At 33.7% G+C, this 57671-nt stretch carries 59 protein-coding genes and 1 riboswitch (1 of these 60 running past the window's edge); of the genes, 42 read left to right on the top strand and 17 right to left on the bottom strand.

The genetic code is table 11. From position 1 onward, the window contains the following. Window positions 1–305 carry the 5' end (the start) of a Crp/Fnr family transcriptional regulator gene (locus tag C6368_RS09680; protein WP_107039000.1) on the bottom strand. The gene continues 340 nt to the left of window position 1, outside the view, so only the first 305 of its 645 coding nucleotides appear in the window; its start codon is at window positions 303–305; its stop codon lies off the left edge, out of view. Window positions 306–419: 114 nt separating this feature from the next. Here C6368_RS09680 and fbp point away from each other — a divergent pair, with 114 nt between their 5' ends. The 7 genes from fbp (at window position 420) to C6368_RS09645 (ending at window position 6465) form a co-directional block, all read left to right on the top strand. Beyond that, window positions 420–1442 carry a class 1 fructose-bisphosphatase gene (fbp, locus tag C6368_RS09675; protein ID WP_107038999.1) on the top strand — a complete coding sequence of 341 codons (1023 nt, stop codon included), beginning with the start codon at window positions 420–422 and terminating at the stop codon, window positions 1440–1442. A 211-nt stretch (window positions 1443–1653) separates the two neighbouring features. Further along, entirely contained in the window at window positions 1654–2010 is a 357-nt protein-coding gene (locus C6368_RS09670) for an arsenate reductase family protein (RefSeq protein WP_107038998.1), read from the top strand. 275 nt (window positions 2011–2285) lie between these two features. Next, entirely contained in the window at window positions 2286–3245 is a 960-nt protein-coding gene (locus C6368_RS09665) for a DMT family transporter (protein ID WP_107038997.1), read from the top strand. A gap of 131 nt (window positions 3246–3376) precedes the next feature. After that, a complete protein-coding gene (locus tag C6368_RS09660) occupies window positions 3377–3745 on the top strand; it encodes a GNAT family N-acetyltransferase (protein WP_234369123.1) in 369 nt (122 codons plus the stop codon). A gap of 408 nt (window positions 3746–4153) precedes the next feature. Further along, entirely contained in the window at window positions 4154–4657 is a 504-nt protein-coding gene (locus C6368_RS09655) for a hypothetical protein (RefSeq protein WP_107038996.1), read from the top strand. Window positions 4658–4659: 2 nt separating this feature from the next. Beyond that, entirely contained in the window at window positions 4660–4875 is a 216-nt protein-coding gene (locus C6368_RS09650; RefSeq protein ID WP_107038995.1) for a helix-turn-helix domain-containing protein, read from the top strand. A gap of 3 nt (window positions 4876–4878) precedes the next feature. Next, on the top strand, window positions 4879–6465 hold the full coding sequence (locus tag C6368_RS09645; protein WP_107038994.1) for a MutS-related protein: 1587 nt from the start codon (window positions 4879–4881) through the stop codon (window positions 6463–6465). A 54-nt stretch (window positions 6466–6519) separates the two neighbouring features. On the opposite strand, the gene C6368_RS09640 is transcribed toward C6368_RS09645, so the two are convergent. Both C6368_RS09640 and C6368_RS09635 read right to left on the bottom strand, forming a co-directional pair. Then, the gene (locus C6368_RS09640; RefSeq protein ID WP_107038993.1) at window positions 6520–7218 is read right to left on the bottom strand and encodes a LytR/AlgR family response regulator transcription factor; all 699 of its coding nucleotides are present in this window, start codon (window positions 7216–7218) and stop codon (window positions 6520–6522) included. Next, the gene (locus C6368_RS09635; protein ID WP_107038992.1) at window positions 7215–8246 is read right to left on the bottom strand and encodes a sensor histidine kinase; all 1032 of its coding nucleotides are present in this window, start codon (window positions 8244–8246) and stop codon (window positions 7215–7217) included. Before C6368_RS09635 ends, C6368_RS09640 begins: the two co-directional genes overlap by 4 nt. 350 nt (window positions 8247–8596) lie before the next feature. Here C6368_RS09635 and C6368_RS09630 point away from each other — a divergent pair, with 350 nt between their 5' ends. The 17 genes from C6368_RS09630 (at window position 8597) to C6368_RS17465 (ending at window position 24893) form a co-directional block, all read left to right on the top strand. Further along, on the top strand, window positions 8597–9010 hold the full coding sequence (locus C6368_RS09630) for a DoxX family protein (RefSeq protein WP_107038991.1): 414 nt from the start codon (window positions 8597–8599) through the stop codon (window positions 9008–9010). After that, window positions 9007–11385, top strand: coding sequence for an outer membrane beta-barrel family protein (locus C6368_RS09625; protein WP_107038990.1), 2379 nt, complete (start codon window positions 9007–9009; stop codon window positions 11383–11385). Before C6368_RS09630 ends, C6368_RS09625 begins: the two co-directional genes overlap by 4 nt. Before the next feature lie 249 nt (window positions 11386–11634). Then, entirely contained in the window at window positions 11635–11928 is a 294-nt protein-coding gene (locus C6368_RS09620; protein WP_107038989.1) for a hypothetical protein, read from the top strand. A 92-nt stretch (window positions 11929–12020) separates the two neighbouring features. Next, window positions 12021–12596: a YdeI/OmpD-associated family protein gene (locus C6368_RS09615; RefSeq protein ID WP_107038988.1), complete on the top strand. Its 576-nt coding sequence runs from the start codon at window positions 12021–12023 to the stop codon at window positions 12594–12596. 122 nt (window positions 12597–12718) lie between these two features. Then, entirely contained in the window at window positions 12719–13243 is a 525-nt protein-coding gene (locus C6368_RS09610) for a YceI family protein (protein ID WP_107038987.1), read from the top strand. A gap of 197 nt (window positions 13244–13440) precedes the next feature. After that, window positions 13441–15105, top strand: a complete 1665-nt coding sequence (locus C6368_RS09605) for a T9SS type B sorting domain-containing protein (RefSeq protein WP_107038986.1) — start codon at window positions 13441–13443, stop codon at window positions 15103–15105. A gap of 95 nt (window positions 15106–15200) precedes the next feature. Next, window positions 15201–15533, top strand: a complete 333-nt coding sequence (locus C6368_RS09600; RefSeq protein WP_107038985.1) for an ArsR/SmtB family transcription factor — start codon at window positions 15201–15203, stop codon at window positions 15531–15533. Between the two features lie 121 nt (window positions 15534–15654). Further along, on the top strand, window positions 15655–16128 hold the full coding sequence (locus C6368_RS09595) for a DUF6428 family protein (RefSeq protein WP_107038984.1): 474 nt from the start codon (window positions 15655–15657) through the stop codon (window positions 16126–16128). 408 nt (window positions 16129–16536) lie between these two features. Next, on the top strand, window positions 16537–17160 hold the full coding sequence (locus C6368_RS09590) for an arsenate-mycothiol transferase ArsC (protein WP_107038983.1): 624 nt from the start codon (window positions 16537–16539) through the stop codon (window positions 17158–17160). A 1-nt stretch (window position 17161) separates the two neighbouring features. Beyond that, a complete protein-coding gene (arsB, locus tag C6368_RS09585; protein WP_107038982.1) occupies window positions 17162–18208 on the top strand; it encodes an ACR3 family arsenite efflux transporter in 1047 nt (348 codons plus the stop codon). Between the two features lie 465 nt (window positions 18209–18673). Continuing rightward, complete coding sequence (locus tag C6368_RS17545) at window positions 18674–18808, top strand: hypothetical protein (RefSeq protein WP_262494869.1); 135 nt, start codon at window positions 18674–18676, stop codon at window positions 18806–18808. 145 nt (window positions 18809–18953) lie between these two features. Next, window positions 18954–19313, top strand: a complete 360-nt coding sequence (locus C6368_RS09580; RefSeq protein ID WP_159038534.1) for a hypothetical protein — start codon at window positions 18954–18956, stop codon at window positions 19311–19313. A 3-nt stretch (window positions 19314–19316) separates the two neighbouring features. Next, a complete protein-coding gene (locus C6368_RS09575; protein WP_107038980.1) occupies window positions 19317–20141 on the top strand; it encodes a hypothetical protein in 825 nt (274 codons plus the stop codon). A 149-nt stretch (window positions 20142–20290) separates the two neighbouring features. After that, on the top strand, window positions 20291–20974 hold the full coding sequence (locus tag C6368_RS09570) for a hypothetical protein (RefSeq protein ID WP_107038979.1): 684 nt from the start codon (window positions 20291–20293) through the stop codon (window positions 20972–20974). After that, on the top strand, window positions 20971–21618 hold the full coding sequence (locus tag C6368_RS09565; protein WP_107038978.1) for a porin family protein: 648 nt from the start codon (window positions 20971–20973) through the stop codon (window positions 21616–21618). Before C6368_RS09570 ends, C6368_RS09565 begins: the two co-directional genes overlap by 4 nt. A gap of 305 nt (window positions 21619–21923) precedes the next feature. Continuing rightward, a complete protein-coding gene (locus tag C6368_RS09560) occupies window positions 21924–24122 on the top strand; it encodes an SGNH/GDSL hydrolase family protein (RefSeq protein WP_159038533.1) in 2199 nt (732 codons plus the stop codon). A 456-nt stretch (window positions 24123–24578) separates the two neighbouring features. Continuing rightward, window positions 24579–24893, top strand: coding sequence for a hypothetical protein (locus C6368_RS17465; protein ID WP_234369122.1), 315 nt, complete (start codon window positions 24579–24581; stop codon window positions 24891–24893). A 139-nt stretch (window positions 24894–25032) separates the two neighbouring features. On the opposite strand, the gene C6368_RS09550 is transcribed toward C6368_RS17465, so the two are convergent. The 3 genes from C6368_RS09550 to C6368_RS09540 all read right to left on the bottom strand — a co-directional run bounded on the left by C6368_RS09550 (window position 25033) and on the right by C6368_RS09540 (window position 26535). After that, on the bottom strand, window positions 25033–25413 hold the full coding sequence (locus C6368_RS09550) for a hypothetical protein (protein ID WP_107038976.1): 381 nt from the start codon (window positions 25411–25413) through the stop codon (window positions 25033–25035). 135 nt (window positions 25414–25548) lie between these two features. Next, the gene (locus tag C6368_RS09545) at window positions 25549–25947 is read right to left on the bottom strand and encodes an arginine deiminase-related protein (RefSeq protein ID WP_107038975.1); all 399 of its coding nucleotides are present in this window, start codon (window positions 25945–25947) and stop codon (window positions 25549–25551) included. 174 nt (window positions 25948–26121) lie between these two features. Next, on the bottom strand, window positions 26122–26535 hold the full coding sequence (locus C6368_RS09540; RefSeq protein ID WP_159038532.1) for a hypothetical protein: 414 nt from the start codon (window positions 26533–26535) through the stop codon (window positions 26122–26124). Window positions 26536–27052: 517 nt separating this feature from the next. Here C6368_RS09540 and map point away from each other — a divergent pair. Together map and C6368_RS09530 are read left to right on the top strand one after the other, a co-directional pair. Next, the gene (gene map, locus C6368_RS09535) at window positions 27053–27817 is read left to right on the top strand and encodes a type I methionyl aminopeptidase (RefSeq protein ID WP_107038973.1); all 765 of its coding nucleotides are present in this window, start codon (window positions 27053–27055) and stop codon (window positions 27815–27817) included. A gap of 341 nt (window positions 27818–28158) precedes the next feature. Further along, a complete protein-coding gene (locus C6368_RS09530) occupies window positions 28159–29568 on the top strand; it encodes an alkaline phosphatase (protein WP_107038972.1) in 1410 nt (469 codons plus the stop codon). Window positions 29569–29781: 213 nt separating this feature from the next. Here C6368_RS09530 and C6368_RS09525 read toward each other — a convergent pair whose 3' ends face one another. From C6368_RS09525 to C6368_RS09500, 6 genes are all read right to left on the bottom strand, one after another. Beyond that, window positions 29782–30516: a flavodoxin family protein gene (locus C6368_RS09525; RefSeq protein ID WP_107039107.1), complete on the bottom strand. Its 735-nt coding sequence runs from the start codon at window positions 30514–30516 to the stop codon at window positions 29782–29784. Window positions 30517–30611: 95 nt separating this feature from the next. After that, window positions 30612–31268, bottom strand: coding sequence for an aspartate/glutamate racemase family protein (locus C6368_RS09520; RefSeq protein ID WP_159038531.1), 657 nt, complete (start codon window positions 31266–31268; stop codon window positions 30612–30614). Between the two features lies 1 nt (window position 31269). After that, window positions 31270–32217: an L-histidine N(alpha)-methyltransferase gene (locus C6368_RS09515; protein WP_107038970.1), complete on the bottom strand. Its 948-nt coding sequence runs from the start codon at window positions 32215–32217 to the stop codon at window positions 31270–31272. Beyond that, a complete protein-coding gene (gene egtB / locus C6368_RS09510; RefSeq protein ID WP_107038969.1) occupies window positions 32214–33362 on the bottom strand; it encodes an ergothioneine biosynthesis protein EgtB in 1149 nt (382 codons plus the stop codon). The genes C6368_RS09515 and egtB overlap by 4 nt, the downstream gene beginning before the upstream one ends. Before the next feature lie 264 nt (window positions 33363–33626). Next, window positions 33627–34742 (bottom strand): chromate efflux transporter, encoded by a 1116-nt coding sequence (gene chrA / locus C6368_RS09505; RefSeq protein WP_107038968.1) that lies wholly within the window; start codon window positions 34740–34742, stop codon window positions 33627–33629. A gap of 79 nt (window positions 34743–34821) precedes the next feature. Beyond that, window positions 34822–35640, bottom strand: a complete 819-nt coding sequence (locus C6368_RS09500) for an AraC family transcriptional regulator (RefSeq protein ID WP_107038967.1) — start codon at window positions 35638–35640, stop codon at window positions 34822–34824. 536 nt (window positions 35641–36176) lie between these two features. Here C6368_RS09500 and C6368_RS09495 point away from each other — a divergent pair. Further along, entirely contained in the window at window positions 36177–36887 is a 711-nt protein-coding gene (locus tag C6368_RS09495) for a glycosyltransferase family 2 protein (RefSeq protein WP_107038966.1), read from the top strand. Here C6368_RS09495 and C6368_RS09490 read toward each other — a convergent pair. Both C6368_RS09490 and C6368_RS09485 read right to left on the bottom strand, forming a co-directional pair. Beyond that, window positions 36873–39152, bottom strand: coding sequence for a glycosyltransferase family protein (locus tag C6368_RS09490; RefSeq protein ID WP_107038965.1), 2280 nt, complete (start codon window positions 39150–39152; stop codon window positions 36873–36875). The genes C6368_RS09495 and C6368_RS09490 overlap by 15 nt on opposite strands. Window positions 39153–39269: 117 nt before the next feature. Next, entirely contained in the window at window positions 39270–39986 is a 717-nt protein-coding gene (locus C6368_RS09485) for a ComF family protein (protein WP_107038964.1), read from the bottom strand. A gap of 184 nt (window positions 39987–40170) precedes the next feature. Between C6368_RS09485 and C6368_RS09480 the strand changes: the two genes are divergently transcribed. Genes C6368_RS09480 through C6368_RS09465 form a run of 4 tightly spaced genes read left to right on the top strand, consistent with a single transcriptional unit; the run spans window position 40171 to window position 42470 of the window. Continuing rightward, complete coding sequence (locus C6368_RS09480; RefSeq protein WP_107038963.1) at window positions 40171–40950, top strand: enoyl-CoA hydratase/isomerase family protein; 780 nt, start codon at window positions 40171–40173, stop codon at window positions 40948–40950. 9 nt (window positions 40951–40959) lie between these two features. Further along, window positions 40960–41799, top strand: coding sequence for a mechanosensitive ion channel family protein (locus C6368_RS09475; RefSeq protein ID WP_107038962.1), 840 nt, complete (start codon window positions 40960–40962; stop codon window positions 41797–41799). 27 nt (window positions 41800–41826) lie between these two features. Next, window positions 41827–42123, top strand: coding sequence for a hypothetical protein (locus tag C6368_RS09470; RefSeq protein WP_107038961.1), 297 nt, complete (start codon window positions 41827–41829; stop codon window positions 42121–42123). Then, window positions 42123–42470 carry a hypothetical protein gene (locus tag C6368_RS09465; RefSeq protein ID WP_107038960.1) on the top strand — a complete coding sequence of 116 codons (348 nt, stop codon included), beginning with the start codon at window positions 42123–42125 and terminating at the stop codon, window positions 42468–42470. Before C6368_RS09470 ends, C6368_RS09465 begins: the two co-directional genes overlap by 1 nt. A gap of 92 nt (window positions 42471–42562) precedes the next feature. On the opposite strand, the gene C6368_RS09460 is transcribed toward C6368_RS09465, so the two are convergent. Then, entirely contained in the window at window positions 42563–43786 is a 1224-nt protein-coding gene (locus C6368_RS09460; protein ID WP_107038959.1) for a pyridoxal-dependent decarboxylase, read from the bottom strand. Between the two features lie 295 nt (window positions 43787–44081). Here C6368_RS09460 and cyoE point away from each other — a divergent pair, with 295 nt between their 5' ends. The 7 genes from cyoE to C6368_RS09425 are packed head-to-tail and all read left to right on the top strand — an operon-like array spanning window position 44082 to window position 49443. Next, window positions 44082–44951 (top strand): heme o synthase, encoded by an 870-nt coding sequence (gene cyoE / locus C6368_RS09455; protein WP_107038958.1) that lies wholly within the window; start codon window positions 44082–44084, stop codon window positions 44949–44951. Window positions 44952–44983: 32 nt separating this feature from the next. Continuing rightward, the gene (locus tag C6368_RS09450; RefSeq protein WP_107038957.1) at window positions 44984–46042 is read left to right on the top strand and encodes a cytochrome c oxidase subunit 3; all 1059 of its coding nucleotides are present in this window, start codon (window positions 44984–44986) and stop codon (window positions 46040–46042) included. A gap of 25 nt (window positions 46043–46067) precedes the next feature. After that, entirely contained in the window at window positions 46068–47138 is a 1071-nt protein-coding gene (locus tag C6368_RS09445) for a cytochrome c oxidase subunit 3 (RefSeq protein WP_107038956.1), read from the top strand. Window positions 47139–47182: 44 nt separating this feature from the next. Next, a complete protein-coding gene (locus C6368_RS09440; protein ID WP_107038955.1) occupies window positions 47183–47539 on the top strand; it encodes a cytochrome C oxidase subunit IV family protein in 357 nt (118 codons plus the stop codon). A gap of 21 nt (window positions 47540–47560) precedes the next feature. Further along, window positions 47561–48256: an SCO family protein gene (locus C6368_RS09435; RefSeq protein ID WP_159038530.1), complete on the top strand. Its 696-nt coding sequence runs from the start codon at window positions 47561–47563 to the stop codon at window positions 48254–48256. Beyond that, the gene (locus C6368_RS09430) at window positions 48222–48908 is read left to right on the top strand and encodes an SCO family protein (RefSeq protein WP_159038529.1); all 687 of its coding nucleotides are present in this window, start codon (window positions 48222–48224) and stop codon (window positions 48906–48908) included. The genes C6368_RS09435 and C6368_RS09430 overlap by 35 nt, the downstream gene beginning before the upstream one ends. Next, a complete protein-coding gene (locus C6368_RS09425) occupies window positions 48898–49443 on the top strand; it encodes a DUF420 domain-containing protein (RefSeq protein ID WP_107038952.1) in 546 nt (181 codons plus the stop codon). Before C6368_RS09430 ends, C6368_RS09425 begins: the two co-directional genes overlap by 11 nt. A 142-nt stretch (window positions 49444–49585) precedes the next feature. Here the strand turns inward: C6368_RS09425 and C6368_RS09420 are convergent, their stop codons facing one another. Further along, window positions 49586–50362 (bottom strand): SDR family NAD(P)-dependent oxidoreductase, encoded by a 777-nt coding sequence (locus C6368_RS09420; protein ID WP_107038951.1) that lies wholly within the window; start codon window positions 50360–50362, stop codon window positions 49586–49588. A 163-nt stretch (window positions 50363–50525) separates the two neighbouring features. After that, window positions 50526–50675, bottom strand: a complete 150-nt coding sequence (locus tag C6368_RS09415; RefSeq protein WP_107038950.1) for a YqaE/Pmp3 family membrane protein — start codon at window positions 50673–50675, stop codon at window positions 50526–50528. A gap of 397 nt (window positions 50676–51072) precedes the next feature. Here C6368_RS09415 and C6368_RS09410 point away from each other — a divergent pair, with 397 nt between their 5' ends. From C6368_RS09410 to C6368_RS09395, 4 genes are all read left to right on the top strand, one after another. Next, window positions 51073–51993, top strand: a complete 921-nt coding sequence (locus C6368_RS09410; RefSeq protein WP_107038949.1) for a mechanosensitive ion channel family protein — start codon at window positions 51073–51075, stop codon at window positions 51991–51993. 43 nt (window positions 51994–52036) lie between these two features. Beyond that, window positions 52037–52489 carry an SRPBCC family protein gene (locus C6368_RS09405; protein ID WP_107038948.1) on the top strand — a complete coding sequence of 151 codons (453 nt, stop codon included), beginning with the start codon at window positions 52037–52039 and terminating at the stop codon, window positions 52487–52489. Between the two features lie 192 nt (window positions 52490–52681). Then, a riboswitch (TPP riboswitch) is annotated at window positions 52682–52782 on the top strand. Window positions 52783–52850: 68 nt separating this feature from the next. After that, complete coding sequence (locus C6368_RS09400) at window positions 52851–55319, top strand: TonB-dependent receptor (protein ID WP_199851614.1); 2469 nt, start codon at window positions 52851–52853, stop codon at window positions 55317–55319. Window positions 55320–55582: 263 nt separating this feature from the next. Further along, window positions 55583–57671, top strand: a 2089-nt coding sequence (locus tag C6368_RS09395; RefSeq protein ID WP_199851613.1) for a fibronectin type III domain-containing protein, incomplete at its 3' end; no start/stop codon positions are given.

The raw sequence follows: 57671 nt of genomic DNA, 5'->3' as shown, positions 1-57671 counted from the left end.
GCAAGCATAACAACATCATCTTCTGCAACGGCTTTGATTTCACTTGGAAATTGTTCCATGCAACAAGTAAATGTCATCGCACAACTTTCTTTAGCATTCACATAGTAAAGCAAAATTTCTTTTCCTTGGTCATCTTTCCGCGAAATTTTCACTGTTCCAGATGCGATAATGGGCATAGTTCTTACGATTTGACCATAATTTAAAATGACCTCACCTGCTTTAATGGATACTACTTTGGCAACACTTTCCAATTCTTCTAAAAGTTTCGATTCGAAAGTATGTCTAAATTTATCAAGAATTTCCATGTCTCAAAAATAATCGAATTTTGGACATTTTTAGTATCATTTCGAGACCCTTTTTGCGATTCTTCGTGGAGATGTCATTCCTAATCACGATATTTGCAAAATAATTAAAATACTATGTCGATGATTACCACATTAAATGATTTTATCTTAGACCGTCAAAAAGACTTTGCTTATGCAACTGGAGAACTTACAAGTTTGTTAAATGACATATCTGTTGCTTCAAAAATTGTAAACCGTGACGTAAATAGAGCGGGGCTTGTGGATATTTTGGGCGCTAAAGGCGAGACAAATGTTCAAGGAGAAGAGCAGCAAAAGTTGGACGTAATTGCAGATGATGCTTTTATTAGAGCATTCAAAACTGGAGGTGAAGTTTGTGGTATTGCATCTGAAGAAAACGATGATTTCGTTGCCTTTGATGATGAAACAGCGATGAATGGTAAATATGTTGTTTTGTTTGACCCATTGGATGGTTCTTCTAACATCGATGTAAACGTTTCAATTGGAACTATTTTTTCAATCTATAGAAGGATTTCTGAGCCTGGAACACCAGCTGTATTAGAAGATTTTTTACAAAAAGGAGCAGACCAAGTTGCTGCAGGATATGTTTTATTTGGTTCTTCAACAATGTTGGTTTATTCAACAGGAAATGGTGTTAATGGATTTACATTAGATCCATCTATTGGAGAATTCTGTCTGTCTCACCCAGATATTAAGTCACCTGAAACAGGAAGGATTTATTCAATCAACGAAGGAAATCTTGACCGTTGTGATCCAGGATTAAAAGAATACGCGGAATACTGTCGTGAAGATGATGCTTCAACAGGAAGACCTTATTCAGGAAGATATATTGGTTCATTGGTCGCTGATTTCCACCGTAATTTATTGAAAGGAGGAATTTATGTTTACCCAACAACAAACAATTGTCCAGAAGGTCGATTGAGATTGCTTTATGAATGTAATCCGTTGGCGTTTATCGCTGAACAAGCAGGAGGAATTGCAACAGATGGTCACCAAAGAATCTTGGATATTGAGCCAAAAACATTGCACGAAAGATGTGGTTACTATGTTGGTTCAACGGTGATGGTTGAAAAAGCAATGAGTTACTTGAAGCATAAGGAGGCTTTTATTAATGTTTAATTAACGGCGCTTTTATTTGGTGAGATTGAATCCTCCCTCTTTATCCCCTCGAAAGGGGGAAGAGCTTCGATTTCAGACTTTAGTTGTTAATGAAAACTTTTAAAAATTAATTTATAAGCAGATAAGTTCAATTTTTAAAAGAGAATGTTTTTACATTCCTCTTTGAAGAGGGGCCGAGGGATAAGATTTTTATCTTTAAAATCATTTTATCATGAAAAAAATATATCATTTATCTTCTTGCAACACTAACCAACGCATTCTAAAAGAATTGGAATTGGGAGATGATGTTGAATTACAAGACATCAAGAAAGAAAACATCGACGAAAAAACATTGGATTTCATTAAGGAAAAGGAAGGTTCTTATGAGGCTTTATTTTCAAAAAGAGCAATGAAATACCGTTCGATGGGATTGAATGAAATGGAACTTTCTGAGGACGACTATAAAAAATACATTTTAGAAGAATATACTTTCTTGAAAAGACCTTTTATCATTTTTGAAGAGGAAGTTTTTGTTGGAAATGCTAAGAAAACAGTTGAAGCAGCCAAGAAAGCGTATCACGGGAGTTAGTTAAAATTGTTGCATTAAATGTTGGAAAGATTAAAGTTAGAAGGCTAATCTTAGTTTTTAGGACTGCGCATTATGTTTAGACGAAACTTAAATGAATTGGGAACTGCTAATAATGGAGGAAGTTCCGCAGCTTGTCGAAGGAAATCACCGACATTATCAGTTTACAAGAATTTAAGATAGGAGAAATATACAGCGCTAGACTTTTTTTGCGAACTTTTTTTTGGCAATGAAAAAAAAGTGGAATGATATTAAAAATACATCTGTTAGAATCATAAATGAATAAAATAATCCTCGCGCATCTCGCGCTATTCACTTTGAACGCAATTTACGGAGCAAATCACGTGTTAGCAAAAGGCGTAACACCAGATTATTTAGGCCCAAGTGGATTGATTTTGGTTCGTGGTGTCATCACAACTATACTTCTAGTCGCGCTGTTTTTACTTTTTATTCGTGAAAAGGTAGATAAAAAAGATTTACCGAGATTAGCTATCACTGGACTTTTTGGGGTGTGTTTGAATCAACTATTTTTCTTTAATGGCTTGTCCTTAACTTCCCCTATGAATGTTGGAATCATTATGACTTCAACGCCCATTTTAGTTGTGATTTTATCTTATTTTATTCTTAAAGAAAAGATTACAAAACTCAAAGCATTGGGTGTTTTCGTCGGAGCAATTGGAGCTATTGCATTAACAACCATTGGTCAGCAGCCTGAGTTTGATTCTTCTTTGGGAGATCTTTATATTTTTATCAATGCCCTTTCTTTTGGGGTTTATTTGGTGGTGGTGAAACCCTTAATGAGTAAATACAATCCGCTGACGGTTATTACTTACAATTTCGTTTTTGGATTGCTCTTTATTATGATGTATCCCAAAGTTTGGACTGATGTTGCTGCAGCAGATTTTGCTTTATTTCCGCCTGAAATTTGGACGAAAATCACCTTTATCGTTATTGGAGCAACGTTTTTCACTTATTTATTGAACACTTATGCCTTAAAACAAGTTTCTCCAAGTGTGAGTGGAAGTTACATTTATACGCAACCAATTTTGGTGATGTTTTTTACTTTCTTGTTTGCTTATATCGGTTGGACAGAAGACTTTATTGGGGCGATTAGTTTGGAGAAAATTCTCTTTATGTTAATGATTTTCGCTGGCGTTTTCATGATTTCGAGATCAAGCTATAATTTGAGGAGGGATCAAAAGGAGAGGGAGAGGTTGAAGGAGAGAAAAAAAGCTTAAGCCATGGAAATAGTCATTAGAGAAGCCGAAGAAAAGGATGTGGATAGAATCCTCGAAATCATTAATTATGAAATTCTCAACTCAACAGTGGTTTATGATTACAATGAGAGAACGTATGATTTTCAACTCAATTGGTTAAGGCAAAAAAGAAAGATGGATTGCCTGTGATTGTCGCAGAAAGTGAAAATATTGTGATTGGTTATGGAACTTTCGGGATATTTAGACCTTTTGACGGTTTTCAGTTCAGCGTTGAACACTCTATTTATATTGAGAAAGACTACAGAACTCATGGAATAGGTAAACAACTTTTGCAAGAACTTATCATATTAGCCAAGAAAAATGGTTTCCATACAATGATTGCAGGAGTAGATGCTTCAAACAATGGAAGTATTGAATTTCATAAAAAGTTCGGATTTAAAGAAGTCGGAACTTTTAAAGAAGCAGGTTTTAAGTTTGACAATTGGTTGGATTTGCTGTTTTTGCAGCTTTTGTTGAAATAAAGGTCAACCTTAATTGACGCAGAAAGTCAATCTTAATCGCTGATGAAATAGGAGTTTAGAGCTGTTTATATGGTTGTAGTCTACTTTTTAGGATATTTATTTAAGTTTTTATGATTGTAACCATAAAAACTTTTGGATTGAGTGACCCTTTGGGAATGGATTGGGATTAGTTATTTGGGGTTATCACCTTATTATGGATATAATTGGCGACTATATACGAAAGGTTGGCGTCCGTATCCAACAGAGCAATATGAGATTTGTCGTGCAAATAAGGCAGTCTATGACACAACACTTTAGAAGCGAATTTGCTATTAATAATTTCAATTCACAAACCGTTTCATAAAGACGTTAATTAACGTTTATCGTTAATTGATTAATGTTTTTAGTATATTTGTCAAAAACACATTGATGAACAAAGCACCATTACTTTTTACACTAGCCATTTTTGTAGTGTACAAGTTGATTCGCATTTATACAGGGGAGTCTTGGCTACCTTTACTTATTTTCACAATACCTATTGGATTGCTAGCTTTTAACCTAATGATTCGAAAAAGTTTGAGTTACAAGTCATGGTTTCTAAACTCGCTAAACTTCTTTCTTGAAAGAAAATTCTACAATCAAAAAAGTGAGATTTCAGAAGATTTACTTTATGATAAAATAATTGAGGTGATTGATAATTCGGAATTTCAGCTTCTTGATACTGATAAAGAGAGTCATAGTATTTTGTGCGGTACAGTGACTAATTTCTGGACATGGGGTGAGAACATCTATATTCAAATAGAACCTAATGAAGATGAGACTGTGTCTATTCAATTTGTATCCACTACATTATTTGGTGGATGGTCATGGAAAAGGAATCAGAATAATTACGAATCTTTCATTTCTTCATTTGAGGACTCATTAACAATTTGATTATGGCGATAGTTGTGAACCTAGATGTAATGCTTGCAAAACGAAAAATGCTAGTTAAGGAGTTGTCCACTATTGTTGGTATATCCGTAGTAAACTTGTCCATACTTAAACAAAGCAAAGCAAAAGCAATACGGTTTTCTACATTGGAGGCTATTTGTGCAGCACTAGATTGTCAACCAGGTGATATTCTCGAGTTTGTTGAAGATCCTAATTCCTAAACTATGTTTTTTAGACGAAAAAAAAGAATACGTAAACAATTACAGTCGTCATTCGGTCATTTAAAAACTGAGGGATTTAATTTTGATCTTATTCAATGCTATCATGATCGAAGTAGCACTGAAGATAGCTTTCAAACGCTCTCTGACCAAACGTGTAATGACCTTGATTTCGAACTGTTTTTTTGTTTCATAGACCGCACGACATCCAAGATAGGACAGCAGTATTTATATCACCAATTAAGAACAATTGATCCAACAATAAAATTTGACCATCAAGAAAGGGTCATCAAGTATCTTCAAGAAAACCCAGAAGACCGATTGAATATTCAATATGAACTCAACAAACTAAGTCACAAACAGGCTTATTATTTATCCGATCTTTTTCAAAAGAAGATACAAACGAAGCCTAAATGGTATTTTATTTTTCCACTTTTATCTTTTACTGCCCTTTTATCTATCATACTCTCTTTCATTAACCCAACAATGATTTTGTTTTTTTTAGGACTTTTACCTGTTCATGTATTCATTCATTACGGTTTAAAAAGAAAAACAATTATTTTCTTGAATTCTGTTCCTACGCTATTGGTTACCGGAGCTGTTGCCAAAAAACTTTTAACATACTCAATACTAAAGGAGGCTTCCTCAAATATTGAAAAGTCAATACAAGTTATCTCTTCTATTCGTCGGAAAATGTCTTTTTTTAAACTGGAGCAAAAAGTAGATAGTGACATGGAAGCTGCTTATTGGTTCTTGTTAGAATTGATTAAAATTACTTTCTTGCTTGAGCCACTTTTATTGTTCAGTTCTCTTGATAAACTCAGGAATAAATCTGACGATATTGAAGAAGTTTTTCGATTCATTGGTAAAGTTGACTCCTACATTTCAGTCACATCACTACGAAGTAATCTCGAAAATTATTGCACTCCAAATATAACGGATGAGGTCAATCATTTAGAATTTAAAGATGTAATGCATCCGTTAGTTGCAGATTGTGTTACTAATTCTATACATACGAAACACTCCGTTTTGCTTACAGGTTCAAATATGTCGGGTAAAACCACTTTTATTCGAGCCATTGGACTGAACTATATTTCGGGAATGACCATGAATACTTGTTTTGCCACAGAAGCAAGACTTCCAATTGCTAAACTCTATTCATTGATCCGGATTGAAGATGATTTAATGGAGTCGAAAAGTTATTTCTATAAAGAAGTAGATGAAATCAAAAAAATCATCAATGCTATTGGAGGTCAATTCAATTCAATTGTATTGTTAGACGAACTTTTCAAAGGAACGAACACGATTGAAAGAATCGCATCAGCGAAATCAGTGCTTTCCTATATTGTAAAAAAGAAGAGCCAAGTATTTGTATCAACACATGATATTGAGTTAACAACCATGCTGAATAATCAGTTTGAGTTATTCCACTTTACTGAATCTGTTATTAATTCTTCGATTCATTTTGATTATAAACTAAAATTGGGAACACTCAAACAGGGTAATGCCATTCGAATTTTAGAAATTAAAGAGTACCCTAAAGAAATTACAGAATCTGCAAATGCTATCGTTTCTGAAATGAAATTAGATTAACGGAAACTATTCAAATGAATTAAGGTCAAATTATATGCGATATCAAGAAAACAATCAACCAATAAACCGTTTCAAAAAATCATTCTTATACGCTCTCCCAATTGGAATAATCTTCTTTTTCTCCAAGTAAATCTGATTTCCTGAAACCTTCATTACTTTGTCGGTGTTCACGATATAAGATTTGTGAACTCTACTGAATTGTTGAGAGGGTAAAGATTGTTCCCAAAATCGTAAAGTTTCAGAGGAAAGATGTTTGTGGTTTTCCAGGTGAATTTCGGTGTAATCTGCATCGGACATAATGTAAACGATGTCGTCTATTTTAACACGGATATGATCAAATCCACTTTTGATAAAAATATCTTTTTTATCGTTTTCAGCATATTCATTAGTAGTAGCATCTCCGTTGTTATTTAAATTTATTTTTGAGACTGCTTGAAAAAAACGCTGGAATGAAAACGGTTTGAGTAGATAATCAACAACATTTAATTCATAGCCTTCTAAAGCAAATTCTGAAAATGCTGTTGTGAAAATAACATGTGGTGGATTATTTAATGATTTTAAAAAATCAATTCCTGATAATTTTGGGAGATGAATATCCAAAAACATTAAATCTATTTCATTCGTTTTTAGAAATTCATTTGCTTCAATTGCATTGGTGAAAACGGCTTCTAATTGCAAGTATTCAATATCTAAAATATATTTTTTTAGAATTCGTTGTGCAGGCAATTGATCTTCAATGATTATACATTTCATGTTGAGGTCGTTTTATTTAAGTCAATGGTTAGTTCTACTGTAAAGTTCTCATTTTTAATAGTTTTTATTTTTAATTCATGTGCGTTCGGATAGAGTAATTCTAATCTTTTCTCAACATTCGTTAGCCCTATACCACCTTTCACATTTGAAATATTACTTTGATTTCTATATGTATTTTTACAACTGAATTTTAATGTTCCGTTTTCCAGTTCTTCCAATACAATATCAATCTCAATATCCTCACTTTGACTAGAGGAACTGTGTTTAAATGCATTTTCGATAAAAACGATCAAGATTAATGGAGCGATGAATTTTGTATTCGAAATATTTTTTGTGGTAAAAGTCACTTTACCCCTGTCTTCAATTTGGAGTTCACTCAAGCTGATATAGCTTTTAATCTGTTTAATTTCATTTTCTAGAGAAACAAAATCTGCTTTACAATCATAAAGCATATACCTTAAAACAGCGGATAATTCTAGAATTATATCTGGAGTTTTTGGAGATTGTTCCACAGCATGTGCATACAAATTATTCAAATTGTTGAATAGAAAATGTGGGTTGATTTGAGATTTTAAAAACTGCAATTCACTCTCTTTTGCAGTGCTTTTTAATTCTTCAACTTTCCTGCGATTCGTAAGAGCATCCCAACCAAATTTAAATCCTACCAAAACGGTTAAGGTTGGCATTGTTCCCATCAAATTATGGAAAATTCCTAAAAACTTTCTTCCTCGTGTGTCTGGATAGTATATTTTTTCTAAAATGGCTTCTTCAATAAAGATGATGATCCCGACTAAAACCAAAGAATATAAAACAAAACCGATGTATTTTCTATTGTACAGAAATTTAGGTAGTAGAATATAATTGATGATTAAGGCAGGAATGGCATAGTTTAGATAGAAGTAGATTTTGAATAGCTCAATTTCTGGTTGACGTTTGTCGAAGGCAAAAAAGATAAAGACGATAACATTCAAAACAATTTGAAATAATATCTCTTTGAACGTTATCTTTTTTAATTCTGAATTAATCATAAATGTAAAAATAAGGAATAGAAAGTTGAGTTGTTTGGATTTTCTACTAAACGACGTTTTTGAGTGCTCAAACGACAGATCAAAATTTTCAGGTTTCTCATCATTAAATAGAGAGCATTCACCTAACAATTATCCAAACAAAATTTAATGGGACAGTTATTACCAGGTAATTATATGGTTTTTTCAGGGCTAAATTTTGAATTCTACGAATATTGGATATTACGTGTCTACAATGAAAACCCTTCAGTAATTTTCCTTTTACAGGGTTCAAAATGTTGTTCATCGGGTTTGATTTTTTATCTCGGGTTTAAATCCTTTGATTTGTGAAGATTTAAGAAATCAAAAAATAAATGGTGATTAAAGACAACGCACATCTAAAAGATTTAGGATTATTGGTTTTGAGGGTTTCTTTGGGGCTCGCAATGCTTTTAGGTCACGGATTATTAAAATGGTCAAAACTGATTGGTTCAGAAGAGATTAAGTTCGCTGATCCTTTTGGAATAGGAATGGAAATGTCACTTGTACTCGCTGTTTTTGCGGAAGTATTTTGTTCAGCACTTTTAATTATTGGGTTGTTGTCAAGAATATCATTAATTCCTTTAATCATTACAATGGCTGTAGCCGTTTTTTATATTCATTTCTCAGATGGCTTCGCAGGTTTTGAGAAAGCACTTCTTTATTTAATCGGGTATATCACTTTAATGGTTGCGGGTCCTGGAAAATTTGCAGTAGATACGCTAATCAATTTAAAATTCAAAAAATGAGTAATTTAATTAAATATTCAACGCTTTTAATTACCCTTTTCATCTTTACGGGATTTTCATTTTCTCAAAACGAGCGAATTGAAGTTTTTGGAACTTTAACTGAAAAAAGTACAAAACAGGCAATTCCTTATGCTACTGTAGTTATAAAAGACAGTGTTACCAACGAAGTTTTTTCAGGAGCTACAACAGATGAAAAAGGGGCTTTTGAGTTGGCGACAACAAAAGATGAATTTATTATCGAGGTTAGTTTTATGGGATATTCCAACCTTGTGATTTCTGAATTCACTGTTGAAGATGGAAAAATTGATTTAGGTAAAATTGAATTGGAATCTGAAAGTCAAACTTTAGATGAAGTTGAGGTAAGAGGTGAAGTTTCAAAAACAGTATTCAAACTTGATAAACGTGTTTTCAACGTTGGAAAGGATTTGAGCAGCACTGGAATGAGTGGGCTTGAAGTTTTGGACAATATTCCTTCTGTGAATGTTGGAATCGATGGTGATATTAGTTTAAGAGGTGGAGCAGGAGTTCAAATCTTAATCAACGGAAAACCTTCTGTTTTGGCTGACGAGTCAGGAAATGCTTTGGGAACAATCACTGCAGATATGATTGAAAGTGTAGAGGTAATTACAAATGCTTCTGCTAAATATGAAGCTTCTGGTACAGCCGGAATCTTGAATATTATATTGAAAAAAGAGGAGAAAAAAGGTTGGAATGGTTCGATAACAGCAAATACGGGTTATCCAGACAATCACAGTATTGGAGTAAGTTTAAACAGAAGAACGGAGAAATTTAATTTGTTTACTCAGTTAGGAGGAGGTTATCGTAAGCAACCTAGATTTTCTGAATCTAGAAACTTCAATAAGATTACAGAGGAAACCATTTTAAGTGAAGGAGAAAATTTCCGAAATGAAACGTTTTTTAATATCACTTTAGGAACGGATTATCATATCAATGACAATAATGTTTTAACGCTTTCAGGAAATTATGCGCTGGAACTGGAAGATCAACCTTCAGAAACAGAATTTTCATACCTAGACAGCAATGGTGATCTAATATCTAATTGGACGAGAACGGAAGTTACAGATGCAATTAATCCTAAATGGCAATATGATTTAAATTATAAGAAGCAATTTAGAAATAACAAGGAGCATTCTCTTCAACTTTCTGCACTTGGAAGTTTTTTCGGAAAAGATCAAAATTCACAGTTTACTTCTAGAACGAATGCAGGTCTTGAAGAAAATAGAGATCAAAGAACAGCGACTAACTTCAATAAAGTTGATTATACTTTTAAAGCAGATTATATGAATCCAATTACTAAGGCCTTAACCCTTGAATTGGGATCGCAATATGTAATTAATAATGTTGGAAACGATTATGTAGTTGAAGATTATGTAATTGATGAATATGTTATTGACCAAAACCAAACCAATGATTTCGAATATGAGCAAAATGTATTGGGTATTTATTCAACCCTTGCTTATGAAAAAGAAAAATGGGGTGTAAAAGGAGGTTTGAGAGTTGAAAACACGGAATTAAATACTTTTCTTGTAAATACTGAAGAAGAGAATAATCAAAATTTCACGGATTTCTTCCCAACCTTACATACTTCATATAAAATCTCGGATAAAATCTCATTTCAAGCAGGTTACTCTAAAAGAATTTACAGACCTAGACTTTGGGATTTAAATCCTTTCTTTAATATCTCCAACAATTTTAACATTCGTGCAGGAAATCCAAATTTGCTATCAGAATATACTGATTCTTACGAATTAACAAGTATTTATAGAATAGGGAAAGCATCATTTAGCTCTAGTCTATATCATCAGTATACTACGGATGTTATTGAACGAGTTTCTACAATTGAAAACAATACAGTTTATTCTCGTCCATATAATGTAGGGTCAAATTCTAAAATAGGTTTTGAAACAAACGGGAAATACATTCCAACGAAATGGTTAACAATAAACGCAGACTTTAACTTCAACTATTTTGATAGAAAAGGAACATTCCAAAATCAAAACTTCGATTTTTCAGGAAGTCAATGGTCGGCTCGTTTAACGCCAAAATTCAAATTGCCTTATGATATTGATTTAGAATTAACAGGAAGATATCAGTCGGGATATGAAACGGTTCAAGGAGAAACTTCAGACTACGCAACATTAGATATTGGAGTTAGGAAAAAAGTTTTAAAAGGAAAAGTTATGTTGAACTTGTCTGTAAGAGATGTTTTCCAATCTCGAATTCGTGAAAGTTTTGTGAGTCAAGAAACTTTTGAAAACTATAGTTACGGATTACGTAGTCGTCAAATTGCTTTCGGAATTAGTTATGGATTTGGTAAGGGTGAGGCTATGAATTATACTGGTCGTAGAAGGTAGTTTTATCTTTTGAAAATAGAATAACCACTATCTGCGTTGCTCCATGTTTTAAAAACAGTTTTTGATAAAAGTCAACGCTTTGGTTTTCAAAACCCAAAGCGCCTTGCTGTTGGTCATCCTATTATCAAAAGAGGTTTCACATTAGAATTGTTTCAAAAAGTCAAAGAGTTCTATTGTCTCGGGTTTCAACCCGAGAGCACAATAGAATGATGATGGTCTCATTTTGGCGCGATTTTTTGATCCAAAATCGTGACGAAATGCATTCAATTCAATAAGTTCATTTCTGGAAATTATTCTAACTTTATCCTTCATTCAGGCAAACATCAATTGAGAGTGAGTGAGGTGAATGTAAAAATGAAAGCCTTGAAAATTGGAGATCAAGTTTTAAGTATTGATGAGGTTAACTATAGAGAGTTAAATCCTGAACAATGGTGTGAAACAGTTGAAAACGGATTGTTAAAGGATAAAGTTGAAATTAATATTACCATTCTGAGAGATAATCAAGAAATTAGTTTTGTTTTGAAAGAATTGAAGTTAATTTAGAATGAAATACTGCTAAACTTCATTTGGTTTCTCACTATGTAAAATCATTTTCTAATTAACTTTACAAACCATTAGAAAACCAAATCTGGCCCATGAAAGACGTTGAAGAATTCCACCCCAAAAACCAAAAAGAATGGAGAAATTGGCTCGAAGAAAACCATGTTGAGCAAGATGCCATTTGGGTTATTTTTTACAGAAAGAAATCTCCGGATTATAACATGGGTTGGAGTGAATCTGTTGATGAAGCACTTTGTTTTGGATGGATTGACAGTACCAAAAAGACAATCGATAACGAGAAGTTTAAACAATATTTCAGCAAACGAAAAGCAAAAAGTAATTGGTCGAGAGTAAATAAGGATAAAGTAAAAACCTTAATTGATCAAGGTTTAATGCAGAAAGAAGGTTACAAAAGCATTGAAATTGCCAAAGAAAATGGTTCTTGGACATTTTTGGATAATGTAGAGGATTTAATTATTCCAGATGATTTAATTGAAGAGTTCTCAAATTTCGAAGGAGCGAAAGAATTTTATGACGGATTAAGTAATTCAGTCAAAAAGATGTTATTGTATTGGGTTATTTCAGCAAAGAGAAAAGAGACACGTCAAAAAAGAGTGCTGGAAATCGCAGAAAATGCAGGGAATAACATGAAACCAAAACAGTTCAGGTAGGCTGAAATCTGTTTCAATAAATTCAAAATTCTCCCTTTTCTTAACATACATCAATGCACAGCCATTTTGTTGTCCTTACATTTGTCTCAAATTAAGAACTAAAAATTAAAAAAATAAAGAAAATGGGAACAACAGAAAAAGCAAAATGGAATCTTGATGCGTCACATTCAGAAATCAATTTTAAAGTAAAACACATGATGATTTCTACTGTAACAGGTAGTTTCGAGAAATTTGATGCTAGTGTAGAAGCAACTGATGACTCTTTCAAAGATGCATCATTTAAGTTTGAAGCAGAAATTGATTCAGTAAGTACAAATAACGCTGACAGAGATACTCACTTGAAGTCTGATGACTTTTTTAATGCTGAGCAATTTCCAAAATTAACTTTTGAGTCAACATCTTTTGATGGAGATAAATTAAAGGGGAATTTGACAATTAGAGACGTGACTAAAGAAATTACGATGGATGTAGATTTCAATGGTGTTGCGGTTGATCCATATGGACAAACAAAATCAGGTTTCGAAATGGAAGCTACAATTAACAGAAAAGATTTCAATTTAACTTGGAGTGCTGTTACTGAAGCAGGAAATATTGTAGTTAGCGATAAAGTGAAATTAATTGCTAACGTTCAGTTTGTGAAGCAGTAGAATTTAAAAATTAATTGTTCAATATAATTTATAAACCTTGAGGTTTATAAATAGTAAATGCACCTTGAATAGTTAGGGTGCATTTTTTTTATTTTCTTAATTAAGCAGAAATGGAAAAGAGGTTTCTTTAAATTTAATAATACATTGTTAATATAAATTTCTAGCATACGTACGGTTCTAGGTTCTATTTTTGCGGCATGAAATGGAGTTTATTTTTTATGATTACAGGTTTGATTTCAATATCAAACTTTTCTAATGCCCAATGTTTTCAAATTGAAAGTATTTTAGTTGATGCTTGTGGATCTCCTGAAGGAGAAAATGAGATGGTTCGTATGAAAGTAGGAAACCAAAATATGAATGTAAACAGCCTAAGTATTTCCTGGCCAAATAATAATTTCCAAGGATTTTGCAGTAATAGTCAAACGGGCAGTAAAGTTGCTCAAATGAATGCTACGGTGCTTACTTGTGGTTATTTCGTAGAGCCAGAATTTGGTGTTATTCCTGCAAATAGCGATGTGCTTATCATTACTAGCGAAGATTTTGATCCATCGTCTCATAATTATAACGGTCTCCAAGATACACTTGTAGTTATTTTTCAATGTGGAGGAAATACTCAAGGTCATTTTGCGAATTGGACAAACAGTTGTGATCCATTAGCTGGTGATAGAACATTAGTTATTTCTTCAGGTTCTTCATGTACCCAAACAGTAACATATAACCGTTGCTCGTTGGTTAATCAAATGGGTGGAACTGGAGGAAGTTCTGCAGAAAGAGATGGTGCTAAAGTTGACTTTGATGTGAATGGTCAAGCGACTTATACAAATGAAGGTTGCACAATTCCTTATGACCCTTTATTGGTTGAAATTGACTTTTTAGGGAGTAACGGAGAAATTTGTTCAGCAGGAAATTTAGAGGTTTCAGCAAGCATTGTTGGTGTTTACAGTAATCCAGTATGGGAAAGTCAATCGGGAAGTTTTAGTAATCAGAATGGGTTATTGACAATATATTCTCCAGATGTGAATTCTACAGACCATTATATTTATTTTAATATTGAAAATGGATGCGGAGATATTATTTCTGATTCATTATTGATTGAAGTCATAGCACAACCGATTTGTTCGAATGGAATTGTAGCATCGCATAAGATTTGTGTTGGAGATTCTGTTGAGTTAAATTATGTTTCGGAAAACAATATCTTATGGAACACAGGTTCTAATGAGGAAAGTATTTTTGTTAGCAAAGAAGGTTACTATACTGTAACGGCCTCAAATAATTGTGGTTCTTGTATCGATAGTTTTTATGTTGAAATCGTTGAAGTGGATGCTAATTTTGATCTTTCCACTTATTATGGACCTGCTCCGCTTGTGGTGGAGGTAGAGAATTATGTTTACAACGGGAACGATAACTGGTTTGTTAATAATTCAGGTGTTCCTTATGAATCTTCTTTTCTATTTGATTCTGAGGGAACTTATGATATCGAATTAGAAAAAATGGATGGGGAATCTGGATGTTCTGATATATTGATTCAAACAGTAATTGTTGAAGGAGTTAGTCCACAGTTAAACCCTGAAATTTTTGAAATACCAAATGTTTTTACGCCAAACCAAGATGGTGAAAATGATGTCTTCGGTTTTACAATTCAAAACGATTATACTGTTGAAGTGGTGATATTGAACAGATGGGGAAATATTGTTAAAGAAGCTGATATAGATGTTAACGCAGGAAGTTTCGTGAAATTATGGGATGGAAGTGTAAATAACTCAATCGCAAATGATGGCGTTTATTTTTATAAATTAAAAGTCACATCAAAAATCGGATCACAAGTTCAGGATTTTCAAGGATACGTGCATTTATTCCATTAAGCGAATGTTAGTTTAGTTCATTTTTTCACTTTAATTGAAATTTAATTTGTCAATTTATTGTTTAATCGTAATTTTACGATTGAATTATAACGACAATGGAAATAACTAAAGAAAATAAGTTCACCGAGGAGCAAACTCAAATTGCTTTGTTTGCAAAAGCATTCGGACATCCAGCAAGAGTTAAAATCCTACAGTATTTATTTGAATCTAAATCTTGTGTTTGTGGTGATATCGTAGAAGAAATCGGTTTGGCACAATCTACAATTTCACAGCACCTTAAAGAATTAAAGAAAATTGGATTGATCCAAGGTTCTGTCGACGGAACAAGTGTTTGTTATTGTATTGACAACGAGAATTGGACGAAAATGAAGAATTTGTTGGGGGAGTTTTTTGATCAAGATCACGAAATGAAATCGGATTGCTGTTAGTTTTTCGCAAGACCACGAGCTACAAGCTCGCGGTAGCTTGCGAACTAAAAAACTCTGCGTAACTCCGCGAGAACTTTGCGCCCTTTGCGGTTAATTGGAGTAAACGTTAAAATAAAAAAATATGAAATTATCAGAAGTAAAAAGAGTATTGAAAGAATTAAAAGTGATTGCTTTTCAATTGCCAAATGGAGAATTAGTTCCAAATCACTTTCATGTTACGGAAGTAGGGAACATCACTAAAAACTTTATCGATTGCGGTGGAACAGTGAGAAACGAAGAAGTAATCAATTTCCAATTGTGGAATGCAAATGATTACGATCACAGATTGCACCCAGACAAATTGTTGAACATTATCGAATTATCTGAGAAAGTGTTGGAATTAAAAGACCAAGAAATTGAGGTAGAATACCAAGGTCAAACTATCGAAAAATTCGCATTAGAATTTGATGGAAAAAACTTCTTGTTGGCAACAAAACAAACAGATTGTTTGGCTCCAGATAAATGTGGTATTCCTGAAGAAAAACCAAAATTACAGATGGTAAATGTTGGGAATGCTGATGGTGGGACGTGTACTCCAGGTGGAGGATGCTGCTAACAAAGGTGCTTTCGGCAAGCTCAATCACCTTTGGTTTCTCCGTTGACTGAGCTTGTCGAAGGCAACAACAGCAAAAGCAACACTTTTCACCGCAGGTGAAACCCTCAGCGGACTAAAACCCGCATGCTGCCGCGAGATCCGAAAGCTGTACGGATTAATCTCGTGGTCATGCGAACTAAACCCTCAGCTCACCTCTGCGAAAACTTCACGGACTTGGCGGTAGAAAACAAGTAACACCGAAGGTGTAAACAGTTTAGAGTGAAGAGCAAGAGCTTACAGGAGTAACCAACTTCACCGCAGGTGAAAACCTTAGCGAACTAAAACCCGCATGCTGCCGCGAGATTTCATCTCGTGGTCATGCGAAAACTCTGCGCAACTTTGCGTACTCAGCGGTTAAAAAAACAACAAATGAAACTATTTGAAAAAATATCAAATTTCGTAACACAGTTAGATGTTACCACCGTAAACGAAGAAAGAAAACAAATTCTTCAACCACTTATTGACTATATTCAAACGAAGGAGAATCAAGGAGAAGTGGTTAACCTTAATTTTATTTGTACACATAATTCGAGAAGAAGTCACCTCACGCAAATATGGGCGCAGACTTTAGCGAATTTCCATAAGCTTAACAATGTGCGTACATTTTCTGGAGGAACTGAAGCCACTGCGTGTTACCCAGCTGTGATTGAAACACTAGAGTTCAACGGTTTTGAAATACAAAAAATGGTGGAACAAGAAAACCCAATTTATGCCATAAAAAACGCTGAGAACGCTTTGCCAATCATCGGTTTTTCGAAAAGATGGGATAATGATTTTAATCCAAAAAGTGGTTTTGCTGCAATAATGACTTGTTCACAAGCAGATGGCGATTGCCCTGTGGTTTTTGGAGCTGAAAAGCGAGTTCCTGTGCATTATATCGATCCAAAAGCATACGATAACTCTCCAGAAAAAATGGAGCAATACAATAAAACAAGTACACAAATCGCGACGGAAATGAAATATGTTTTCGGGAAAATAAAACAAGCAAAGTAGGATGAAAAATATGAGTTTTTTAGACAGAAATCTAACATTATGGATTTTTGTAGCCATGGCAATTGGTGTAGGAATCGGTTATTTCATTCCAACATTTCCCGTTTTTGTAAATTCCTTGAGCAGTGGTTCAACGAATATTCCAATCGCAGTTGGATTAATTTTAATGATGTATCCACCTTTAGCAAAAGTGAATTATAGATTACTTCCAAAGGTTTTCAAAAACACAAAGATTCTTTCCATTTCATTGTTCTTGAATTGGATTGTTGGTCCCGTTTTAATGTTCGTTTTAGCCATAATCTTTCTACAAGATTACCCGGAATATATGGTCGGACTTATCCTAATTGGTCTGGCAAGATGTATTGCAATGGTGATGGTTTGGAACGATTTGGCAGAAGGAAGTAGCGAATATGGAGCCGGTTTGGTAGCACTAAACAGTATTTTCCAAGTATTTGCTTACAGTTTTTACGCTTGGTTATTTATCACAATTCTTCCTCCTTACTTCGGATTTGAAGGAGCGATTATCGATATTTCTATTGGTACAATTGCAGAAAGTGTAGCCATTTATTTAGGAATTCCATTTCTAATGGGAATTCTTACACGAGTGATTTTAATTAAGCAAAAAGGGGAGAAGTGGTACAATGAAAAGTTTATACCAGCAATTTCTCCTATGACTTTGCTCGCGCTATTGTTCACAATTATCATCATGTTTTCTTTGAAAGGAGAGCTAATCGTTGAAATCCCAATGGACGTGGTAATTATCGCAATTCCATTATTGATTTACTTCGTCTTGATGTTCATCATTAGTTTCTTCGTTTCAAAAGCAATGGGCACATCGTATGATAAAACAGCTTCGGTAGCATTCACCGCAACAGGGAACAACTTCGAATTGGCCATTGCCGTTTCAATCGCAGTTTTTGGATTGAATTCTGGTCAAGCCTTTGCAGGGGTAATTGGTCCCCTGGTTGAAGTTCCAGTGTTGATTTTGCTCGTGAAAGTTTCATTGTGGTTGAGAAAGAAATTTAAGGTCACGAATGGAATATTGAATTAGTTGCTTTATATCAAAATATTAGATCCTTCAATAGTTTAAACTTTATATAGGATAAGAAAAGGTTAAGGAAAGTCAAAACATTGGCTTTCCTTAACCTTTTATAATGAATATAATTTTTCCTCAAAAAATACATCGCAAACTATTTTAGTTTCCTTTGACTAGATTTTAACTCATCAATATGTTGCTCTAAAGAGAAAATCCGACAATTGGTCTAATATTATGGGTTTTCACCCGTTTTGATTTCAATTATTCTAAAACATTTAGATATTTTTGAGAACAAGTAAATACCCTACATACTCAATAAAAGTGAATCAAACTGACTAAAAGCTCACTACGATAAACCGATTTGTGACTGTCAAAGAATATTTATCTTATAGCTGGAGATGAAAACAGGGTGCGACTTAAATAATGATGTAAAACATGTTTTGAAAGCAATCGTTTGCTAATTATTAATGAATTATAAAAATGAATCAGACCGACAAGAACTACATAATAGATATTTTAACGCAAGCATTCTACGATAATAAATCGACTGAAAGTGTATATGTACTTTCAAGTGAATTTTCGGATCAATACACAGATTTAGTTAGAATATATTAAAGTATATTCCACAAATGAAGATGTTATAGATTTAGTTGAAGCAGGTGCAGTTAGTCAAGGAAAAGGGTTGTTCTGTAATGACAGGAAAGCAAACAAGAAAGACGATGGTACACCGTGGGCTTCATTGGGAGAAACAAAAAAGAATATGAATTTATATATAAAATACAAGAAGTTTGGTATTTATCATGCTTTATCAGCAGAAGGGGCTCGTTCAACAGATTCAGATGATAATAAATTCTATTATCAAATTGACAATTCTAGTTATACTCAGCGATGTGGAAGTTCTTTAACTAATTATTCGCATCCATGGAGAATGGGAGACGGTAATAATGTTTTTGGTAATCCCATCTTGTACTCTGATGTTTTTAGATTATTTTCAGGGATGAAACAACTGAAGAATTACAGGTTTAAAGTTAGGCTAAGATGTAATAATTACAATCTGCCAAGACCTACACATGATTGGACGGCTTTTTTCACAGAGTATGCACTAATCGAAAATTATTAAACAATGAAGATTTTTTTAACAAGTTTATTCATAATGTTTTTTGGGATTGCACAATCCCAAAAAACATTTTATGCTTCCGTTGACTTATTTACTAAAATGAGTTTTAATAGCACACATCCATTCGAATGGGATACTAAGAATGCCAATGTATCACCATTATTTGAATATAACCATTCAAGCGTTACTATTGCTGATCCATTGCGTTTAGGAGTTTCATTGGGTTGGAATATTAATCAAAAACACTCAATCGAAATTGGAGCTCATTATGATGGAGTCACATCTAAATCAAATTTTAGAATGACCACTTATCAAGAAGCTATAGGGTATTACACACCAAACGTAGCTACAAGTCTTGGAAGGTCTCAACAAAATAGATATTTTATTAATTACAAATATTCTTTATTGAATAGAAAGGATAAGACTAGCTTATCTCTAATTGGGAGCCTTGGTTTAGTGACTAGAGCGGGGCCAAAAGAGGTTGCTGATGTTGGTATTATTGGTTCATCTGGAATAATTGTAAAAGATAGTATTCTATTCGATTATGAAAATGCATCCTATACATCTAATTCTAATAAAGCACTTCAACTTGGTCTAGGGCTTTCTTCTAATATTTATGTTTCCAACAAGTATTGGGTTACGCTTTCTTTTCAGTTTGCTTATTCAGGTAGATATTTAGGCTCTGATGAAAATTCTTTCCGTTTGATTTACTTGAACAGCGGTGATACTTATAAGTATGTATTCAGTGAGTATAATAGAGCGATGGGAGTGTATTTTGGTGTCTCAAGGCATTTTTATTTAGATAAAATCTTCAAGAAAAAAGAGAAGTAATCAAATACTCTTGGTTGAGTTTGTTTTGTGGAGAATAAGGACAAAATTTAGGTTGAAGAATCTACTGTTGTTTGGTAATTGTATTAGTAAAAAGAAAATAAACTCTCCCCCTATTTTAATCTAAGAGGGAGAGTTTTTAAACAATTAATATGAGAGCATTTTTTCTATTTATATTATTGACCATTTGCATTTTTTCTTTTGGTCAGCAAAAAACCTTTAGGCAAAGGTCAAATCATGTTGTTTATGTTGGTCTTACTAACTCAATGTATTGGTATAATTTTGAAGGACTTAATGACGCCAATAACGTTGTAAAAAGACAGTTTCAACCTTCAATTGAGGTCTTGGGTTATTTATTTTCTTATGAAATCAATAATAAAATTGAAGCAAAAATAGGATACACACATTTTTCATTTTTAGCAGACTATTTTTCGTATTTAGGCAGTAATACTATATATGTTGGCAGTAACCCCCATTTTTCATTTTTAATAGATTATAAACCCTTTAGCAAAAGTAATTTATTCTTATCATGTGGTTTGAAACTGGCATTTTTTCCATTTGAAGATACTTTTACCTCAGGAAATCTTGTTTCTCAAAAAAACACTATTCTCTCAAAAGGCTTTAACCCTATGATTTCTTTTGGCATAGGAAAAAGGCGAATACTTTTTAATAAATACAGGATAGAATGGCTTTTTTCTTATAATCATGGTACAAAGTCCCTGAGACGCTACGAATTTATTCGTTTTGACCCTTATATTGTTTCCAATCTAAAATCCTACAATCATCATTTAAGTTTTACATTGAGGTATTACTTTAAAAAAATATCGTCAGAATGAATAATAAATACATGCTGTTAGTTCTACTTTATGCTATTTGTATATTCACTACTCATGGTCAAAGTAGTACTAAAAATGAACTTTGGATCAATGCATCATTGACCTCTGAACTTTTTAGTGTCAGTCCAACAGAAATTGGAAGTTTTAAAAATAGAAACAGAATTGGTGCAAGTCTTGGAATTGAATCACGGAAAAAAATAAATGATAATTTTTCATTGAATTATGGAATTCAAGTTAAATCATTTCGAAAGTCATTTATTTTAAACCCGAGTGAAGTGTTTATAAACGAAATTAACTTACACATTCCAATACTATTAAACTATAATTTGAAGTTAGCTAAAAAGCATTTTGCAAATTTTAAAATGGGAATAAATGGAGTACTTCAAGGAAATGTAGATTCACATATTACTTCAGATAAATTCGATATTAGAATTATAAAAAATCTAGGTATATTCCCGAATCTTAAATTTGGTTTTGGGTACAAATTTTCTGGAAAGAGGAGTTTTGAAGTGAATGTTTTGTATAATATGGGCTTCTTTGAACAAGGAACAGAAATAGTTCAGTATTTGCCGTCTGAAACTTATGTTGAAACGTCTATCAATGGTTCATTTGTGGAGTTGGAGTTTCAGTATAAATTGAAATAAAGAAGGTAAATATTTGTGTATAATAGCAAATAGGCACAAGCGGCAAACGTTATACGTGTTAGCAGCATGCGCCCATTTGCAAACCATTAAAACCTAAAGGCATATTTTATAAGTACAATAAAACCATTGAGCAATTCAAAAACGAAACCAAAACTTTAAAGAATTTTCAGCGTCTGAAAAGTGGAAAGTCAATCAAGAGATGTAAATTTTAAATTCTTAATCCCTTGGTTCAAAAGCAAACAAAGTTTATTTTCGTTGTCATGATAAAAAATGGCGTCACCCTTCTGCTTTCTATTTTATTTCTAATGATTTACTCATTAGTACAAGCGCAAACTAATCCATGTATTTCAGGAAATTCTTACAAGATCGTAGTGCTAGGTTCGTCAACGGCCGCTGGTGCAGGTCCTTCAAGTTCGGATAGTGCTTGGGTGAATCGATACAGAACTTATTTAGAAGGAATTAATCCAGCAAACGAGGTCATAAATTTAGCAGTTGGTGGTTACAATACCTACCGAATTATGCCTACCGGTTATGTTCCACCAATTAATAGACCCGCAACTAATCCAGCAAGAAATATTACGGCTGCTCTCGCAGAAATGCCGGATGCAATTATCGTAAACATGCCTTCAAATGATGTTGCAGCCAATTACACCTACACCGAACAAATGGATAATTTGGATACTATCGTTCAAATTGCAAATGCAGCATCTGTTCCAATTTGGATTTGTACCACACAACCTCGAAATTTTAGCGCTGCTCAAGCCCAACTACAATGGGACCTTAAAGATTCTATTTTGGTGAATTTTGCACCAAATGCAATTGATTTTTGGACACCTTTTGCAACATCATCCCATGTGGTTGACCCACTTTATGATTCGGGTGATGGAATTCATTTGAATGACGCAGCGCATGCAATTATGGAAAGCAGGGTTATCGCCACCGATATTCTCCAAAATATTTACGTGTCACTTTCAAGCCCAGATCCAGCGATTCTGAGCATTGTTCCCATCAATCAAAGTACATGCGGAGATTCTCTAGCGCAATTCGAATATGAATTGATCAATTTTGGACCTAATGATGGACTAAATGTTTCGATAAACTCAGAGTTAACCCATCAACAATCAGGAACTGTTATTTCTAATATTGAAACTATTTCCACAGGACTTCCAGAATGTTCGATTTACACAACGAATTTTGATGCTTCAACACTTCTGCAGGGAGATTATTCTTTAACCGTTGTGGTTTCAAGTGCCACAAATTCGATTACATCTAATGATACCTTGGTTTATGAATTCTCAACTTTAGGACATCCGGTTTGGTCTCCCAATCATGATACTTTGTGTGCCTCATCTTCAACCTTACTTTCAGTCTCAAGCGATCCGCAAGACACCGTACTTTGGTATCAAGACTTGACGAGTCCAACTCCAATTCAATATGGAAATACTTTTCAAACGCCAGTAATTAATTCTACATCCGAGTGGTACGCCGAAGTTGTTAGAGGTAATTTATATTATTCAGATAACATTTTTACTACAAATACTTCAGCAATTAACTTTAATGGAACGATGTTCGACTTGGTTGGACACGATGATATTGTAATCGATAGTTTCGATGTGAAAATTAACTCTACAGGTACGCAAACCGTTCAAATTTACACGAAGTTAGGCAGTCATATTGGTTACGAAACCGATCCAACTGCATGGACTTTGCATGAAACAGTAAATGTAAATGTACTTGACCCCAACATTCAAACGTCTGTTGCTTTCAACAGCTTCAATATAGATGTGAATGATACTGTGGGTATTTACGTGAAAATGGCATCAGGTTCAAATTTATCTTATATCAATTCCGGAACACCTCAAACGCGATCAACCAATGAATTAACCATGATTACAGGGAGTGGTGTCGATTTTGCAATGAATAATTCCTACTTTCCTAGAGATTGGAGTGGTCGGGTGTACTATCACCATGGGGAGCGACTTCAAGGAGACTGTTCTTCAGGCAGATTCCCAGTTACAGCTTTTGTAAACAACGTTACTTTTGAAACGATCAATGATACCATTATTGATATTCAAGATACATTATTGATTCCTGCTACACTTGGAATGACCAATTATGAATGGATGGACGGTTCAACAGGGAATTCATTTGAATTTGTAGCGTCTCAATTCGGAAATGGAATTCATTTTGTGACTGTTGAGGCTTTTGATTCCTTGGGTTGTTCTCATGAAGATACAATTATTATCGGTGTGGCTGAGTTGGTTTCACTTGACAATTATACCCTAGATTTCACTGTTTCTCCTAATCCAACAACGGGAATTCTTCATTTTTCAAATCAAAACATCGACAGAATAGAAGTGATCTCTCTAGAAGGGAAATACTTAGGTCAGATGAAACCAGTAAATGGTCAAATTGATTTATCGGAATTTAAATCTGGTTTTTACATTCTAAAAGTAATCGCTGGAAACCAATCCGGAAGTGTGAAGGTGTTGAAGCGGGATTAGGTTTTTACTCCCGCGAACGCGGTGGCAAAGGAGTTAGTAAACGAAAATGCATAAACAAACCTTAAAAACTTTATAATGAGTTAGTTAAATATATTCTTAATTAGTTTGACTGATGATGAGTTGGTCAACTTTTACAATTACCGTTATACTCAATTTATGAAGCGATCTAAGTAACGTATTCGTAAAGAGGTTGAGAAAAGAGAAATACAAATAGATGGTTATTAATTTAAAGAAAACCAACAGGAGAATTCGGAAGACGAATGTCCACAATGTTTTTCAAAAAAATACTTTTCAACTTTGTAACAATAGCCAATAGAGATATGACACCAAAAAAAGTAGAGAGGGTCTAACAGAAAATTAAGAATATTAAACGAGAATTAGCAACCGATAAAAAAACGTTGGGGTGGTAACTATCATGACGGTCGTGGATTGCGTTATATCCCACCTGCACTTAATTTGAAGATAAACGATTATTCTGGGGCAATGTGCTACTTCAATTGGTTTAAGAAAAACTTCCCTAATGACTCTGCTTACGGAAAGTTTATTTTTGAATGGGCAATTACATGTTTTAAAAAGAAGAAGGTTAAGGAAGCCGAAACAAGAATGTTGGAAACTTTTGTTTCGATTACATTTTTAATTGATGTGTTTTTAGGAAATGAACTGATTGATTTTCGTAAAAAAAATCTATCCAACTGGGAAAAATCAAATGCAATTGAACAGTTGAAATACTCAAAAGATGAAAAGAATTACATGACTTTACAATTTGGTTAAATGAATTTATTACCACAGAAAAATTTATAGGTTCTAAAAAACGTTTCATCGAAATTCAAAAAGAATTAATGAACAGATCAGCAGAAAATAAGAGAATTCAATTGGTGAATGAATTGTCTGAGTTGGTTGAATCACATCATCAATAGAATGCTACAATAAAACTCGAAATCAACTGTATTAAAGCCACTGGTGCCCAAATTCGTTCAATTTTACTTGGCGTAATTGTATTCATAATTGTTCCCATGACAAAAAACGCAACGATTACCCAAATGCCAATTGCTGCGACTGATTTTAATGCTGGAAACATCAAATTAGCTTCCGATAAAACAAGTGCTCCCATAAAAGTCAGTAAGAGCATATTGATCACCGCAACGAATCTCATTTTAGGTGGATATTTACCCGGATATTTTCCGCCCATCGAAGCATTTCCCCAAGGTAATCCAGCAGCCAAACATCCTTGAAAAAGGATTACAATTCCCGTTAATACACAGAAAACGATAGCAGAAATACTTGTCAACATGATATAAAAAATTGGTTTAATTTAGTTTCTAAAATCTCTTCTCTCATCAAATATAATACTTTTCGATTTTTCATTGACTGAACATTCCTTAAAGCGACGAATCAAGTTATAATTTCAATGCTAATCAAAACACAATCAGAAGGATTTATCAATGCTGCCGCGAGCGTGACTTCGGTATGATTTCAAATTTTCCACCAATAATTTCAAGTATTTCTTCTCGCCTTTCATTTCTTCTGTTTTCAGCAAGCATAGGATATAGAATGACCCTTCCATCAGCGTGAAATGAGCCCAATTGTTTGGGGAAATAGCATCGGGTTTTACCGGAGTAGTAGTATCTTCAATAACCAAAACATTGACGCCTTTTTCGGTAAGTTTTTGGACCATCGTTTCAAATTCTTCAATGGCTTTTATTGAAATTGCCTCATGATCCATGTCTTTAGACATTTGATTTTGAAAGGCGTTAGATGCTGCTGTTTGCACACTGTACCCGAAACTTGCAGGTTTAACTAGAAATATATTGTTTGAACTTTGCATTTTTAAAGAAATTCTTGAAAAATAAATATATTCAAAAATGATACAAGTTTAATTTAGAAGATCACCTTTTGCTGCGGATTTCAATCCGCAGCGAAAAATAGAATGAAAGTCTTATTTTGGCGCGTATTTTTGCATAAAAATCGTGACAAAATATGTTTTTAATGTCTAAACAGATTAATCCATTTTCATTTCAAAATCCCCACTGTAAATTTCAGAAATAACATCATCCATTCCTGATAAATTTGTTTCTCCTTCTACCTCCCATTCTCCTTCCCAAATGCCTTTTTCTTCATTCCAGTAACCATCATAAGTAACTTCATGTCCAGGTTTCGAACAATCGATTATTAGTTCACCATTTAAATCAGAAGAAAAAAAACAAGGATACTGTTTAACAAAGCTGATGTGGTCTTCATCAATAAATCCTTTAACAGTTAAAAATTTGTCTGTTTTTTTCGAAAATACTTCTTCCCAAACTTTTCCTTTAAAATTCATTTTTGAGTCGAAAACTACGTTCATGCTGAATTGTACTAAAAAAGGAATATTATTTTGATCAACATCATGATATGCTCCTCTATATTTTCTATTCATAATTAAAGAAATTCTTGAAAAATAAATATAATCAAAAATGATACAAGTTTGATTTAGAAGTTCACCTTTCGCTACGGATTTCAATCCGCAGCGAAAAGTAGATAGTTCAAGATTTTTTTTTAATTTAAAATGTTCAATGTTAAAGTTTAGTGTTAATTATTAATCCGAGGCCTCGCGTGAAGGGTAGAAACGGCATCCTTTTTTGAAAAAAAAAGATATAGTGGATGACCTGACCCGGAATTCTTAAGATAGATCTCTGTTTTTAAGCAATTCTCCGGGGCACGCCCAAAAAAAGAGTATTTTCAATCGTATTGACTATTTAATCTAATTTTAACTGCGAAACCTTCAGGGGTATAAGTTCCTAACCCCATTCAAAACTTCATTCAATCATCTTAAAAAAAACTAACTCAACAAATTCTCGAAACCTCAAATCCTAATATTGTATCTTTGGTGAAAAAGATGCGATGATGCAGAGTTTAAATTCGGATAATCGTTGCAGCCCATTAAAACGAACAAAATGTCGATCACGAAAGAATCAGAGTTATTAGGAATGAAAAAAGTGAGTGAAGTTGTTGGAACTACTCTAAAATTGATGAGAGAATATGCAAAAGTTGGAATTTCAACTAAAGAATTAGATGAATACGGTGGAGCTATTTTAAAAAGCTATGGCGCTAAATCGGCTCCGTTTGAAACTTACAACTTCCCTGGATATACTTGCATTAGTGTAAATGAAGAAGCGGCTCATGGAATTCCCTCTCAAGACAGAATTCTTAAAGAAGGTGATTTAATAAATATTGATGTTTCAGCAGAATTAGATGGATTTTGGTCAGATAATGGTGGCTCTTTTGTAATTGGTAAGGATATCAACAATCACCAACCCCTTGTGGACGCTTCAAAAAATATTTTGCAAAAAGCTATTTCCAGTATAAAAGGCGGAGTGAAAATTGCCGATATCGGCTTTGTAATAGAGTCTGAGGCGAAAAAACATGGTTTTAAAGTCATTAAAAATTTGGCGGGTCATGGCGTTGGAAGAAGTTTGCACGAAGAACCAGAAAACATTCTTAATTATCGTGTGAGAACAAATAGGGAAAGGTTTAAAAAAAATACAACTGTGGCTATTGAAACTTTTATCTCTACAAAATCATCAATTGCTGTAGAATTAAATGATGGTTGGACTTTAGTTGGTAACAAAGGAGGTTATGTAACCCAACATGAACAAACAATATTGGTCACAGACGAAAAACCTGTTATTCTCACTGAAGCTAATGAGATTTGGAATTAGAACGGTGATTTAAGAAGTAAAGTTTCCGATAGATATTTATTACAATAATTTTAAAGAACAATTGAAAAGATGATTTAAAACAAATTCTTTAAATTTCATTTCTGAAACGCCATCTTTCGCGTGAAGGGTAGAAACGGCATCCTTTTTTGAAAAAAAAGATACAGTGGATGACCTGACCCGGGTTTTTCTAAGATACCATTGTTGGTTGAGAAATCCTTCGGGGCACGCCCAAAAGAAGTTTATCCAAATCGTTGTCTACACCACGCCTTTTAATCTATTTTTAATACGCCATGTTTTATAAATTCGACTAAACCCCTAACTTTACCCAAAATTTTCCAACTATGAAACGTCGCGATTTTTTCCGTAATTCTTCTTTGACAGCCGCTGGCTTAGCTTTGTCACCAATGTTATTTTCTGCTGATGACAATACTTCGTTATTGCTTGCAGATCTTAAAGACGAAGCCAAGAACATTATCTTTTTAGTGTCCGATGGAATGAGTATCGGGACTTTGACGATGGCAGATTTACACTTGAAAACCACGACAGGAAAACACACTACGTGGGTTGAGAATTACAAAAATGGACGTTTCAAAAGAGCGATGATGGATACCGCTTCTGCTGATTCTCTGGTTACGGATTCCGCAGCTGGTGGTTCTGCTTGGGGTGGAGGAGTGCGGGTTCCAAATGGAGCTTTGAATGTTGGAGCAAATGGTGAGTTTCATAAACCAATTCTTCAGAAATTTAAAGACGAAGGAAAAAAAGTGGGTTGTGTTACCACAGTTCCAATTACGCATGCAACTCCGGCTTCTTTTTGTGTGAATAACGAAAGCAGAAGTAATCAGCCTGAAATTGCAGAGCAATATTTAAAGTTAAAATTTGATGTGATGATGGGTGGTGGAGATCAATATTTCTCTTCAACCAAGCGTTCTGATAAAAAAGATGTGTATGGAAATTTCGTTTCTGCAGGTTATGATGTAGTGAAAACAAAAGCTCAGTTGAACGCAGTTTCGAATTCGAATTCGCCAATTTTAGGAGTCTTCGCTGATGATCCTTTGCCTTATACAATTGACCAAAATAGTGATGCTAAATTGCAAAATTCTGTTCCAACTTTATCTGAAATGACTGCTGTGGCAATCAACAAGATGAAAAACAATCCAAAAGGATTTGTTTTACAAGTGGAAGGAGGGAAAGTCGATTGGGCAGCACATGCGAATGACGCTCCAGGATTAATTTATGATCAAGTAGAATTTGATAAAGCGTTGAAAGTGGCCTTGGATTTCGCAATTGAAGACAAAAACACTTTGATTATCGTTACCACAGATCACGGGAATGCCAATCCAGGATTATTTAAAGGAAAGAAAGCCGACGAGAATTTTGCACGTTTCCAAACCATGAAAAAAAGTAATACGTGGGTAATGCAAAATCTTCATTCTTATTTATCGCCAAATAGTTTAACGGAAATGATTGAGTACAATCAAGGTTTTGTGATTTCAAAGGAAGAAACGAAAATCATTCTCGATCACGTTTCAGGTTTAAACGAAGAAGAACTCCAAGATTATAATAAAATGCCGTATGAGAAATACGCTCAAATTCAAAAACACTATACTAATGTTGGTTTTGGTGACATGAATCATTCTGCAGATTTCGTAGAATGTGCCGCCTTTGGACCAGGAAGTGAATTGTTAACGCCTTTTATCAAGAATACGTATTTGCATAATATGATGTTGAAGTCTGTAGGAATTACGAATTAGAGAGCCAGTGTGCCAATAAAGTATTCGGTTTTGCTCATGAAGGTACGCGGATGACACGGATGCTAAGGCAACCCAGATAATCATGGATATTTTTAGCGAAGCTAAAAAATAAAATTAATCCGTGTAAATCCGCGCTCGAAGATCAGCGTCATCCGCGTCCCATTATAGCGCAAACAAAAAATCGTAATTATTAATTCACACATTCGTAATTAATTACCTATACTCAGGATTATCAAACTCCCAACGTTCTCCATCATCCCATTTTTCACGAGAATTTCCGTACTTAGGATAGCCACCATTTGCTTTTAGCATATTCGCTAAATGAAGTAAATTGTAGGTCATAAAAGTGGTATTTCTATTCGTGAAATCACTATCAAATCCAACTGGAGTATCTAATTTTTCTCCTTTCCATTCTGTGTCTCCATAACTTGGTCCCGGACCTACGGTTCCAATCCAACCACTGTCAGCTTGTGGTGGAATTGAATATCCAACATGTTGCAAAGAATAAACAATTCCCATTGCGCAATGTTTTACCCCATCTTCATTCCCAGTGATGATACATCCTCCAGCTTTCCCGTAGAATTTATATTGACCTTTGTCATTGGTTTGACCGCTCATTGCATACAATCTTTCGATCAATTTTTGCGCTTCAGACGATTTTTCGCCCAACCAAATTGGTGTTCCAACAATGAGGATATCAGCATCCATCACTTTCTTAAATAATTCAGGCCATTCGTCTTTTTCCCAACCATGTTCTGTCATGTCAGGATAAACTCCACTTGCTACATCATGATCAACTAATCTGATTTCATCAACTTTGACCTTCTCTTTATTCATTATTTTTTTAGAAACCTCTATTAACGAATCAGTGTGACTCTTATCTGGTGACTTTTTTAAAGTACAGTTAATGTAAAGGGCTTTTAATTGACTAAAATCTGGATTTGACATAATTGTTTTCAAAGATGAATAATTTATAAGGTACTTTTTTTTAACGATAACTCCAATCAAATTTTTGAAAATCAATTAATTAAAATCTTTCAGTTTTATCTTAAAACATACCCGATTTGAATTCTCGCCATATCGAAGACATTATTATTTTTTGTGGATAGCGCTACAGATAATTCGGTGCAAGCAATGATTACGGCTTTTTCTTTCGAATATTTCACTACAATTTCATTGAATTCATCTAACAATTCATCTGTTTCCAATTGTTGATAAACTTGCTTTCTTACATGATCTATGAAATCCATTTCTTCGTTTGATGGAGTAAGAATTTCAATATTGTCACTTGAAAATAGCGTTTGAATATAATCTGATTCCATTGTGTATTTTGAACCCAATAAAATCGCTTTTTGATGTTTTTTCTTTTTAATTTCAGAGAGTGTTAAATAAACAGGATGAATGATTTCAGTCTTAATATCTAATCTGTCAATTGTTTCATGCAGGGTGACATTTGGTACTAAAATTCGATCAACTCCCAAGGCAATTAAATCCTTTATATTTGATTTAACAATGGCGTCCAATTCATCTGAAACATATGGCAATAAATTATTGATTTTATCAAAATTCACATTCAACATCTTAAAGGGAAAAGTGCTGAATCCCCCATTTGTTTTATTGTAAGAAGTATTCAATTCACGTATGTAAAACAATGTTGAATAGCTTCCTAATCCCAGAATACCTAAAGTTTTTGACTTCAATTTAAGAGCGATTTAAAATGTAAGTAGAGAAATAATCTTTACTGTCTGAAAGTTTTGATGAAACAGAAAAACTAGTGTCAGAAATCAAATTTTGAATGATTTGATCATTGTATTTTCTTGAAATTTCTGTGAATATTTTCTCTCCTTTTTCGAATTCAAAAGTTTTGTCTAATTTCTCAATGAATACCTTTTGATTGCTTTCACTTACGATATAACTTTTAGCAATTCCATCAGATTCTTCATATTCGGGTTGGTGCTCAAATTGTTCTCTATCGAAATCACCACCCAATTCTTTGTTAATTCTCGTTAGCAAATTCAAATTGAATTCTCTAGTGAAACCTTCACTGTCGTTGTAGGCTGGTTTTACAATATCAGCTGATTTGATTAAATCTACACCAAGAAATAATTTGTCATTTTTATTCAAATTACTCCCCAATTTATAAATAAATTGTGAAGCAATTTCATCTTCCATGTTCCCAATATTAGACCCTAAAAACAAAACTATTTTCGGAACTTTCGTTTCTTTTAGTGATTCCAAAACTTCAAAATAATCGCCTTGCTTGCTCTTAATTGAGACCTTTGGCAATTCTTTATTTATCGATTTCTCAAGGTTTTTTAATGCATTTTGTGAAATATCAACAGGTAAATAATCGAATTTGTAATTTTGGTCAGATAAAGATTTAAGTAATTTTTTTGTCTTTAATCCATCTCCAGCACCTAATTCAATTAACTCGAAATAAGTGTCTTTTTTTAACTGTAGATGGTCAATTATTTGTTGTGTTTGATTCGTGAAAATATCCAATTCAGCTCTGGTGAGGTAATATTCTTCGGAGTGCATAATTTTTACGAATAAATCATCACCAATTTCATCATAAAAATATTTTGATGGAAGTGATTTTGGTGAGGAACTTAGTCCACTATCTATGTCTTTCTTGAAATTGTCTATCATTTTACTAGTCTTAAACCTGTGAATTGCCATCTTTCTTCTGAATAGAAAAAATTACGGTAAGTATTTCTGCTGTGATTTTTTGAAGTGGCTACAGATGCACCGCGAAGTACTTTTTGTTTGTCCATAAACTTCCCGTTGTACTCGCCAACAGCGCCTTCCGATTTCTTAAAATTTGGGTAAGCCAAATACGAACTATTTGTCCACTCCCAGCGTTTTCCCCAGTCAAATTTTTCAGAAGCAATTTCCCATTCAAATTCTGTTGGGAGCCTCATCTTTTTCCATTCGGCAAAAGCCGAAGCTTCGTAATAACTTATATGAGCAAGAATGGCTTTTGGGTCAACTTTTTGAAGTCCAGATAAGGTGAATTGATGCCAAACATTATGTACTTTCTCCCAATACAACGGACAATTGATGTTATTTTTCTTTTTCCAATGCAAGCCTTCTTCAAGCCAAAGATTAAAATCTTCATATCCTCCAGCTTCCATGAATTCAATGTATTCTTCATTTGTCACCAATGATTTACTAATTTCAAAATCATTTAAATACACTTTGTGAACACCTAATTCATTATCATAACAGAAGTCTTTTCCTTTGTGCCCAACTTCATAAACTCCTTCTTTAACAGAAGCAAAACCTGACTCTTCGTTTTTACTGTTGTTCAGTTTAAAATTTGAATCGTACACCGGCTGAAGTGGGTTACTGGCAAACATGAATTTCAAATCTGTAATCAACAATTCTTGGTGTTGTTCTTCATGATTTATTCCCAATTCAAGTAATTCTAATACTTTTTCATTGGGATCATTCTCTAGTAATCCAACAATGGCCGCTGTCACATATTTCCTGTATTCGAAAATCCGTTTTACTGTTGGACGAGTCAAATAACCTCTATTTGCCCTGTCAATTCGTTTTCCAGAATTGTTGTAGTAACTGTTGAATATAAAATTGAAGTCGTCATCAAAATGGGTGTAGCCTTTTTGAAAATTCTTTAAAATAAACTCTTCAAAAAACCAAGTAGTGTGTGCGATATGCCATTTTGTTGGACTTGTAAATGTTGCTATTTGAACTCCGTAATCTTCGATTTCCAGTGGTTCACAAAGCTTTTCGGTGTAATCTCGTGTTGCTTTAAACTTCTCTATTATGTTCATAAATAGGCTTTAAATGTTGATTGAGTTTTATTATTTATAAACAGAAGAAAATTCGACCGTTTTTCAATCAACTTTATTTTTGATTCCCTTTTCTTTTCTTGGGGCTTCATAACTTAAACGTGATATCGCAGAATATTGTTTGTCTTAAGACATAAATAAACAGCGTGATCACCCCATTTTCTCTTTCTTTTAAAAATAGGAAGAAAAACTTGAGCCTGATATAGAAGAAAAGTTAAAATAAAATAAAAACCTGTTTTAAGTTAGCTAAATGAATGTCAGTAAATACCCCAATAAAGCACCTCCAACTACGATAAAGGCACTGTTCATTTTTTTAAAAATAAAAACAGCGAGGATGCTTAGTGTCGCAATCGTTGTGGTACGCCAATCGCTTAAGGATTCTTGTGCCATTTGAAAAGTTACAGCTACAATTAAAGCTACAGCCGCAATATTTACTGCATCTATAAATGCTGAAATAGTTTTAGATTTTCTTATTCGAGGAATTAATGGATTAAGAATCATTACAAAAATAAATGACGGAAGAAAAATTCCAATCGTAGCAGCAATTGAACCCCAAAATCCTCCCAATTGATACCCAACAAAAGTTGCAGTAGATAAAATAGGACCAGGTGTAAATTGACCAACCGCGATGGCATCAATTAATTCTTGTCGCGCTAACAATCCTGTCTCTACGAGTTCTTTATCTAAGTAGGCGAACAAAACATAGCCGCTTCCATACAAAATTGCACCTACTTTTAGGAATGTTAGAAATACTTTTGCAACTCCTGTGGTTGATGCCACTTGAAGCAATAGGAGTGGAGATACAAGGCTGAGCGTTTTATTTGTTGAGCGAAGGGCGTGAATTAACAAGCCAGCGAGTCCACAAGAAAATAAGGCAATTATTTCATTTACTCCGAGTAAACAGGCAATTAAGGTGAGGGTGCCTAATACTCCAAGGGTAATGTTTTTTAAGGATTTTTTTCCCAAACGGTAAATTGCTGCAATAATAATGGCAATTACAGCCGGTTTTATGCCGTAAATGAAAGGCTCTACTTCAGGGAGTTGTCCATATTGTTGATACAACCATGAGAATATTAAAGTGATGAAAACAGCCGGAAAAATAAAGCAAATCCCTGCAACGAACATTCCTTTAACTCCTCCTCTTTCATGTCCACAGTGCATGGTCATTTCTGTTGAATTTGGACCGGGAATTATGTTCGTGGCTCCAATCATGTCAAGAAAATCTTGTTGGGACATCCATTTTCTTTTTTTGACCACTTCATCTTCCATCATGGCAATATGAGCTGCTGGTCCTCCAAAGGCAATGCTCCCAAGTTTAAAGAACACTTTTGCGATTTCTTTAAGTTTGTTTTCTTCTTTCATTTCTTTTCAATATTTCTAGAATTGCAAATTTATACAACAGTTGAATGAAAGAATGGTCTATTTGAAAAAGTGATGGTCTTTATTCATTTTGAGCCCGATATTGTGAAGGGGTCAATCCCACGAATCGTTTAAAGTATTTACTAAAATGAGAGTTGTCTTTAAAGTCGAGTTGTGACGAAATTTCATTGATATTAAAGTCAGTATAAATTAACAATCGCTTGATTTCGTTAATGATGTATTGAGAAAGAATTTCTGACGCTGATTGGCCTGTTTCTTTTTGACAAATTGCATTTAGATTTTGGGGAGTAGTATTAAGTAGATCAGCATAATATCCTACTTTATTGATGAGTTGATTTTCTTTATTCAATAGGTCAATAAAGCGTTGAAAAGTTGAATTATTCCCGTTTTTCACAGCATTTGGAGCAACAGATTCAAGCGTTTTGGCCAAAAGTGCTTTTAAAAGTCCATCCATTATTAATGGGTTACTCTTTTTTCTCCCCGAATATTCAGCTTGCAAAATGTGATAAATTTCCATGGCCGAATTATCTTTTGGAAATAAACAATTATGAGAACTTAAATCGGAAATAAGTCGTTTTATTTCAGGTTCTAAACAGTTTTCGATAAAGGATTTTTTTATGATTAAAACAAATCCCATTGGTTCCGATTTGATATCCCAAAAGTGAACTTGCTCTTTGCGAATGGTAAATATAACAGGAGGTTTTATTTCGTATTCATTCGTGTCAATTGTGTGTGATCCCGAACCTTGAGATAGATAAATAATCTCGAAATAATTCTTGTGTTTATGTGGCGATGTTTTGCGAATATGTTGTCTAAATGGAGCAATTTTAATTCCCTCATTCTCCTTTCCCTTATCTTTTATTTCGAGCTCTGATTTCATAAATCCACACCTTTGTTTATTGTTCACAAAGTTAATTTCTTTTCTGAGTAGAACGGAATTTATACTTTAGTTCAGATGTAATTAATATTGTTAGGCTTAATGGTTTATAACTGAACTTATCCTTTTTTTATATCTCTATCCCAATAATGGAATTTATACCAAGGTTTTTCAAAGATGTCAAAAACGAAGCGCCTGGAATTCCACAGCGAAATATGAGTTTTCAAGTGGAATTGCATTTCTTTGAAAAAGAACCGCAGCGCAGCAAGCTCATGACTTCCTTTGAAAAGAAAATATTTGAATAAATAAAGCATGAAACGTTAGAAAATCTCATGGTGCGCAGCATTCGCCTTGGAATTCCATTGATTTTTTTGTTTCGTTTTTTTATCAAGAAAAAAATGAAAAGAAAAATTCTAAATGCAACAGTTCTAAGGTTCTTAAAATTTTGAATTTTGTCGAGCATCAAAAAAATTATAATAAGAATTTATTTTTTACGTTTTAAACTCCATTTGCAAATAGTCTGATTACTTTAGTGGCGAATGAAAAATAACAGCAATTTCACAATCGTTTTACCTTGCTACAATCCAATTTTGGGTTGGGAAAAAACGGTGATTCATGCTGTTGAAGAACTTCAACAAAAATTAGCCATAACCATAGATTTGATCATTGTGAATGATGGGTCTACCCAAAATGTAACATCGAAAGAGGTGAACGCATTAAAATCAGCAATTCCCCAAATCAATTTTGTTTCCTATGAAGAAAACAAAGGAAAAGGTTATGCTTTAAGGGAAGGAGTGAAACAAGTTAAGAACTTTCCTATCGTTTATACTGATATCGATTTTCCATATACAACCGTCAGCTTCATAGGTGTTTACGAAGAAATTATTTCTGGAAAATACGATGCTGTTTTAGGTAAAAGAGATCATTCTTACTATCAAAACACACCCTTTGTTCGAAAAATTATTTCTAAAACCTTACGTGGTTCTTTTAAGTACTTTTTGAGTTTGCCAACTGACGATACGCAATGTGGAATTAAAGCGTTTAATGAAAATGGAGCAAATGTTTTCCTCACAACAGAAATAAAACGTTTTCTCTTCGATTTAGAATTTGTTAAATTGATAAGTAAAAGAAAACTAACTTATAAAACAGTCTTGGTGAACCTCAAACCAAACATTGTTTTTAGTAGTGTTAACCCAAAAATTTTAGCAAAAGAATCTTTAAATTTTGTCAAGGTTTTATTCAGAAAATGAGTTGAGTTCTATCCAATCATTGTTGTAAATTAAATAATCTTTTCCATTCAATCTTTCTTCTTTAAATAAATTGCTATCATCTACTTTCTGAATGAGTAATTCGTCAACGATAAACCAATTTTCTGTTTCATTTGGAGGGAAAAAAAGCATTGTTTTTACCACATCGTCTGTAATTTCAAGTTCAAATGAAATTCTTGCCCAATCTCCAACAATTAAGTTTGTTTTTCTCATGTCATGAATCATTACCCAAGAAGATTCTCCATTGGTGAACTCTTGTTCAATCACAGCCATTTGATTTACACGATCTACTCGCATATTGTACCAAAAACTACACTTGTATTTACCGTTTTCCGGAAATTGTATATTGTCTTTTAAAATGACGAATTTATCTTTTTGAGCAGCGAAAGCACCATTTCCTACTAGTGTAATGTCTTGTGGAGAATCTTCAAAACCATCATAGACAAACCATACATCAGAAGTGTCAGAACGCCATTCATTTTTTAAATCAAATTGCGCTAATTCACTTTGTTTTTTCACTTCTTTAAACGCAGTGGATTCATTCCAGTCAGAAGCTTTGAAATCATAAGCTTTGAAATCTTTATTTTCAAAAATCAAGTCGTTTTTTTCAACCATTCTTGATTCATTTTTGTTTAAATCGTCATTGTTTCTGACCAATAATATTTTTTTATTTTCTCCAATAGAATTATAAATTTCCTTCTCAATATAATCGGGCGAAAATAAATTGTGAAATTGAATAGCCTCAGAAACCGAAGTACGAGAGGTAATAGTATTCATTAATGGGAGTTTAGTATGATAACTTAACATCATTGCGTCATAATTTGCTTCTTCAGTTCCCATTAAGAAAATGTTTTCACTTGATAAATGTGTAAACGGGAGAAACAATATGGCGTCATATTCTTGGTTATTGGTCCAATCAACTAATTGCTTCAAATCATCATTTAAATATTCACTTTTAAAAGAGTTTTTGGAATGTGATATGGTTTTTGCTGTTTGTGTATGTACAGGAATAATTTCCAAAATTGTAAATGCTATCCCTAAAAAGTAGAAGACAATGATTAGTTTCTTTTGAGTATAATATTTGTTCAATAAATAGTTTAAGAATACGATTCCCCCGATTGAAACAACGTAGAAATATACCCAAGCAAATCTTCCTAAAACGCGAAATTGCTTGATCGGACTAACGTTTTCAACTATTGGTTTAAATAATTCAAATTTGAATGGAAAACAAAATGAAAATAACAACACCAAATGTGCAGCTAGATATATTTTTCCAATTGGTGAATTGAACAGCGTTTTTAGGGAAATTGATTTAATATTTATCACATAAAAAACAATTGCCAATAGTATGATGAGGATGGTGAAAAAACCAAGATACGTCCATGTTTCCCATTCTGATAATTCCAATTCGAAAAATTGTACTATAGAATTTAATGGACCATGGTGTGGTAATAATAATGAACCCCAATCGGCGTAATATTCAAAAAATCCAGAAGGAGATTTCATTCTGTCAGTGTGTGAGTCCGTCAGCCCAACCATGAGTTGAAAAAGAATGATGACAGATAAAATAGGAGTCCAAATTTTTAATAAATAGTTCTTCCATTTTCCGCGTTCAAAATACCAAAAGACAAAACCATAACTTAACCCGAAAACCGACATTATTAAACCTAAATATGGGTGGGTGAAAAAAGCCGTAAAAAGGATAAAAAACAGCAGAATTGACCATTTTACGCCTTTTATTGATGAGATTTTGATTAAAATCAACCACATTAAGGGGATTGCAAAGGAATAGGATAAAGAAAAATGTCCTGTTAATCGCAAAAGTTGTGGTGTTAAAAGTGCGATCGTTATACCAGATAAAACTGACCAAATTGTATTGACTCCGTAATGTTTTAATAGCTTAAAAATTAACACTGCTGAAATCGGAAAAGCAATAAGCATGAGAAAATTTAATATCCCAATTCCATACCCTGTTAACCCGAAAATTTTTATGAAATAGGATAATAATGGTTGTGCATCAGTGTAAACGATGTGTTCATAAAATGGATAATTCATTCCGCCAAAATCCCAGAAATTAGTGTCGTATTTTGCATGAAATAAATAGGTGTAATAGTTTTTAATTCCATCGCCATCCGGAGCAAAAATAACTTCGTTTAAATTGAAAATCACTTGGTGATAAAAACCAACTATGATCAAGCAAGTAAAAACAAAAACGAGTATTTCAGGTCTTAAGAAAAGCTTTTTCATGTAATTGTTTTGGGTTTAGAAATGAGCTTTTACGTCCCTTCCTAAGTTAAATTTTTTCAGGTTTTAAAGCTAAGTAATTTTATTAATTGGTCCTTGTAATTTTCTACTTTTCAAAAATTAATGCGCCACAGCCAAAGTCCCTAAACTCACTTTAACGTTTCCTCCTCCTTCAAAAATTGCCCGACTTGCAAACTCTAATGTTGATCCTGTTGTTAACACATCATCCACAATCAAGATGTGGTTGTAATCTTGCAATTTTTTTTCTTTTAATGCAAATTTTCCTTTCACGTTTTGATACCTTTCATCTTTGCTTTTTCGGGTTTGTGATTCGTCGTGTGTTTTTCTTTGAAGCGCGTCAACAACGGGAATTCCTAGCTCTTCACTAACGCCATTTGCAATCAGTAAACTTTGATTGTAACCTCTTGAGAATTCTTTTTTAGAATGGATTGGAATGGGAACGATAGCATTTATATCAGCGTATTTTGGATGGGATTTTAGCCTATTCCCCATCATTCGACCCATGAAATGTGCTAAATCTGTTCCTTCGTTATATTTTATGTCGTGCAAAATTTCCCTAGTAGAAGTTGGTCCTTCATAATAGAGTAAGGAATAAACATTTTCTATTTTTAAACGTCCCCAGAAAACTTGATCAGCAATAGAATAGTCATCGTATTTCTCAAAATAGGTGAAGTGTAAATCTTCTTCACACGAAAAACAAAAGTGCTCGCTTTTTTGATTTAATTCTTCACCACAAACCACGCAGAAATAAGGATAAATCAATGCCATTAATCCATCAAAATGCTGACTTAATGTTTTTAAAATCTTTTCTTTCATAAGTGCGATTATTTCGAATTCATACCAATTTAACCCAAAAGATTCAAAATTTGCTATTTCTCAATCAAAATAATGTACGATTTCTTAGTAATTTTCAATTCACTGTGGACAATTATTAATTATAAAAGCATAATTGTGAAGACTATTCTTTAAATTTGGAATCCAAACAAAAAACAGATAAAAAATGAGCACAACAGACGCGATAAATCAAGGAGATGTAAATTACTCAATCAATGACAAAGGAATAGCAACTGTGGTTTTTAATCACCCTTTAAGTAACTCTTTGCCTGGTCGTGTATTGAAGAAATTAGCAGATACAATTACTGAATTAGGTGAAAAAGACCAAGCAAAAGTAATTGTGTTGAAATCTGAAGGTGATCGTGCATTTTGTGCTGGTGCAAGTTTCGACGAATTAATTTCAATTAAAGATTTAGAAACAGGGAAAAAGTTCTTCATGGGCTTTGCTAACGTAATTAACGCTTGTCGAAAATGTCCAAAATTAATTATTGGTCGTGTACAAGGAAAAACTGTTGGTGGTGGTGTAGGTTTAGCATCAGCTGTGGATTACTGTTACGCAACGAAATTTTCTTCTGTCAAATTATCGGAATTGGCTATCGGAATCGGCCCATTTGTGGTTGGACCAGCTGTAGCTCGTAAAGTCGGTATTTCTGCAATGAGTCAATTGGCTACAAACGCTACAGAATGGCAAACTGCTGAATGGGCAAGAGAAAAAGGATTGTATGCTGAAATTTTCGATTCTGTAGAAGAAATGGATAAAGAAATTGAAGTTTTAGCCAATAAATTAGCTTCTTCTAATCCGGAAGCAATGAAATTATTGAAGGGAATTTTTTGGGAAGGAACTGAAAACTGGGACACACTTTTACAAGAACGTGCAGCAATGAGCGGTGAGCTCGTACTTTCTGATTTCACAATCAATGCGATTAACGCCTTTAAAAAGAAGTAATAGAACTGGATGGATGAAGCGTTTTTTATAGAGATTAAAGAAACATTAATTGGTTTCTTGTGGAGCATAGGCCCTACATTTTTAAAGGCTTTAGTGGCTTTAATTATAGGGTTGTTCATCATTAAATTTCTAAAGCGAATCATCAAGCGATTACTTAGAAAAGCGAATACAGAACTCTCATTAAAAACATTTGTCGAAAGTTTAACCTCTTTGGTTTTATATGGTTTGCTTTTTGCTGTAATTGGAATCATTCTAGGAATTAAAACAACTTCATTCATTGCTTTATTTGGTGGGGCAGCAATTGCAGTTGGTTTAGCTCTTCAAGGGAGTTTAGCCAATTTTGCTGGCGGAGTTTTGATTCTGGTTTTTAAACCCTTTCGTGTTGGAGATTTAATTCACGTGAATGACACTTTAGGCTATGTGGAGAAAGTTGATATTCTTTATACAAGACTTAAAACATTTGATGGTAGAATGATAACAATGCCAAATGGAAATGTAGCCAATAGTGATGTGGATAACCGAACCATGAATGATACCAGAAGGGTTGATTTAACAATCCGTGTCTCCTTGAATGAAGATATTGATAAAGTTAGATCAATTATTTCTGAAGCATTGCAAGTTCATCCCGGAGTTTTAAAATACCCTGAGCCTGATATTTGGTTAGATGATATTGAAGAATACAACATGAAAATCACAGCTCGTTCTTGGGTGAAATCTGATGAATATTGGCCAATGCACTGGATTCAGCTTGAAAATGTGAAAAAGGCATTGGATGCGCATGGAATTGTAATTCCTATTCCAAAAAGAGAGATTTCTTATGCTGTGAACAAAGAAAACTCAAAAATATAATTGTTCGTTCGTTTTAAAATCTGAATAATGAGTAAGAAGAAAGCACTTTGTATGCAATGCAGGCAGTGGTCAGAAGACGCTAAAGTATGTGAACATTGCGGGTATATTATTAGCCGAGAAGTCAAGGAAGAGATTGAGAAAAAAGAGTATGATCGATTAAATCCACCAAAACCACCTTCAAAGCTTCGGAAAGCAATGGAATATTTGCGAACATCTAAAAATCCTTTTCTAAAATTGCTTTATTACATTATTATGGGAGTTTGGATGATTTATGCAGGAATTGTTATGGTAATAATGTATATCGCAGCGGCAGGAGCAGGATAATGAAAACAATTACTCATCCAATATTTATAGTTTTAGCTACAATATATGCTGTTTATTATGGCTTAAAACAAACTGATGTGGTTTTTCCACTCTTCATTTCTAATTATCTCGCAGATTTACTCAGTATTTTTCTCGTCAACACATTTACATTGTGGTGCATTCGGAAGATTAAAAACAGACCATACCTAGAATTACCAATTCCACTAATTTTAATGAGCGTTGTAATGTTTTCTATATTTTTTGAATTCGTTTTACCTCAAAAAAGTTCCATCTACATTTATGATCCATGGGATGTCTTGTGTTATTTCATTAGCGGAATGGCTTATATCTTCTGGCGGTGGAAATAATTTGAATATGTACTGACGAATTACAAAAAAAACTAGGCGAGTGTTACCGAGAGTTGAAAACTCTGGATAACACTCACATTAAACATTAATAATTATTTAAGCTCTTCAATCAACTCACTCAATCTTTCAATAGTTACGTGGTCCATAATCACAATTTTATTCCATTTTGGAGCATTATGACTATCTGGAACCAAACCATATTTCTTAGCTAATTCTGGAGTGACAAATTCACTTTTTATTGTGATAATATTTGAAGATGGATGACGGTAATATTTGATTTTCAATTTATCCAATTGTTCACACATCCATGTGGTTCTTTTCTGAAGAATGAAAATTTTCTCCATCCATCCATAAGGACCATATTTCGATAAAATCATCCAAACAGCAACAGCATTTGCTCCAGAACGACTTCCTATTAAAGTGGAATCCTCTCCTTCAACATAACTTGCTTCTTTGGTATTTGCATATTTCATCATGTTTTTACGAATAACAAAAATTCCTGTACCATAAGGAGCTTGCGCCATTTTATGCGCATCCAAAGTTACTGATGTAATTTTTGGATTTCTAAAATCTAAATGATGTTCTTTTTGTGAAAAAGGGAAGTAAAATCCTCCGTAAGCTCCGTCAACATGGATGAAGTAATCAAGACCATCTCTTTCCAATACTGTTGAATAGAATTCCGGTTCATCCACGGAGCCAAACATTGTTGTCATCATGTTAGCTACTACAATAAATGCTTTTACACCTTTTGCTTTCTGGATATCAACAGCCGCTTGTACACTTTCCTCAGAAATAAAACGTCCATTATCAGAAACTCCAGCTTTCTGAACAGGCAAACAGAAAACATTTCCCGCCTTATCCATTGAGTAATGATTGTCATCAGATGTTATAATACAAATCTCTTCGTTTTTTAATCCTTTTACCTGATTAAAGTAGTTGCGATAAATCCAAATGGCTTGTAAGTTAGCTTCTGTTCCTCCAGAAGCTACATATCCATCATATTCATCATCTTCTCCTCTTAATATGTCGTGAGCACAAATTTTTATTAGATCTTTTTCGATTTCTTGAGTTCCTGCAAAATAAGATTCTGAAGCCCCAAGAGTGTGACAACCAATATGATTCGGGTTTTTAATTAGTGTAGAAAGAAAAGGAGCGTCTTTTAAAAATGCAGCATCGTGATTAAAAACATTTTTATCTAAATATGATGCAGGTAGTCCTAAAACTTTTTGTTCATCATAGTTAACGTTTTTTGCTATTGCATTAAACACTATTTCCTTAATTTCTTCCTCTGATTTTTTATCCCAATATTTAGTCATTTTCTAAAAGTTTTTGCAAAGTTAATCAATATTCAAGTTTTTGAAAGGATTAAAATCTGTAGTTTCAATAGCCTGGTTATTTAGGATTTTAAAACCACAATTATTTTTAAGTCTAAATTTTGGCGCTTTTTTGTTTAATTAGAATAATAAAATTGACCTTAAAAACATGGTTATTCAACTGATTAAGCAAATCAAATGACATGAATTCAATAATGATTTGGTTTTTACTTAGAATAGTTCAAATATTCATTAATTTTGTGCCACATTTTAGAAACAAAAACCTGATAAATAGGTCATGGCTAAGAATTCAAAAATTAAAGATTACGGACTGTTCACAAAGTTCAGGTTGTCATTTTCTGTGATTATCTCTGCGCTTTCTGGATTCTTATTTGCTGGTGGCGGAACGTGGATGGAAGCTTTTTACCTTATGATAGGTGGACTTTTAGTTACTGCAGCAAGTAATGGGAGTAACCAAATTTGGGAAAGAGAACTAGATAAACAAATGGACCGTACCGCAAAACGTCCACTTCCTCGTGGTTCAATGGGGCTTTCTGAAGCATACGTTATAGTTATTCTCTCTCTGGTCGTAGGTTCATGGATGCTTTACATGTTGAATTTGAACGCGATGATTTTAGGTTTGGTGGCCTATGTTTCTTATTCTTTTATTTATACTCCTTTAAAGCAAATGACTCCTTGGGCTGTAATTGTTGGAGCATTTCCTGGAGCAATTCCACCAATGTTAGGTGCAATAGCCGTTACCAATGAGTTTGCGGCGATGCCAGGAGCGTTATTCTTTGTTCAATTTGTTTGGCAATTACCACATTTTTGGGCTATAGCATGGGTTTCGCATAATGATTATCAAAAAGCTGGTTTTTACTTATTGCCATCCGGTTCAGGAAAATCAAAAACTTCTGCATTTAGAATAGCACTTTCAGCGTTATTGCTGATTCCTTTTTCACTATTTCCATGGGTTTTGGATTTAGTCGGACCTTTTAGTGTGATGGCTGCTTCAATATTAGGTCTCATTTTCTTCTTATTTTCATACAAGTTATATCTAACTTTAGAAGACAAAGATGCTAGAAAATTAATGTTTGCTTCGTTCATTTATTTACCTTTGATTCAGTTTGCTTACGTAATAGATGTAAGTTTCTTTTTCACTAGTTAGAAATAAATAAGGCAAGAAAATAAAATAAAGTCATGAAAAAGAATTTTGACGATTCATATCCTAAAGACGTTCAAGCAAAGGTTAAGAAAAATCTTGTTTGGATAGTTTGTGTGAGTATAAGTATGATGTTTGCAGGTTTCACTTCGGCATATATTGTTTCGATGGGAGACAGTTTCTGGGTGAAAGTTGATTTGCCAACAGCTTTTTATATCAGTACGGCCTTTATTGCAATTAGTAGTTTAGTTTTATTTGGAGCAGTTAAAGCAGCTAAATCTGGTAATGTAAGCCGTGCAAGATTAATGGTAGTAACCACTCTTTTTCTCGGAATAGGATTTGGAGTCTTCCAATTCTTGGGGTATAAAGCACTAGTTAAAAGTGGAGCGCATTGGGTAACAAACGTGATTGTTGATGATGGCCGCTATGGAGATTATTTCGAAATTAAAAAGGATGGAGAATATTTAACGGTTGAAAACAATCAGTACTATTTAAATAACAAGCAAATTGAAGGTGAGGATAAAATAGAATTGCAATCTTTTGCAAGTCAGTTTTTGGTGCCTAATCTATCTGACTTAAAGAATAAGAATATAAAGTATGGTGACTTTACTTTATTATATAAAAGTGAACCATTAACTTTTCTGGATGGTGAGTTTTTGCGTCCTAATGGAGAGCGATTAGAAGAATTAGATTTTCAAAGATTGAGGTATTTAGCACAAAACGTAAAAGATGATCGAGCAGATTTCTTTATGCAAGGTGAAATGGGAAAAGATTTCAAACTGTTTTATAATGGAAATGAATTAGATTATAAAGAGCGTACTTTAATGTATAAAGGGAAACCTTTAAGTGCAAATCTTCAAAATAAGCTTTTAAGAGGAAATAAAGATATGAGTACCGCTTATTTCTATGTAATTACTATATTGCACCTTTTACATGTTGTTGCTGGGTTAATTATGCTGATTGTGATGTCAGTACGCTCTTATACTTCAGAGAATTCTTATAAAATGGCCATATCTTTAGGCGCTGGATCAGTTTTCTGGCACTTTTTAGGTGTTTTATGGTTGTATTTATTACTATTTTTACTTTTTATTCATTAAATTCGCACACAAAACAAATTAAAAAATGTCAGGACACGCTTCTAATGAGATTGCTAATGTGGGTTGGGACGGAAAAGGTTCCCCGTTTAGCGTAGGTTACGGTAAGTTAATGATGTGGTTTTTCCTCGTTTCGGATGCATTGACATTCGGAGGATTCCTAGTAGCATATGGTTTTATAAGGTATTCCTTTGACGGAGCTTGGCCAATTGGTGAGGAAACTTTTGATGCATTACCTTTTTTACATGGTAGTTATCCACTTGCTTATGTAGCATTGATGACTTTCATCTTAATTATTAGTTCTGTAACTATGGTACTTGCTGTTGAGGCAGGTCATAGAATGGACAGAAAAGGAGTTACAAAATGGATGCTAGCAACTGTTTTAGGAGGACTAGTGTTCGTAGGTTCTCAAGCTTGGGAATGGTCTCACTTTATACACGGAACTAAATTTGGTAAAGTTGAATTGAGTGATGGTTCTATTGCAACAGCTAAAGGAGAGTTTGGAAAAATTCAAAGTTTCGAAGTTGTTACTGCAGGAGCGCATACTAACGTTGGTGATATTATCACAGACGAAAATATATCTAGTGAAGAGGGGGACTTAATGCATGCATTTCAACATGCTGCAGCAAAAAGACATTTGTCAGGATCTGCTGGAGCATTAATGATTACTTTACATGATGGAACTGTAGCTAAAGTAAATAAGGATGCTGATACAGGACTTGAGTTAATTGTGAAGCAAGCAGGTAATGATCATGCGGTTTCTTCTGCAGCAGACGAATCAACTCGTATTAGTGAAGAAGAAGGTGCTGTAGCTTTATATTATGAAGCTTTGGCAAAAGGAAATGTTGTATATGGAGCAAATCTTCAAGAAAATGAATATGGACCTCAATCATATGGGCACTTCTTTTTCTTCGTAACAGGTTTCCACGGTTTCCACGTAACAATCGGTATTATTCTAAATATCATTATTTTCTTAAATGTATTGAAAGGAACATACCACAGAAGAGGTCATTATGAAATGGTTGAAAAAGGTGGACTATATTGGCACTTTGTCGATTTAGTATGGGTGTTTGTATTTACATTCTTCTACTTGATATAAGTACTTTTTAATTAGAGCAGTTTTTCACTTGTATATAAAATAGCATGGATCAAAGAGACGACATAATAGAATATTCTTTATATAACCATCACTCAGAAGAGGAGGGGAAGAAATTAAGAAAAAAAATCTGGAAAGTAACACTTATTCTTTCAGTAGTTACCGCTGTTGAAGTATTACTAGGAGCTTTAATAAAGCAAGGTAGTGATATGTGGCTTACAGTAAAAGTACTTTTTATTGTACTTACACTTTTAAAAGCAGGGTATATTGTACTTACCTTTATGCACCTTGGTGATGAAAAGAAAGTGCTGAAATGGATTATTCTTATACCTTATCTAATATTTATGGTATACCTAATTTTTATTGGGTTGACAGAAGGTGCTGCCGTAGGAGCGAAAATGTAACACTCAGTAAATTATACTGTTTTGGATAAAAAAAAGAAAAGAGGTGGATTTTTGAAGCCTCTTCTAATGATGCTTGTTGTTTTTGGACCAGCATCTATTTTAGTATTGATTACAATGGGTAAATGTGAGCATAACTTCACAACATTGCCTATTTATTCAGAAATGCCAGATTACGAATTTGTTGGAGCTGGAGGTGAAGTAATCAACAATAAAACCCAAGAAGGAAAAGTTACACTTTTTACCACTATTCAAACTACTTGTCCGCAGAACTGTGCTATTGATATTTTTAAATTTAACCTTCAAATTTATCAGGACTACCGAAAGAATCAGAAAAGTTTAGGTCACGTAAAAATCGTTTCTGTTGTAACAGATCAAGATGGAAATCCGGTAGATAATATCGATGAATTATTATTCACTATGAACGATATGATCGAAGGTTATGACTCCACCATATGGAACTTGGTTACAGGAGACCCAAAACAAATCTACGATATTGAAAACAATGGAGTTAATCTTTATTCTCTAACTTCAGATAGCACATTCGCAGGTAAATCATATCTCGAAACAATGCTAATTGTGGATAAACAAAATCAATTGAGACTTGTTAGAAGAGGGAATCAGGAAGGTTTAATTCGTGATTATAAACAACATGTCGCACTTTTACAAAAGCAATATGACAAAAATGATAAGCTTAAAAGAGAAGCCAAAGAAAATTAATTTATCTGTTTTACTTTCTTCTATCTTAATTCTTGCTCTCCTTTTTTCATGTACGGAACCTGAAAACGATCTAAACCAGGTCAATCTTCCTTATATTGGTCATCATGATGTGGTTCACGAAGCAACAGAGGATTATAATATTGGTGATACAGTTTATCACACCGTTCCAAGATGGAACTACTTAACCCAAGATTCAACATTTTTGAAATCAGATGATATCGACGATAAAATTTGGATCGTAGATTTTATCTTCACGCATTGTCCAACGATTTGTCCTCCAATGACAAAAGCCATGCTGGGATTAAATGATTCTCTAAACGATTACAAAAATGACCTAAGATTCTTGTCTTTTTCTATTGATCCAGATAGAGATACTCCTGCAAGATTAAGGTTGTATAGAAAACGTCATGATATTACAGCTGAAAATTGGTTCTTTCTTACAGGAAATGAAGCTGAAACACATGCTTTAGGTATAGATGGATTTCAATTGCTGGCTAATGCAGACGAAAAGGCTCCTGGCGGATTTGCCCATAGTCCAAATTTCGTATTGATTGACAAAGATCAGCATATACGTGGTGTGTATGATGGATTAGATCCAGAAAGTCGAATACAATTGATTAAAGACGCTAAATTATTACTCGATGCTAAATAAGTCAAAATCTCCAGCTCAAATTAAGTCGTTCAAAAAGATAATTGTTGCTTTGTCAATTATTATTCCATTAGCTGTTGCTTTACTTTTTGAAGTTAAAATACAACCAGAAGGAATGGATTTCTCGTTCTTGCCTTCGGTTTATGCTACAATTAACGGATTAACAGCGATTATTTTGGTAAGCGCGTTATTAGCTGTTAGAAACAAAAAATATAAACTACATGAAAATTTAATGAAAACAGCTTTAGGGTTGTCTTTATTGTTTCTTGTCTTGTACATTGTTTATCATATCACATCTGATAGTACTTCATACGGTGGGCAATTTCCAATTATATACTATATAATTCTTATTTCGCATATCGTATTAAGTGTTGCAGTAGTTCCTATGGTTCTTTTTACTTACTTCTATGCATGGCAAGGGGATTTTGCAAAACATAAAAAATGGACGCGCTTCTCCTTTCCCATTTGGCTTTATGTTGCAGTAACGGGAGTAGTGGTTTACATAATGATTTCACCATTCTACGGGTTGGAAGCTTAATTATATATTTTATCCCTTTCCATACTCCAATAGATCTCTTTTTTAAAAAGCAATCAATACTAATTCAACATTTCCCTGTATTGGCAATGTTGAAACTTTTTAAAAATTCTTCTTTGTTGAATTCCAGCATTCTTTATTCAAACTAAATATTTTGCATTTTCCTCACTTGTTTCAACAAAATTTTCTTTGGAAGCAAAGGAATTAATTTGAACATTATTTTCTGAGAAAATTGTAAGCCTGCAGTAACATCTAGCTTTCCTTTTAACATCCCTTTATAACCTTGTTCTGCAACTTGTCTAGCACTTGCAGTTTTGTTAAAAAGCTCCGTTTTATCCATTCCTGAAATTTTTCCAAAATCGGACTCCGTGGCACCTGGCATTAAATTCGTCACAGTTATATCTGTTCCACTTAACTCTTCTGCAATTGCATTACTAAAAGATGTAACATATGCTTTGGTAGCATAGTAAACAGCTTGAAAAGGCCCGGCCATTAAACTAGCTGTTGAGGAAACATTAAGAATTTTACCCTTATTTATTTTGGTGAAATCTTGAAAAAAGTAATGGGTTAAAGCTGTCAGCGCTATGATATTCAGTTCTATCATAGAAATATCTTGCTCTAGTTCCCTTTCGTTGAATTTCCCCAATCCGCCAAATCCAGCATTATTAATTAAATAATCTACTTTTATTCCGGCATTACTTACTTCTTGATGAACTTCTTGTGCGGCTTTAGTAGTCGTTAAATCTTTTTGAATTACATGTACTTTAATGTTGTATTTTGTTTCGAGTTCTTTCTTTAATTTAAATAATTTGTCTTCACTGCGCGCTACGATAATTAAATCACCACCGCTTTCTGCATGAATATTGGCAAACTCTTTTCCTATTCCTGAGCTGGCGCCTGTAATTAATGCGATTTTTTTCATAAAGTAATTTTAAAGATGGTTACTTAATATTATTTCGTTACGGTATCACAAGTATAGTCGCTTTTATGTTAAAAAGATGGTAATGGGGAAGTAATTTTGTAATCACAAAAAATAAAACAGGAATTCCTCGATAAATGAATTCCTGTTTTAGATAACTTAATTCTTAATTCACGTAAAATGCATAAATTACCCCGGGCAACCATCCAACTAAGGTAAGTAATAAACTGATTAAGAATTTACCACTCAACCCATGATTTAAGAATACGGCTAGAGGTGGAATAAGGATATTTAGAATAATTGTTAATAATGACATAATTTTTGTTTTAGTTCAACATTAAAATACTTAAATTTTTGATTCCAATTAATGATGTGGAATTCTTGATGTCGCCATGATTCACCAAAATTTATATTAAGCGGGTCGAATTTAGGGTTATAAAGTCATTGTTATTATTGACTTGTAGAAAGGAGATAGTTTTTTATACTGACGTACAATTGTCCCTTAATGGTTTTAGGAATTTTTGAATTCTTAACAATCTAAACTCTCGTGGCGCCACTAATTAACGTTTTTTCGAATTTTTAAAACCTAATTCTCACAAAACTTATTCATTTTTGTAGTGAAAATATGAGCCAATTACTCTACTTATTATTTTAATTCCTATTATTAAAATATATTTTCTCTATTAGCGAAATAAACCTTTCAAAAACATCCAATGGCAAAACCAATAATTTCAGAGCCAGCATCGGTTCAAACTTTAGAAGAATCTTTTAGAAAATTCATCAATCAATTTATTGAATATTTGCCTGGAATTGGGCTAGGGCTATTAATAATAATTTTAGGAGTTTTAATAGCAAGTGCAATTGGAAATTTCAGCCAAAAACGCATTTCTAAAAGAACAAGTGATCCATTAATGAGTAAGTTTTTGGGACGTGCGATTAAAATCACTTTTATTTTAATTGCAATTATGATAGGATTGCAAGCAGCGGGTCTAGGTTATATAGCCACAGGAATTCTGACTGCAGCGGGAGCCAGTGCCTTGGTGTTAGGATTTGCATTTAAAGATATCGGAGAAAATTTCATCGCTGGGGTAATTTTGGCTTTCAAAAGACCTTATGATGTAAATGATACTGTTGAGATTGGCGAAATTTTCGGAAAAGTTAAATCCCTTGAATTTCGTTATACCAAACTAAAAACCTTTGATGGAAAAGATGTTTACATTCCGAATAGCGACGTACTTACAAAACCTGTAACGAATTATACTGAAGATGGTTTTTTTCGTTGGAATTTCATCGTCGGTTTAGCTTATGAAAATAATATTAGTGCTGCGAAAAATGTTATCCTTAAAACTTTAGGAGATGAACCGAATGTTGTGGCAGATGAAGAACATGAAAATTTTGTTATTGAAGATGAATTAGCTACTAGTACAGTAAATCTTAAGGTTTATTTTTGGGTTGATACCACAGATTTCAGTAAAAGCGCTTTAATTACAAAAGGGAATGTAATAAGAAATGTAAAAGAAGCACTAGAAAATCGTGGATTCAATATGCCTGCGGATATTCAAGAAATCAAACTATATGGAAATGAATCTGATTTCCCTGTGAGATTTGCCAAGGATGAAGATGAGGAGAAATAAACAAATCTCTTAGAACATCTGTTTATCTTAAAACTAAACAGAAATGTATCAATTAAAGCATAAACAGTTTGTGCCAACCGACCTAGAAACTTGTTGGGATTTTTTCTCTTCCCCTAATAATTTGAAAAAGATTACTCCTTCACATATGGGGTTTCATGTCAAGAATGATATTCCAGAGAAAATGTATGAAGGGCTAATGATTGAATATACCGTTACTCCATTGCTGAAATTCCCTTTGAATTGGATTACAGAAATTACACATGTGGATGATTTAAAATGTTTTGTGGATGAACAAAGAAAAGGTCCGTATAAAATTTGGCACCATGAACATCATTTCAAAAAAGTGGAAGGTGGTGTAGAAATGGTAGATATTCTAACTTATGTTATTCCATTTGGATTTTTGGGCAAAATAGCCCATTCTTTATTCGTAAAAAACAAAGTCAAAGAAATTTTTGAATTCCGAAACAAGAAGGTGGATGAAATTTTTGGGTCCTAATTCCTTTCAATTCTATTTCGTTGGAATTACCGCTAAATAATTTTCCACTTGGACGAGCTATTTACAGCGTTTATAAATAATTATATAAAAATTTACAGAAACTAAAATCTAATTTTAAACTCCATTATTGTTAATTCATGATTCTTTCTTCATTTTTAATTCTTCATTATTAATTTTAATTCTACCTTTGCCGCCGTCTCTAAGGGGTGTCTCGACTTATCGTTGGGACTGAGATTATACCCATTGAACCGGATCAGGTTAGTACCTGCGGCGGGAAGATGACTAAGAAACAATAGTGTTAATTCGAATTTATTATTAAATCCAAGAATTGGCCCCTGATTCTTGTTAAATGTGTCAAAACATGAAAACAAGAAATGTTATGAAAGCCTTGACAGCGGCTTTGTTGCTGTCTTCAAATGCAATAGCGCAATTGCAAATCTCTGGAAATATCAAAAATGATGAAGGTGAGGCCATTACTGGAGCTACCGTATTCGTTGTTGGTCAAAATACTGGAGCTATTACTCAATCAGATGGCGACTTTGTCATCGCAAATCTTAAAAATGGTACCTACCAATTGAAAGCAAGCTTCTTTGGTTATGAAACAATGTCCAAAACCATAGTTTTGGAGAAGAATGAAGTGATTAATTTCACCATGAATTCGTCTTTTTTTATGCAAGAAGGAATTGATGTTCGAGCTGTTCGAGCAAATAAAAAAACACCTACTACCTACACGAATATTAGTTCTGAAGATATTGAGAAACTCAACTATGGACAAGATTTACCTTATTTATTAGAAACTACGCCATCAACTGTAGTAACCTCTGATGCTGGGGCGGGGATTGGATACACAGGAGTACGAATTCGCGGTGTTGACCCATCAAGTACAAACGTAACTGTAGACGGTATTCCTATGAATGATGGTGAATCTCAAGGTGTTTTTTGGGTGAATATGCCAGACTTTTCGTCTTCTATTGAAAGTATGCAAGTTCAACGTGGTGTAGGGACATCAACAAACGGAGGTGGAGCATTTGGTGCAAGCATCAATATTGCGACCAATAAATTAAATCAAAAGCCTTACGCAGTTATTGATAATTCAGGTGGTTCATTCAATACAATTAGAAACTCAGTGAGCGCTGGTACGGGTATGATGAACAATATGTTTACTGTTGATGCGCGTCTTTCAAGGATTAAATCTGATGGATATATCGACCGAGCTAGTGCTGATTTAAAGTCATTTTTTCTTTCCGGGGCATATCATGGTGAAAAATCATCATTACGAGTAAATGTTTTTAGTGGAAAAGAAAAAACATATCAAGCCTGGTATGGTACGCCTGAAAGTAGAATTGATGGTGATGAACAAAGAATGATTGATTATGCTAATCGCAATGGATTGTCAGATGCTGAATTAAATAATTTACTCAACTCCGGAAGAACTTACAACGCTTATACTTATGAAAATGAAACGGATAATTATCAACAAGATCATTATCAACTTCACTATGCTTATCAGTTCAACAAAAATTGGAACATGAAAGTAGCAGCCCATTATACAAGAGGACTTGGGTATTATGAAAACTATGAAACGGATGACGATTTCGAAACATATGGATTTACACCTATTGTAGTGAATGGAGATTCAATTAATCAGATGGATTTAATACGAAGAAGATGGTTAGACAATCACTTCGGTGGTGGAATATTTAATGTAAACTATAATAATTTCAAAGGATTTGAAGTAGTTGTTGGTGGTGGTTTAAATAAATATACTGGTGACCATTTTGGAGAGGTGACTTGGGCAGAGTATATTCCAGCTGATCAAAGAGGTGATAAATACTATAATAATTCTTCAACTAAATATGATGGGAATGTATATACTAAGGCGAATTATCAATGGAAGAAGTTTAATTTCTTTGCAGACGTTCAATTTAGACATATTGACTATTCCTTTTTAGGTATTGATGATGTTAGTGGCGAAATTAGTGAGTTAAATCAAAATGTAGTTTATAATTTTTTCAATCCTAAAGGTGGACTTTCTTATAAACTAAATACAGAGAACTCCTTTTACGCTTCTTATGCCATTGCTAATCGTGAGCCTGTGCGTAGAGATTTCCGAGAGAACACTTTAGCAAATAGACCGTCTCACGAAACACTTTATAACCTAGAAGCTGGATATCGATTAGTAAAGAAAAAGGCATTTTTGAATGCTAATGTTTATCATATGTTATATGATAATCAATTAATCGTTACAGGTGAAATTAATGATGTTGGTGGTAGTACAAGAACAAACGTTGAGGACAGTTATCGATTAGGATTAGAGCTGGAAGGTGGATACCAAATTCTGAAGAAATTAGGTGTTACTGGTAATTTATCTTTAAGTCAAAATAAAATTGAAAACTTTGTAGAATTTATCGATAGTTATGACGCTTCTTTTAATCCACTGCCACAAACTGAAATTAACCATGGGACAACAGATTTGGCTTTTTCACCTTCCGTAATCGCTGGGTTATCTATAAATTACGCTCCTGTGAAAGGGTTGAGAATTAGTTTGATGAATAAATATGTGGGAAAACAATACCTTGACAATACATCAAACGAAGATCGTACCTTAGATGCTTATTTCGTAAGTCACTTAGATATTTCGTACTCGTTTAATGCGTTAGGCTTTGAAGAAATTACAATTGGTGGAAAAGTGAATAATTTATTCAACGAATTGTACGAAAATAATGGATATACCTTCTCTTATATTGTTGGAGGAGATAGAACTCAAGAAAACTTCTATTATCCACAAGCAGGACGAAATTTCATGGTGCGATTATTATTGAAATTATAGTTATAGTAAATTAAACTTATGCGAAGGGACTTATCTGATAAGTCCCTTTTTTGTTATTAAATTTCATAAAGTTTTTATTCTTGTATCCATTATCTGTGACTATTTCTAATATCTAATCATCAATCATATTTAATTTGATTAATGTCTCAGCGTGTCCTAAATTTAATAACAATTTTTTTTAATTGGCTAAATATTATTTTATAATTTTATTTAAATTTTGGTTATTTTAATGTTATATTTACTCAAATTATAAAATAAAAATCATGAAGAAAAAATTACTTAAATTGTTTTTGGTAGTTCCATCCTTGTTAATGTGGCAAGGAGTGAACGGTCAATATTGTTCTGGAGGGCCATCGTCTCTTATCGATTCTAATGTAGAGTCGGTTAATATAACTGGTGATAATGCTACTTCGATTGCTTATTTGGGATGTCCTGGTTTAGCAGGTGTTGAAGATCAAACTGCCTTATCTGTAGATTTAACAGCTGGAAGTATTTATACCCTGGATGTTGAGTTTGGTACATGTGGTGGAAATTATACTGGAGCAGGAGAAGCTTGGATTGATTTTAATCAGAATGGAATATTCGAGGCTTCGGAGTCCATTGGGACTTCATCTGGTTTGCCAAATACCAGTCCTTGGAATGCTCCTGTCAACTTTTCATTTTCAGTGGACCCAACAGCTGTTGGAGGGGCTACACGTATGCGAGTGATTCAACAAGAAGGAGGGGTTCTGCCATTGAATCCATGTGCTTCATTTTTTTATGGTTCAGTAGTAGATTTCTCTGTGAACATTACTGCAGTTGTTCCAACTTGCCCATTTCCTTCTAATCTAGTTGTTTCGGGAATCAATTCAACAGGAGCTACTCTTGATTGGACCGAAAATGGAACTGCTACAACTTGGAATGTTGAATGGGGAACACCAGGTTTTACCCCGGGTACTGGAAACGAACTTATAGCAGATAATGGAAACACTACTCAAACTTCAACTACAACAGGGCTAAGCGCAAACTCAAGTTACGATGTTTACGTTCAGGCAGATTGTGGTGGTGGTGATGTTAGTTTTTGGATAGGGCCGTTTTCTTTTTCAAACTCATATTGTAATTTCACAATAACAAGCACTGCTCCGCAACACATAACTTCTTTTATAACAACGGGAGCCATTGTTGATATAAATAATGCTGCTTCAGGACCTGGAACACCTAACGCTGGATATACAGATTTTACTACTATTTCAATGGAAGCATACGAAACACAAATCATTGATTTTGATTTGGTAGGTAGTCTTACATCTACTTATGGGGTAGATATTTATGTAGATTGGAACAATAACTTTGTTTTTGATGCCAATGAAAATATTTATAGTTCAGGAGGATATATTGCTGTTCCTTTGGCTGGTACTTTTACTATTCCTACGGGAACTCCTGTTGGTCAATATAGAATGAGGGTAGTTGCAGATTATTTTAACGGTGGATCGGCTTGTTCTGGAAACAGTGCAGAAGCAGAAGATTATACAATTAACATTATCAATCCACCTTCTTGTTTACCACCTATGGATGTTGATACTTTGAGTACAACAACAACTTCTGTTGAATTAGAATGGACTTCATTAAGCGGTGCAACTAATTGGATTATTGAATATGGTCTTTCAGGATTTACTCAAGGTTCAGGAATGGAAGTTAATGCAACAACAAATCCTTTCACAGTAACAGGTTTAACACCAAGTGCGAATTATGATTTCTATGTAAGATCTGATTGTGGGGGCGGTGATTCAAGTGCTTGGAGAGGTCCTTTCTCTACTTATACTGCTTGTGGTATAGCAGTTGCGTCCTATTATGAAAGCTTCGGTAACGGAATACAACCACAATGTTGGGAGAATTTCACGAATTCATCTACTAGTGTAAATAATTTGTGGAGGTTTAATGGTGCTCCGGGTTATGGAGCTGCACCAGCATTAAATGGAAGGCCTGATGGTACTTATGCATGGACCGATGGATCTTTTGGAAACGACAGTACTATGTTAGTTACTCCTGAAATTGATATCTCTCAATTAACAACACCATACTTGTCGTTTGAATGGTTTAGTAATAATACAGTTATACCTTTAGATAACAATCCGATGATTATTGAAGTATTTGATGGTACTTCATGGAACTTACTTGATACGCTTAGTGGTGATAGTCCAGAATGGGAATTTGTAAATTATGACCTTAGTGCTTACTCAAGTAATATTATTAAAGTGCGTTTTATGGTAAACCATTCTGTGGCAGGAACATCTTTTAATAACGACATTCTTCTGGATGAAATTAGAATCGATGATTGTATTAGTCTTGGTGGTGTTGATGGAGTTTTTGATG

Origin of the sequence: Brumimicrobium mesophilum, from assembly GCF_003025005.1 — a bacterium.
Classification (GTDB): Bacteria; Bacteroidota; Bacteroidia; order Flavobacteriales_D; family Crocinitomicaceae; genus Brumimicrobium; species Brumimicrobium mesophilum.
This window is presented reverse-complemented; position numbering and strand designations above follow the sequence as displayed.

Excerpts from the sequence above, each read along its gene's own strand:
- C6368_RS17545 (WP_262494869.1), top strand. The coding sequence starts at position 18,674 with ATGAATCAGACCGACAAGAACTACATAATAGATATTTTAACGCAAGCA.
- C6368_RS09410 (WP_107038949.1), top strand. The coding sequence starts at position 51,073 with ATGGCAAAACCAATAATTTCAGAGCCAGCATCGGTTCAAACTTTAGAA.
- map (WP_107038973.1), top strand. The coding sequence starts at position 27,053 with ATGTCGATCACGAAAGAATCAGAGTTATTAGGAATGAAAAAAGTGAGT.
- C6368_RS09630 (WP_107038991.1), top strand. The coding sequence starts at position 8,597 with ATGGTGATTAAAGACAACGCACATCTAAAAGATTTAGGATTATTGGTT.
- C6368_RS09635 (WP_107038992.1), bottom strand. The coding sequence starts at position 8,246 with ATGATTAATTCAGAATTAAAAAAGATAACGTTCAAAGAGATATTATTT.
- C6368_RS09490 (WP_107038965.1), bottom strand. The coding sequence starts at position 39,152 with ATGAAAAAGCTTTTCTTAAGACCTGAAATACTCGTTTTTGTTTTTACT.
- C6368_RS09580 (WP_159038534.1), top strand. The coding sequence starts at position 18,954 with ATGAATTTATATATAAAATACAAGAAGTTTGGTATTTATCATGCTTTA.
- C6368_RS09640 (WP_107038993.1), bottom strand. The coding sequence starts at position 7,218 with ATGAAATGTATAATCATTGAAGATCAATTGCCTGCACAACGAATTCTA.
- C6368_RS09495 (WP_107038966.1), top strand. The coding sequence starts at position 36,177 with ATGAAAAATAACAGCAATTTCACAATCGTTTTACCTTGCTACAATCCA.
- fbp (WP_107038999.1), top strand. The coding sequence starts at position 420 with ATGTCGATGATTACCACATTAAATGATTTTATCTTAGACCGTCAAAAA.
- C6368_RS09515 (WP_107038970.1), bottom strand. The coding sequence starts at position 32,217 with ATGATAGACAATTTCAAGAAAGACATAGATAGTGGACTAAGTTCCTCA.
- C6368_RS09460 (WP_107038959.1), bottom strand. The coding sequence starts at position 43,786 with ATGACTAAATATTGGGATAAAAAATCAGAGGAAGAAATTAAGGAAATA.
- C6368_RS09560 (WP_159038533.1), top strand. The coding sequence starts at position 21,924 with ATGATTTACTCATTAGTACAAGCGCAAACTAATCCATGTATTTCAGGA.
- C6368_RS09430 (WP_159038529.1), top strand. The coding sequence starts at position 48,222 with ATGATAAGCTTAAAAGAGAAGCCAAAGAAAATTAATTTATCTGTTTTA.
- C6368_RS09530 (WP_107038972.1), top strand. The coding sequence starts at position 28,159 with ATGAAACGTCGCGATTTTTTCCGTAATTCTTCTTTGACAGCCGCTGGC.
- C6368_RS09500 (WP_107038967.1), bottom strand. The coding sequence starts at position 35,640 with ATGAAATCAGAGCTCGAAATAAAAGATAAGGGAAAGGAGAATGAGGGA.
- C6368_RS09670 (WP_107038998.1), top strand. The coding sequence starts at position 1,654 with ATGAAAAAAATATATCATTTATCTTCTTGCAACACTAACCAACGCATT.
- C6368_RS09610 (WP_107038987.1), top strand. The coding sequence starts at position 12,719 with ATGGGAACAACAGAAAAAGCAAAATGGAATCTTGATGCGTCACATTCA.
- C6368_RS09525 (WP_107039107.1), bottom strand. The coding sequence starts at position 30,516 with ATGTCAAATCCAGATTTTAGTCAATTAAAAGCCCTTTACATTAACTGT.
- C6368_RS09565 (WP_107038978.1), top strand. The coding sequence starts at position 20,971 with ATGAATAATAAATACATGCTGTTAGTTCTACTTTATGCTATTTGTATA.
- C6368_RS09570 (WP_107038979.1), top strand. The coding sequence starts at position 20,291 with ATGAGAGCATTTTTTCTATTTATATTATTGACCATTTGCATTTTTTCT.
- C6368_RS09470 (WP_107038961.1), top strand. The coding sequence starts at position 41,827 with ATGAGTAAGAAGAAAGCACTTTGTATGCAATGCAGGCAGTGGTCAGAA.
- C6368_RS09540 (WP_159038532.1), bottom strand. The coding sequence starts at position 26,535 with ATGAATAGAAAATATAGAGGAGCATATCATGATGTTGATCAAAATAAT.
- C6368_RS09485 (WP_107038964.1), bottom strand. The coding sequence starts at position 39,986 with ATGAAAGAAAAGATTTTAAAAACATTAAGTCAGCATTTTGATGGATTA.
- C6368_RS09420 (WP_107038951.1), bottom strand. The coding sequence starts at position 50,362 with ATGAAAAAAATCGCATTAATTACAGGCGCCAGCTCAGGAATAGGAAAA.
- chrA (WP_107038968.1), bottom strand. The coding sequence starts at position 34,742 with ATGAAAGAAGAAAACAAACTTAAAGAAATCGCAAAAGTGTTCTTTAAA.
- C6368_RS09545 (WP_107038975.1), bottom strand. The coding sequence starts at position 25,947 with ATGCAAAGTTCAAACAATATATTTCTAGTTAAACCTGCAAGTTTCGGG.
- C6368_RS09465 (WP_107038960.1), top strand. The coding sequence starts at position 42,123 with ATGAAAACAATTACTCATCCAATATTTATAGTTTTAGCTACAATATAT.
- C6368_RS09575 (WP_107038980.1), top strand. The coding sequence starts at position 19,317 with ATGAAGATTTTTTTAACAAGTTTATTCATAATGTTTTTTGGGATTGCA.
- C6368_RS09550 (WP_107038976.1), bottom strand. The coding sequence starts at position 25,413 with ATGTTGACAAGTATTTCTGCTATCGTTTTCTGTGTATTAACGGGAATT.
- egtB (WP_107038969.1), bottom strand. The coding sequence starts at position 33,362 with ATGAACATAATAGAGAAGTTTAAAGCAACACGAGATTACACCGAAAAG.
- C6368_RS09445 (WP_107038956.1), top strand. The coding sequence starts at position 46,068 with ATGTCAGGACACGCTTCTAATGAGATTGCTAATGTGGGTTGGGACGGA.
- C6368_RS09605 (WP_107038986.1), top strand. The coding sequence starts at position 13,441 with ATGAAATGGAGTTTATTTTTTATGATTACAGGTTTGATTTCAATATCA.
- C6368_RS09595 (WP_107038984.1), top strand. The coding sequence starts at position 15,655 with ATGAAATTATCAGAAGTAAAAAGAGTATTGAAAGAATTAAAAGTGATT.
- C6368_RS09625 (WP_107038990.1), top strand. The coding sequence starts at position 9,007 with ATGAGTAATTTAATTAAATATTCAACGCTTTTAATTACCCTTTTCATC.
- C6368_RS09440 (WP_107038955.1), top strand. The coding sequence starts at position 47,183 with ATGGATCAAAGAGACGACATAATAGAATATTCTTTATATAACCATCAC.
- C6368_RS09655 (WP_107038996.1), top strand. The coding sequence starts at position 4,154 with ATGAACAAAGCACCATTACTTTTTACACTAGCCATTTTTGTAGTGTAC.
- C6368_RS09650 (WP_107038995.1), top strand. The coding sequence starts at position 4,660 with ATGGCGATAGTTGTGAACCTAGATGTAATGCTTGCAAAACGAAAAATG.
- C6368_RS09405 (WP_107038948.1), top strand. The coding sequence starts at position 52,037 with ATGTATCAATTAAAGCATAAACAGTTTGTGCCAACCGACCTAGAAACT.
- C6368_RS09425 (WP_107038952.1), top strand. The coding sequence starts at position 48,898 with ATGCTAAATAAGTCAAAATCTCCAGCTCAAATTAAGTCGTTCAAAAAG.
- C6368_RS09600 (WP_107038985.1), top strand. The coding sequence starts at position 15,201 with ATGGAAATAACTAAAGAAAATAAGTTCACCGAGGAGCAAACTCAAATT.
- cyoE (WP_107038958.1), top strand. The coding sequence starts at position 44,082 with ATGGCTAAGAATTCAAAAATTAAAGATTACGGACTGTTCACAAAGTTC.
- arsB (WP_107038982.1), top strand. The coding sequence starts at position 17,162 with ATGAAAAATATGAGTTTTTTAGACAGAAATCTAACATTATGGATTTTT.
- C6368_RS09415 (WP_107038950.1), bottom strand. The coding sequence starts at position 50,675 with ATGTCATTATTAACAATTATTCTAAATATCCTTATTCCACCTCTAGCC.
- C6368_RS09645 (WP_107038994.1), top strand. The coding sequence starts at position 4,879 with ATGTTTTTTAGACGAAAAAAAAGAATACGTAAACAATTACAGTCGTCA.
- C6368_RS09450 (WP_107038957.1), top strand. The coding sequence starts at position 44,984 with ATGAAAAAGAATTTTGACGATTCATATCCTAAAGACGTTCAAGCAAAG.
- C6368_RS09665 (WP_107038997.1), top strand. The coding sequence starts at position 2,286 with ATGAATAAAATAATCCTCGCGCATCTCGCGCTATTCACTTTGAACGCA.
- C6368_RS09400 (WP_199851614.1), top strand. The coding sequence starts at position 52,851 with ATGAAAACAAGAAATGTTATGAAAGCCTTGACAGCGGCTTTGTTGCTG.
- C6368_RS09475 (WP_107038962.1), top strand. The coding sequence starts at position 40,960 with ATGGATGAAGCGTTTTTTATAGAGATTAAAGAAACATTAATTGGTTTC.
- C6368_RS09590 (WP_107038983.1), top strand. The coding sequence starts at position 16,537 with ATGAAACTATTTGAAAAAATATCAAATTTCGTAACACAGTTAGATGTT.
- C6368_RS09480 (WP_107038963.1), top strand. The coding sequence starts at position 40,171 with ATGAGCACAACAGACGCGATAAATCAAGGAGATGTAAATTACTCAATC.
- C6368_RS09615 (WP_107038988.1), top strand. The coding sequence starts at position 12,021 with ATGAAAGACGTTGAAGAATTCCACCCCAAAAACCAAAAAGAATGGAGA.